This is a genomic window from Vibrio sp. A2-1 (assembly GCF_021728355.1).
GTDB lineage: Bacteria > Pseudomonadota > Gammaproteobacteria > Enterobacterales > Vibrionaceae > Vibrio > Vibrio splendidus_K.
Map to the genome: position 1 here is coordinate 403,700 of NZ_JAKKCO010000002.1, position 56,813 is coordinate 460,512.

The following is a 56,813-nucleotide window of genomic DNA, read 5'->3' on the forward strand; positions in this document are numbered from 1 at the left end:
ACAGCAATGCGGAGTTACCTATGTGTAGAGCGTCTGGTTGAATGGCGAGTATCTGAAATCGTATCCACAGTTTTAGATACGTTCAACTTTGCTGCCGCTTTCAATAACTGCATGTGAATCGGCACCAGATCTTGATGCTGAGTCCGATATCCACCACCAACCACACACGCCATAGGAATAGACTCTAATTTCGCGAGACTGACCATCAAACAGTCGCGCTCAAATATCCCTTGTGTCGAGACATTCAAATAGCCCAGCTCATCGTCTTGGTGAATATCAATGCCCGCATCATAAACGATCAGATCAGGTTGGTGGTGAGCAATCGCTAACTTAGTGACTTGTTCAAAACAACGTAAGAACTCTTCATCTTCTGTTTCACGGCTTAATGGCACATCCAAATCGGATAGCGGTTTTCGTGCAGGGAAGTTTTTGTCGCAGTGGAACGACAAAGTAATGATGTCGTCATTCTCTTGGCAAAGAGTCGCTGTGCCATCACCATGATGAACATCGCTGTCGACGATAAGCACTTTATCGATATGTTCAAAGGTCAGCGCATGTTTTGCCGCTAACACCAGATCGTTCAACAAACAAAAGCCGCTACCAAAATCATGGTGTGCGTGATGATAACCACCACTCAAATGAATCGCTAAACCACTCTCTATTGCCATTTCAGCGGCCAAGCAGGTTCCACCACTTGAGTAGAGTGTTCTCTCAATAAGTTGTTCACTCCAGGGGAAACCGATACGCCTCATCTTTGCTGCGGGCAAATTACCAGAAACAAGCAAATCCACATACTCACTATCGTGAACCTGTTTTACCTGTTCAACCGAAACCGGCGTTGGTTGGAAGATTTCAAACTGGCTCTTCCATAGAGGATCGCTATCCATTAACGCTTCAACAGCACTGTGTAACAACTGATATTTGTTGATTGGGTAACGATGACCTTCTGGTAAAGGTAACTGCGAATAGATTGGGTGGTAAATTAAAGGAATCATAATCAGGTTAATTGCGTATCTTTCTCAAAATCATAACAGTCTCAGCCTAGGCGACAACCTTAATTAATGATAATAGTTATCATTAATTTAACTTTCAAAAAGAGACACCAATGAAAAGCCTAATACTCATCTTTGGGGTGATCTGCGGCTCAATGGCAGCAGTAATGATTTTTGTAGGAATGCTAATGGCCAGTTGGTGGAGCGTTGATTTTCTCGTGTTAAGCCATCAAACTTAACTAATTGAACTAAAAAGGAATCACCATGAGCGTTATTTTCATTACTGGAGCGAACCGCGGCATTGGCTTGAGCCTAACCCAGCAGTACTTAAAAGGTAACCACAAAGTGTACGCGACTTATCGTGATGCCAATTCAGCAAAAGAACTGCTCTCTCTCGCAGACCACAACAGCAACCTGACCTGCATTCAATTAGAGATAACCGATTATCAAGCAGTAGGCCAACTCCCTTCGCAAATGGAACCGATTGATATCTTGATCAACAACGCTGGCTACTATGGTCCTAAAGGTTATGGGCTGGGTAATACCGATGTCGAAGAGTGGCGCCGTGTATTCGAAGTCAACACTATTGCCCCACTGAAGCTTGTCGAAGCGCTATTACCTCTACTAGAAGACAGCGATATCAAAAAGGTCGCTTGCCTGTCCTCTAGAGTCGGTAGCATGACCGAGAACACCTCGGGAGGCGGCTACATCTATCGCTCCTCCAAAGCCGCTCTAAACTCCGTAGTAAAGAGCCTAAGTAACGACTTAACCGATAATGGCGTTACCGTGTTAGCTCTGCATCCTGGTTGGGTACAGACAGAAATGGGCGGCCCTAATGCTCTGATCGACACCGGCACCTCAGCTTCTGGTCTTATAAAAGTCATCGAGTCTGCGAATACTGAAGTAAGTGGTCACTTCTTCAATTTCGATGGCAGCGAAATAGATTGGTAACCCGCAGATGAATGATGGTCCTCTCTCAAACCTAGTTAAGCACTCAACACTGTTTTGTCTGACTGTGATGCTAGCTGGCTGTTTCAGTGATGGCCCCGGAGACTTGTTCGACGACTACCAAACCAAGATAGCCAAAGTACAAGATGCTGACGAGATAAAAGAGGAATGGGAATTTGAAAGCCTACCGAGAAAAAGAGAGCTGCTGCTTGACGTGCCCTCGCTTTCTATTGGTCTCATCGACAGCTACCAGCTTCGCCAGTGTGGATTGTTCAATCTGATTGCAGAAAGAAATTCGGTTCTTGGGAAAGTCGCGGATGAGTTTCGCAATTACGATTATCAAGTCGCCCTACTTGCAGGTGTTGGGAAATGTTTATCCAGTAGCGAATTAGACCCTGAGGTCGTAGAGCTACTGAAAGAAATCGAGCAGCAGAAACTCACACAGTTTCCGCGGCACCAGTGGAATCTAATCTATGCCAGCGATGCGATGCAGTCTCAGATGCGTGGTAGTCGGTGGTTACACGCTGATATCGGCGATCAGGTACGACAAACCAGTGGCGCCTTAGAACATCTCAACCAAGCGTTAAACGCGCCGCTCGTTTCCGGCAAAACCACTGAGGTACAAGAAGTATTAGAGAAGAGCTCTACGCTCGGGGATTTATACTACTCGCTGGCTCGTGCTTCGGCCGAACTGGATACCATCACCCAACAACTCACAACTTTTGATGCCAGCATCATCTGTGGCAAACAGCGAGACACGACGAAGTTTAGATATCTCAACAATGTGTTTGAGCTGCAATACATTGGCAAGGTTCAGCCTTACACGGCGCAATTGGATGGCTATTATCAACAGTTGGCCCCGCAACTTGGTATGTTTGACGCGCAACCTGAACTACACAGCTATTACTTTCCTATCCAAGATGCACATCAAGCCTTTCGATCCTCAACCCGTCGCCATGTTGATTACTGGCAGCAGCTGTTTAAACGCTGCGGACGCAAGGTAGGTCGTTAATCTTGATTCCCGATATCAATAATGGGTGTTGTTAGCTTTCAGTTTCTAACTGATTAACTTTTAGTACCTTTCTTAGCGTAAGTCTTCTTCCTTGTCCCACCAGCTTTGCGACGTTTAAAGGCTGGTCTTTCAACTTTAGGAAGATGACGCAGGGACTCAGGGACTTCACCCGTTTTCACCTTGCCCATCAAGCCGTCGATCTTGCTTTCTAACTCTTGCATGAAGGGTTGATACGCTTGGTTTCGTTCAGCCATGCCTTGCAACTGATGCTCCCAGTGAGCCGTCATGTCGGGAAAGGTCGAGTCCTCAGGTAAAGCATTAATCAAGCCTCTTCCCGCTGGGCTACTATGGATGCTTTTACCTTGTCGCGTTAACAGTTGTCTCTTGAATAAAGTATCTAGAATACCCGCTCGGGTTGCTTCTGTGCCAAGACCATCGGTCTCTTTCAAAATGGCTTTAAGGTCTTTGTTTGCGACAAAGCGCGCGATACCAGTCATCGCTTGTAGCAAGGTCGCTTCCGTGAAGTGCTTTGGTGGCTCGGTTTTCTTATCGCCAATAATACCTTCACGACACGTCAATACCGTTCCTTTATCCAATGGAGGAACCGTATCTGTGCCATCGCCTTTCTCTTCGGTGTCCGTTTTACCCATCAACACCTTCCAACCTGGGTTGATAAGCTGACGCCCTTTTGCGATGAACACGCCACCAGCGATATCAAACACAAGCTTAGCATCAGCAAAAACCGCAGGTGGGTAGAACTGCATTAGATACTGACGAGCGATTTGCTGATAGATTTTCATCTCATTAGCAGACAAGCCGTTCACTGATGACTTCTTCGGTGTTGGGATTATTGCGTGGTGAGCATCAACCTTACTGTCGTTCCATGCTTTTGATTTAAGAGAAAGATCTGCACCTTGAGCACCACTTTGCAGCTCTTTCGCATTGTTAGCGATAGCATCGACGACCGACTCTCGTTGCGAGTAGTGATCTTTAGGCAGGTATCGACTATCAGAACGTGGGTAAGTGATGAGTTTGTGTTTCTCGTACAACGACTGACAAGTGTCGAGCACCTGTTGAGCACTCATACCAAAACGCTTAGACGCATCAATCTGCAGAGCTGACAGCGAATAAGGCAGTGGCGCAGCTTGTTTACTTTGTTTTTGCTCTGATTCCGTTACCGTCGCGGGTTGATTCGCAATTCTGTTAGCCACGTTCTCAACCAGCTTTCGATTGAGCACTCGGCCTTCTTCATCTTGCCATGGTTTACATGCTTCGCTTGGTTTCCAACGCGCTCGAATATCAAAGCTCTGGCCGTTGTTTTTATAAGGGATCAAAGCGTGCAGAGTGAAGTAATCTTTAGGAATGAAATTCTCGATTTCTTCATCACGTCTTACAACCAAACCAAGTACAGGGGTTTGCACTCGCCCTACCGACAACACGCCTTGGTAACCCGCCTTTTGACCAAGCAAGGTGTAAGCTCGGGTCATGTTCATGCCATACAGCCAATCGGCTCTAGAGCGCGCCAATGCAGAAATAGAAAGTGGAATAAAATCGCGGTTGCTGCGCATTTGAGAGAGCGCACGCTTCACCGCTGGTAAGTTCAAATCGCTGATCAGCAGCCTGTCCATCGACTCTTTCTTGGCCTTAGACACCTTGCAGTAATCGATAACTTCATCAACTAGCAACTGCCCTTCTCTATCAGGGTCACCCGCATGGACAATTTGGGTCGCGTCTTTCAATAGCTTTCGGATCACCGTGAGCTGTTTGCTTGACGTCTTACGCGGTCTTAGTTGCCATTGCTCTGGCACGATAGGAAGATCGGCTAAGTTCCACTTCTTATAACGGTCATCATAAGCATCCGGCTCAACCTGCTCCAATAAGTGTCCAATACACCAAGTCACCACATCCCCATTGCCACATTTGATAAACCCTTGGTCTTTCTTCTGTGGATTCGGTAGTGCAGCAGCGATCGCGCGGCCTAGGCTTGGTTTTTCAGCAATGATAAGACGAGACATGTTTTTCCAGATGCTACAAACAATTAGGGCCACATTATCTAATGTGGCTCCTAGAAATCAAGGAAAACTGGTTGTTTATACAGTTAGAATTCCACTATTCAAGCTTCAGCTTTCTTTACAAGAACTCGACGAACTTAGAGAAGTCACGCTCTGGTACTTTCATTGGCGTACAGCCCGGAGTACCCAAATATAGGAAACCAACGATTTCATCGTCGCCTTCTAGGCCGAAAGCTTGGTGAACTTCAGGGTGGAACATCCACTTACCTGAGCGCCAAAAACCTTGGAAACCTTGAGCAACTGCAGCCATTTGCATTGCTTGTGCAGCGCAACCTGCAGAAAGGTGTTGTTCGAATGAAGGTACTTTATCGTGTTCAGTCACTTTTGCGATGACAGTGATAACCATAGGTGCTCGAAACGGCGCTTTCTTTACTTTCTCAATCACCGATTCTTCGCTTTCGTCCGCTTGTGCTGCTCGAACCAAAATATCGGAAAGCTTATGTAGCCCAGAACCTTGTGCGATAACAAAGCGCCACGGTGTCAATGCGCCGTGGTCTGGAGCGCGCAAGCCCGCTTTAATGATATTTTCTAACGCTACACCTTCAGGTGCTGGATCAGAGAGTTTTGCGATAGAGCGTCTGTTGAGCAATAGATCCAAAGCATCCATTTGAAGTCCTTACTAATTTTTATTGTTTGTATAATTGAACTGTAGCACAGAATACAAACGATAATAAATCTCAACGGCTGTCCAATTGACACAATAGTTCAAACAATACTGGAAACAATAAAGGCTCCTAAATCTATGACTTAGGAGCCTTATTTACAAGTTTCGTTCAAGTTTATGAACGAGTGTATTCTGTTTGTTGTTAGAGCTTAATCGCTAACTCAACACCTTGGCGAATAGCACGTACCGCATCGAGCTCACCCGCGTAATCAGCACCACCGATCACGTGCAGTTTGCCACCAAACTCTTGCCACATGTCTTCGAATGGACGAACTGAAACCTGACCCGCACACACGATAACGGAATCGGCATCGAGTACCTGATCTTTCTTACCAACGCTGATGTGCAGACCTTGGTCGTCAATCTTGTTGTAGCTCACGCCACCAAGTAAGTTCACACCACGTTTTTCTAATGTGCGTTTATGAATCCAACCTGTAGTTTTACCTGGGCCTTTACCGACACGCCCGACTTTACGCTGCATCACCCAAACCGTTTTATCACTGAACGAATCAGGATAAGGATAAAGTCCACCAGGGTGTTCCATATTCTTATCAATGCCCCACTCATGCAGCCAGTCATCCAAGCTGTGAGAAGTCGGCTCTGTCAGCATAGTTGCCACATCAATACCAATACCACCGGCACCAACAATCGCGACTTTTTCGCCTACTGGTGTCTTTTCACGAATCAAGGTTTGATAATCGATTACGTTTTCTTGGTCAATCCCTTCAATATTAAGCTTTCTTGGCTCAACACCGGCAGCCATCACGACTTCATCGTATTTCAACAACATCTCAAACGTCGCTTCAGTATCCAGTTTTAAGTTCACGCCTGATGCATCTATTTGATTAGCAAAGTAACGAATCGTTTCTCTGAACTCTTCTTTACCCGGAATCTGCATTGCCAATCTAAATTGTCCACCGATACGATCATTTTTCTCAATCAGATCAACATTGTGCCCACGCTGTGCCAACGTTGTCGCACAAGCTAGACCCGCGGGACCAGCACCAACAACGGCAATGGTCTTAGGTGCTTGAGCTGGTTGAACAACAATTTCAGTTTCGTAACAAGCTCGAGGGTTCACCAAACAGCTCGCTCTTTTGCCTTTGAATACGTTATCAAGACAAGCTTGGTTACAACCGATACAGGTGTTAATGAACTGAGCTTGGTCTTGAGCCGCCTTATTTACGAAATCAGGGTCAGCCAAAAATGGACGAGCCATTGATACCATGTCAGCCTGTCCTGAACTGAGGATACGTTCGGCCTCTTCTGGCGTGTTGATACGGTTACATGTCACCACTGGGATCGACACGTATGGTTTTACTTTTTCCGTCACCCAAGAGAATGCCCCTCTTGGAACTTGTGTCGCAATCGTAGGAACACGAGCTTCATGCCAACCAATACCAGTATTAATAATGGTCACACCCGCTTCTTCTAGCTTCTGAGCCAGAAGTACAACATCTTCGAACGTGCTGCCTTGCTCAACCAAATCCAGCATCGATAAGCGGAAAATGATGATGAAATCTTTACCCACCGCTTCGCGAATCGATTTAACGATCTCTAATGGGAAACGCATGCGCTTCTCATAAGAACCGCCCCATTCGTCATAACGCATGTTTGTACGTTTACAGATAAATTGGTTAATCAAGTAGCCTTCAGAGCCCATAATCTCAATGCCGTCATAGCCAGCAACCTGAGCGAGTTCTGCACTGTTGGCAAAAGCACCGATGGTCTTTTTAATTTGACGAGGGCTCATCTCACTCGGTGCAAACTTAGCGATTGGTGCTTTGATGCCCGAAGCACTTTGCGCGAATGGGTGCATTGCATAGCGGCCAGCATGCAGCAACTGAAGGGCAATTTTACCGCCATGCTTATGCACGGCCTCGGTAACAACTTGGTGAGCTTTTGCGTGCTTAACTTTACTGAACTCAGCACTAAATGGGGTCAATCTGCCACGTAAATTAGGAGAGAAACCACCGGTAACAATAAGGCCAACGCCTCCTTTTGCTCGCTCTTCATAAAACGCGGCAAGCTTGTGGAGGCCTTCTTTATTTTCTTCTAAACCCGTATGCATTGATCCCATCAATACACGGTTACGTAACTGAGTAAATCCAAGATCGAGTGGTTCGAGTAAATGTGGGTACATGGCAGACATCACTTCTATTATTATATCCTTGTGGTCTGACCACAATATAACTCAATCACCAAAAGTTCAAACAACCGTTTACATTTTTGTAACACTGATCATAATGCTGAAGGTATTAATCGTTCAGAAACCCTTAATTTGTCTACACTTAATGAGAATATATATCGATTAACAATTCTTGGTGTAGTTTGAGCTAGGGAATTATCGTAGGATACTAAGCAGTTCATATTATTGAGATTAATAGTACTGTTGCTTGTTAAAGCCACGTGATCTCACTGCGGAGACATAATGAAAAAGATATTCAAATTTATAGGTATGATCTTTAAAGGGATTTGGAAGCTCATCACGTTTGTGCGTCTTGCGCTCGTTAACCTCTTCTTTTTACTCAGTATCGCCATCATCTACTTTGTATACTTCCACTCAGACACAGCTCAGCCCACCGTTCCACAGGAATCGGCTTTAGTACTTAACCTGTCTGGTCCTATCGTGGAGCAAAGTCGCTATATCAACCCGATGGATTCGGTCACGGGTTCACTGCTTGGCAAAGACCTTCCAAAAGAGAACGTCCTGTTTGATATTGTTGAAACGATTCGCTACGCCAAAGACGATGACAACGTTACTGGTATCGTTTTAGCACTCAAAGAACTGCCAGAAACCAATCTAACCAAGCTTCGCTACATTGCTAAAGCACTCAACGAGTTCAAAGCAACTGGCAAACCAATTTATGCGGTGGGTGACTTTTACAACCAAAGCCAATACTACCTAGCCAGCTACGCAACTAAAGTCTTCCTATCACCAGATGGTGGGGTTCTACTTAAAGGCTACAGCGCCTATTCGCTTTACTACAAAACGTTATTAAAGAAGCTAGACGTCAACACGCACGTATTCCGTGTTGGTACCTATAAGTCAGCTATCGAGCCTTTCATTCGTGACGACATGTCAGATGCAGCGAAAGAATCTGCTTCTCGTTGGTTAGGCCAATTATGGGGCGCGTACGTTGATGACGTAAGCAACAACCGTCAGATCGATGCTAAAACCTTGAACCCAAGCATGGACTCTTTCTTAAAAGACCTTGAGTCGGTTGATGGCGATATCGCAAAACTGGCAGAGAAGCTTGGTTTAGTTGACGAACTGGCAACTCGCCAGCAAGTACGACTAGAGCTTGCTGACGTCTTCGGCAGTGATGGTCAAGACAGCTATAACGCGTTTGGGTACTACGAGTACCGTACAACCATGCTTCCAGACCTAACAAGTGAATCGCACGATGTTGCTGTGATTGTTGCTAGCGGCGCAATTATGGATGGTAAGCAGCCACGTGGCACCGTTGGGGGAGATACGACAGCAGCACTACTTCGCCAAGCGCGCAACGACGACAAAGTAAAAGCCGTTGTACTTCGTGTAGACAGCCCAGGCGGTAGCGCATTTGCTTCAGAAGTGATTCGCAATGAAATTGAAGCGATCAAGCAAGCGGGCAAGCCGGTTGTTGTCTCTATGTCTAGCCTTGCCGCTTCGGGTGGTTACTGGATCTCGATGGGTGCGGACAAAATCCTGGCTCAACCAACGACCTTAACTGGTTCGATTGGTATCTTTAGTGTTATCACAACTTTCGAAAAAGGGTTGAACGATATTGGTGTTTACACTGATGGCGTTGGTACGTCACCTTTCTCTGGTCTTGGTATTACGACTGGGCTTAGCGACGGCGCGAAAGATGCGTTCCAAATGGGCATTGAAAACGGTTACCGCCGATTCATTAGCCTAGTTGGAGAGAATCGCGGCATAGAAGTCGATGCTGTCGACAAGATCGCTCAAGGCCGAGTATGGACTGGCCAAGATGCAATCCAGAAAGGTCTAGTCGATGAAATTGGTGATTTTGATGATGCGATTGCAGCAGCGGCTTCACTTGCGGAGCTTGAAACCTACAACATCTACTGGGTAGAAGAACCACTTTCAACGACTGAACAATTTATTCAAGAATTTATGAATCAAGTTCAGATGTCGATAGGCTTTGATATTCAATCAATGATTCCAAGCAGTTTACAACCTGTTACTCAGCAGTTAGCTCAAGATAGCCAGCTGTTAGGCAACTTTAACGACCCACAAGGCCGATACGCTTTTTGCTTAAACTGCCAAGTTCAATAAGATAAGCTCACGCTTTGTTATCAAGAGGCGCCTCTGTGTGAGGCGCCTCTTTTTATTGCATGATAATTCGCTATAATCGCCCCCCTGTTCCCTATATCACACTAAGTATTAATCGCCATGGAAAGAAAACACATCTATATCGCGTATACCGGCGGCACAATTGGCATGCAGAAGTCTTTGGACCACGGCTATGTCCCTGTCGCAGGTTTTATGGATAAGCAGCTAGCTGGCATGCCTGAATTCCATCGCCCAGAAATGCCTGAGTACACCATTCATGAATACTCTCCATTAATGGACTCTTCAGATATGACGCCACTTGATTGGCAGACTATCGCTGATGATATTCGCGCGAACTACGATAAGTACGATGGTTTCGTTATCCTACACGGTACAGACACAATGGCTTACACCGCCTCTGCTCTGTCTTTCATGCTGGAAAACCTCGGCAAACCTGTGATTGTTACGGGCTCTCAGATCCCATTGGCAGAGTTACGTTCAGATGGACAAGCAAACCTGCTGAATGCTCTGCACATTGCAGCGAACTACCCGATCAACGAAGTGACACTGTTCTTCAACAACAAGTTGATGCGCGGTAACCGCAGCACAAAATCACACGCAGATGGCTTCAATGCGTTTACCTCTCCAAACCTAACCCCATTGCTAGAAGCGGGTATCAATATCCAGATCAGCAATAACGTTAAGGTAAACGAGCAACCTGAAGGTGCTTTCAAGGTTCATAATATTACTCCGCAACCCATCGGCGTAATCACTATGTACCCAGGTATCTCACATGAGGTGATTCGCAACACGCTACTACAACCTGTTAACGCAATGATTTTGCTTACTTTTGGTGTTGGTAACGCACCACAAAATCAAGAGCTACTTCAGCACTTAAAAGACGCATCAGAACGAGGTGTGATTGTAGTGAACCTAACTCAGTGTTTGGCGGGTAAAGTCAATATGGGTGGTTACGCGACGGGTTGCGCACTAGCAGAATCTGGAGTTGTCAGTGGTTACGATATGACACCAGAAGCGGCACTGGCGAAGTTACATTACCTGTTGAGCCAAAACTTAAGCTACGAACAAGTGAAGGATCAAATGCAACAAGTGTTGCGCGGTGAGATGAGTTTATAAGCTTGTTTAGCTATAGGTTTAGAGGTTTAGAGCTATAGGTTCAGAGGTTTAGCTATACGTTTAACCAAAACCTTCGCATTAACCCAGTCGTTTCATGGGTATCGCAGGCGTTTAACGTGAACTAAATCGTTTTATTGCTTATAAATAAACGGCTTAATAGCTAAAGGGGTGGCACAGTGCCACCCCTTTGTTGTAATTTAAGCCTAATGATTCGGGTTAACCCTAACAATATCTTCTTGGTCTGACTTAAATTGCTTCTTAAGCTCAGACTTAGATTTAAAGCTAATATCACCACCAGCTGCAACTGTCATATGTTGAGCTTCGGAGTTATGTTTAGATTGATATAACATAACGGCTTGCATACACGAGTCGCGCTGTTCTTTAGAGAGCGCCGTACCTTCTGGCCATTTACCCGTCTCAACGGCGTAAGTTAAACGTTCGTAGACCTCGGGTGTCATTGCGCTAAGAAGTTGTTCTGCATCCATGATAAAGCCTTAGTTTTAACAATTTTCACCAGAAAATAACCCGTAACAGAATTGAGTCAAGAACCTGACCGATAATAAGTGCATTCGATCACAAGTGAAGGAATATGAAAATGATGAAACGGTTGGCAATTAGCCTATTACCTTTCACTCTGGTTGGGTGTCTTGAAGGAAATAAAAATACCGATCAACTCTGTCAAAGTAATCCGGGGCTGCAGTGTCAGGAATTGAACATGAACGATGGGCAATGTCGCGTCGCACGAACCGACCTCATCTGGCATCGATTTGAAGTTCAGAAGCAACCCTCAGAAGCCAATAAGATTAAAGAGTTCAAATTAGTCACGGCGTACAAAAAGTGCCTAGAGCTTGCGGCGCAGATCGAGACGATTGACCAATCTAAGCTGCAAGAGCGTCGCTTTACCTCTTTAATGCATAGCATCGAAGAGTCTGAGCGTATTGTAGATGAACTATCGCAATCCAATACACCGGAAACGCTTTACTTCTTGTGGTCGCAAACTGGGGATACCAATGCAAGGCGCAGTTTCTTACAGCTAGAAGGGAAAGAAGCGTTAAATACGGCAGAAATGCAATATGCCTTAGCAACCTTCTATACCACCCGTGATCATGCAAAAACGCTTAAGCTACTCAATAATGCGTTAACGCTTTCAAATGGTTCGGTCGTCAACACTGAAATCTTCAAGTCGATGGCCAGTATCAACCACAGCCTTGGTCATATGGAAAAAGCGTATGTGTGGGCAATGGTTGCCAAAGACTTTGATGTGCCCATTGCTTCTGAAGCTGAGCTCACTGTGCTGTATCGTTTCGACAAACCTCAATACAAACAATTCAATGATGATGCTGAAAAGATTGTCGAAGCCATTGAAGACGGCGTTTACACCGCGTCTATAGTGCCGAACTATTAGTTTTGATTTCTTAATGCATAAAAAAACAGCTACCGTCATGGTAGCTGTTTTTATTTGTACTAGAGTTAATTCTGAAATCTTGGGCTGTTCAATAGTCCTTAATCGACAAGTACGACCTGTAAGGATTAAACAATAGTTACAAGTTATTTCGTACTTTTGTCATTTTTGTTGAAAATTAACGACACAGAATTAACACAGAATCGCTCACCTGTTGTCTGCGGGCCATCAGGAAAAACGTGACCTAAATGGCTATCACATGCAGTACAACGGATCTCCACACGCTTCATTCCGTGACTTAGATCCTCTATATAGCGTACCGCTTCATCACTTACTGGGGCATCAAAGCTTGGCCAACCGCACCCAGAGTCATATTTGTTATCCGACAGAAACAAAGGGCTTTCACAGCATGTGCAGCTATAGACACCAGTGTTATGGTTGTGCAGTAACTTACCGCTATATGGGGCTTCAGTACCACGTTCACGGCACACAGCAAATTCGTCGTCCGTTAGGCGCTCACGCCAGTATTCATCAGGCTTTATCATATTTCCTCCCTTTTGAACCACGTTAATATCTCTCCACATTCTCAGTTATTATATTTACTTTTTTCTATAAAGGCTTGCATATCAGTCGTTTTGTAGCACATACTTTCTCACCAGGAAACATTGTACATATACACTCATAAGTGAATCATCATTTAGGGGTATTTTACCCAACTGGAAGGGTACAGAGCCACTTGCAATGGTCAATTTTCAACCACTTACGCCCAATTGTTAAGAAAAGCGTCGCTTTTTTTTGACATTAAACAAGTTAAGTCGGATTATCTATTGCAGATGTATACTGGATTCTGTAATTTTACTACCAGTTATCTTTAATCAGAAATTAAGTTGTGGAGCAACTACAATGACTATCAAAGTAGGTATTAACGGTTTTGGCCGTATCGGCCGTTTCGTATTCCGCGCAGCTCAAGAGCGTGCAGACATCGAAGTAGTAGGTATTAACGATCTAATCGACGTAGAGTACATGGCATACATGCTTAAGTACGACTCAACTCACGGCCGTTTCAACGGTACTGTTGAAGTTGAAGGCGGTAACCTAATCGTTAACGGTAAAACTGTACGTGTTACAGCTGAGCGTAACCCAGAAGATCTTAAGTGGGATGCTATCGAAGTAGACGTAGTTGCTGAAGCAACTGGTCTTTTCCTAACTGACGAGACTGCACGTAAGCACATCACTGCTGGCGCTAAGAAAGTAGTTCTTACTGGTCCTTCTAAAGATGCAACTCCAATGTTCGTAATGGGCGTTAACCAAGCATCTTACGCTGGTCAAGACATCGTTTCTAACGCTTCTTGTACTACTAACTGTCTTGCACCTATCGCTAAAGTACTTAACGATAAGTGGGGCATTGAGTCTGGTCTTATGACTACAGTTCACGCTACTACAGCAACTCAAAAAACTGTAGATGGCCCTTCTGCTAAAGACTGGCGCGGTGGCCGTGGTGCTTCTCAAAACATCATCCCATCTTCAACTGGTGCTGCTAAAGCTGTAGGCGTTGTTCTTCCAGAACTAAACGGCCTTCTAACTGGTATGGCTTTCCGCGTACCAACTGCTAACGTATCTGTAGTTGACCTAACTGTTAACCTTAAAGCATCTGCATCTTACGAAGAAATTTGTGCTGCAATGAAAGAAGCTTCTGAAGGCGAAATGGCTGGCGTTCTTGGTTACACTGAAGACCAAGTAGTATCACAAGATTTCATCGGTGAAGTTCAAACTTCAGTATTCGATGCTAAAGCTGGTGTTGCTCTAACTGACAAATTCGTTAAAGTTGTATCTTGGTACGACAACGAAATCGGTTACTCAAACAAAGTTCTTGACCTAATCGCTCACATCTCTAAGTAATTTCTTTTTAGAAATAGCTTTAGATAAGCATTAGCGAAGACTGTTTTGAGCAGACTTTGAAAAAGGCGACCTTAGTGTCGCCTTTTTAATACCTGCTATCTTTTAAGCGGCTTCGACCCCGATCACCAAATGCCTTGGCTAGTCACACACTTAAGCTAAAGCTAAACCTAAAACTTAAGTCAAAACGCAAAATTTAATTCCAATACTGGCTCTGCTTGTCACTCATAAAATCACAAGCACTGTTCTAGTCAGCATTTGAATTCAATTTCCTTAGAAGGATCATGTAATGGATTTATCTACTCTACCTGCACTGACTGTACTTTCTGATAACGTGACTATCGTTGAACACGAAGGTGTAAAACTGGTTCGCGTTATCCACGATAAAGCAAACGCAGCTATTTCATTGTTTGGCGGCCATGTCGTGTCATTCCAACTACAAGGCCAAGAAGACCTTATTTGGATGAGCCAACAAGCTAAATTCGATGGAAAAACAGCCTTACGTGGTGGCATTCCAGTATGTTGGCCTTGGTTTGGTCGCATTGCTGCACCTGCTCATGGTTTTGCACGTTCAAGCGAATGGCAATTAGTTGAGCACCGTGAAAGCGAAGCGGGTGTGATTGTAAGCCTAGGCCTAAAGCCTAGCGAAGCGACTCTGGCAGTGTGGCCGCATCAGTTCGATGCTCGACTGAATGTTGAAATAGGTGACCAACTAAAAGTAACGCTGGACGTGAAGAACACAGATTTACAACCATGGACTTTCTCTGGCGCACTGCACACTTACCTAAATGTAGGTGATATTCACAACACAACCACAACTGGCATGGGTGCTGAGTACATTGATAGTCTGCAAGGTGGCAAGATCTGCCAAGGTGGTTCTGAACTGGTACTAACCGACACGATTGACCGCGTTTACACACAACCAGAAGCGCAAATCTTTGTTGCTGACAAAAAGCTGGATCGCACGCTAACCGTTGAGAACCACGGTCATAACTCTGCAGTATTGTGGAACCCGTGGGCGGAAGGCGCAACAGCTATGGGCGACATGCAAAACAACGGTTACCTAACCATGATGTGTGTAGAATCAACACTACACGCACCAAGCCTAGAAGCTGGTAAAACGCTGCAGCCTGGCGAGAGCCACCAGCTTATTACGGTTATCTCTTCGAACTAAGCTTCTAGCTAATCGAATTAAAAAATGCAGCTCATAACGCTGCATTTTTTATTGCCCCGAACCTCACACGTACCGTCTAGTAATCAATGTCTTAACACAAGCCCGTAGTCCATCACCTCTTCGTTTAACTCCACGCCACATGGCTCTCATCACTCTAGTTTATAAATATAACTATCAATTCATTAATTATTATCAATTACTGCCGATAAATAAGTACCTATGATAGAAAGATCAATAACAAACTTCCTTAAAACCACTTAACAACACCTCAATGAAGACAGGATAGTGAATTCATGTTCGAGAAATACAAAAATCAAAGTGTTGGTTTCCAACTTAAGTTGGTCATTTTGCTGTGCTTGCTTATTGCCTTTGGCTCCATTGCAACACTCGTGTACCGCAATGCCTCACAGGTATTATTAGACAACACGTTAAAAGAACACCAATCCAAAGTAGAAGCGATGGCCAAAACCATCTCTGGTCAGTTTGATGCTTACCTGCATACCGCTAAAGTTTTAGAATCCACTTTTCGTAACGGTTACCTAGCAGGTGTTTATGTTGAAAGTTATGACGTTGAGTTCAACGGTCATTCAATTCCCAACATGACTCAATATGGTGAGAGCCTAATAAATGACACTAAACTCGTTGATAGCTTTACCCGCGACACCGGCGCCGTAGCAACCCTATTTGCCCCATTTGGCGACGACTTTATTCGTGTCTCTACTTCTCTTAAAAAACCTTCAGGCGAACGAGTCGTTGCGACCACGCTAGGGAAAAATCATCCAGGCTATAGCAAACTCAAAAATGGCCAGCCTTATTACTCTCAAGTTAAGCTCTTCGGTCAACGTTACATCACCTACTATGCGCCTTTGACCAATGCTCAAGGCAAAGTAAACGGTGTCTCTTTCATTGGTCTGCCAGTAGAAGAGGCGACTCAAAGCCTGTTTGAATCTCTACGCTCTGTTTCTTGGGGGGATACGGGATACACCATCATTGTTGATAACGAGAAAGAGCATCAAGGCCAGTACTTACTGCACCCTACTAACGTTGGCGGTGGTAAATCGATTGTTGATGTTGCTGACTACGACGGCAACAAACCTTTCTATCAGATCTTTGAACAGCAATCCGGTTTGATTCTCTACCCTTTTGAGTACCAAGGAACGGTAGGCGAAAAGTATCTCGTCTACACTGAAGTTCCTGGTTGGGATTGGAAACTACTTGGCGGTACTTTTATCAAGGAAGTGACCAAGGGCAGTGATGAATTACTCGAGCTCATCGCTATTATTGCTACCTTGATTGCTGCCGCTACCATCGTCGCGTTAACCTTCGTGTTAAACCGTACACTGACGCCACTAACGACGTTAAACGAGTACATGCTGCGTTTAGGAAAAGGCGAAGTAAGCCTGCATATCCCAAACAATGGCAAGCAAACAAAAAACGAGATCAGCAACCTAAATACCGGCGTTGCAAACATGGCTGCTCAATTGAATACACTCGTGGGCGAGATACGTACGACCAGTGATCAAGTTCAGAATAGCTCGAGCAGTGTGTCACAAGATGCCAGCCACAACCTGAGCCAGTCTGACCGCCAGCAAGCACAGGTTGAGCAAGTCGTTACGGCCATTGAAGAGATGGCCACCTCTGCTGAATCAGTGGCACAGCAAGTGAACAGCATTGCTGAAAATGTTCGCCTTGCCAATGAAGACAGCCAGAAAGGTTTAGAAGTCGTTGAAGGTGTGTGTATTGATGTTGCCCAGCTAAATGATCAATTAGACAAGTCAGCATCGGCCATCGAGCAAGTGAGTTCTGATAGCGAAAGCATTCAAACCGTCACCAAGATGATTGATGACATCGCAGAACAAACCAACTTACTTGCGTTGAACGCTGCGATAGAGGCTGCGCGTGCGGGTGATCAGGGTCGTGGTTTTGCCGTTGTCGCTGACGAAGTAAGAACATTGGCTCATCGTACACAAACGTCAGTGCAAGACGTAGTGAGCATCATCGAGAAGTTGAAATCTTCAACTAACAATGCCGTGAACCTGATGACACAAAGCCAATCGAATGCCAACCAAGTACTCGATAAAGCGCAAGAAGCCGGTACGGCTCTAGAGTCGATTGCCTCTCAAGTTGAATCTATTGCTTCTCAAGCTGAAACCATCGCTGCGACATCAGAAGAGCAAGCTCAGGTTTCTCAAGAAATCGCCGCAAACGCACATGCGATCAGCGACCTCAACCAGCAGAGCCGTGAAACTAGCGCTAAGACCTCTCACAGTGCTGATGAACTTCAAAAACAAGCTGAGTCGTTAAAGAACCAAGTTAACTTTTTTAGCTAGAAGCCGAGTTCACGGTTTCTATCAGTGACTTGCTCATAACCAATAGAGCCAACCATACGTTGGCTCTATCTCTTCACTAACTGGCTCTACCTATTCACGGATTACCGTTAGCCAAGACAGCTGCGTTTATTCTAGCGCCCCACTATGCTTCCTGTTAAAATTTTGGACTTGAAATTTCTACCTCGAGTTCGCAATGACTTACCAATGCCCTTTGTGTCACCAACCTTTATCTCAAAACGATCGTACGTTTAAGTGTGAAAAGAACCATCAGTTCGACCTAGCAAAAGAAGGCTATGTCAATTTGATGCCAGCACACCACAAACGCTCAAAAGATCCAGGTGACAACAAAGAGATGATGCAGGCTCGTCGCCGCTTCCTTGAAGGCAACCACTACAATCCAATGCGCCAAGCCGTTGTTGGTTTATGCGCTAGCTATCTGCCAGAAACAGCCCCTAGCCTATTAGATATAGGTTGTGGTGAAGGTTATTACACCAATGAAATTGCGGTAAACCTTCAAGAAAAGAATGGCGCTACTTTTGGTCTAGATATCTCTAAGATTGCTATCAAATACGCCGCTAAACGCTACCCAACGGTCGACTTCTCAGTCGCTTCTAGCCATCGCCTACCCTTTGCGGAAAATAGCTTAGACGGCATTCTACGCATTTACGCGCCTTGCAAGGCAGAAGAGCTGCAACGCACGATCAAAGACAATGGTGTGGTGATCACCGTGACACCTGCTAGCCGACACCTTTATCAGCTGCGTGATGCGATTTATGATGGCGTTCGTTTGCACGATGAAGATCCAGAGATGATCGAAGGTTTTACTCTTGAGCACCAAGAGCAACTAAACTATATGATGGAACTATCGGGGTCAGACGCATTCGACCTGCTACAGATGACGCCGTTTGCTTGGAAAGCGAGTGAAGAATTTAAACAACAACTCACCGATTCAGAGCAATTCAACTGTGAAGCTGACTTTATGCTACGAGTGTACCGCAAACAACTTAATTGATATTGATTATCGTTTGCATTGAAATCTCATCTTGCCTCCTTTAGTATGCGTGTTCTTCAAGGAGGCATTTCATGCAACGTATTATTCTTATCGGATTAGCTACCCTGCTTACAGCTTGTGCTAATCAACCTTCAAACAACACTTCTCAAAAAGTGGCTAACACGCAAACGCAAGCCGTTTCCACATTCTACGACTACCAATTCGCGTCTCCACAAGGCGAAGCGCTTTCTCTCAATGCATTACCTAAACAGCTGATTGACGCTGATGTGGTTCTTATTGGCGAATGGCACACTCACTCGGCAATCCATCGCTTCCAAACCGATTTTTTAAAAGTGCGCCGCAACGCCACATCAAACATCGCGCTTTCAATGGAACAATTCACTCGAGAGCATCAAGACACATTAAACCAATATCTAAATGATGAGATTGGCGAACAAGTTCTTATGTCTCAAGCCGCTGCTTGGCCAAATTACGAAAGTGATTACCGCGCGTTAGTGGAGTTCGCTAAAACCAACGACGTCAATATCATTGCGGCAAACGCACCAAAACCCTTTGTACAGTGTATCGGCCGTAAAGGATTATCCTATCTAGATCAGCTAACGACGGAACAGCGTCAATGGATTGCTTCAGAAGTGGATACTGGCGATAGCCCTTATAAAGAAAAGTTCATGGCTTCGATGCATCACGGAACACCAGAGCAAACAGAAAAACAGTTTGCGGCTCAAGTAACATGGGACGAAACCATGGCAGAGTCGATTGTTGATTACCTCGCATCAAACCCAGACCAACAGGTGATTCATGTGGCCGGTAAGTTCCACACCGAAGGTGGTTTAGGCACTGCAGCATCGATTCTACGTCGTAACCCTGATTTGAAAATTGCCATCATCAGCCCAGTTGAAGCGATCTCATCGGATAGCAGTGACTATCAGCTTGAAGTTCTCTCGCCACCGGCTCGCTTTGTTAAGAAAGAGAACCGAATGAAGGCATACAAGCACCTATCTAAGCGCGGATCCGATCTCAAGTGCGACTAAACTCGCTATCCAGACTTAATCTTGTTCAGGTTTAGGTATGGCATAAATCTAACAAACTAAAAGCTTGTTCAATCGCGCCCTAAGATAAATATTGATATCGGCATAGGAATTGCTTAATTACCAAGCAGTTTTGATTAAGCAGACGAAGATATATTGTGCGAATAAAAAAACATCACCACGGTGATTAAATGCACAAGTTTTTCACACCTCTGCCGATACTATATTTAAGGATAGGTAAGGAGAGCGATATGACGCCAGTAGGAACGAGTAACACTCAGCTGTATTCACCTTCGCAAATGAACGCACAAGCTAAAAGCATTGAAGCTGACAAGCCTGCACCTCTTAAGGTTGAGCAAAATACCGTTAAGCTTTCCGATGAGGGCAAAGCCCTATTATCTGCCCTTAAAGAAATCGATAAAGAAGCCAAGAAAGTCGAAGCTGAAAACGCGACAGTTACTGATAAGGTTGAATCATTTGCTCACGGCGCATTAGGTATGGATCACCCAGATAAGATTGAAGAAGAGGACGATGGTTCTTATTCAGCAGGGCAATACTTATCCGCAGCGGCAACGGTTGGTGGCATTCTTCTCGCTCTCATATAACCTTACTTTCCTTTACGGCATTCCTTTCACTGCACCACGTTCATTGTTTGCACAGCACTGCTTACATAGACCCTATTGCTCTGAGCCTCTTTCATTGCAAAAAATCGATTTGTCGTCACGACAACAGACCTGATTTGTCCTAAAAAACGAGTTCACGACATAATTCCGATCTCATTTTAATGGAATAATACTCGTGAAAAACTCTTTTGCGCTTATTGATAAGCCAACCTTTTTTGGTGCGATAGCACTCCTACTCACGATCATCTTCCCGCTGATTATGTTCCCGACGCAAGGAGCAGACTGGATCGCGATCGCTAAAACCTTTATGACAGACCAGCTTGGTTTCTTGTACCTAGCCCTTGGACTCGCAGCTTGTGCCTTCATGGTTTACGTTGTGTTCAGTGATATGGGACAAATTAAACTGGGTGAAGCCGATGAAGAACCTGAATTTAAAACCGCTTCATGGGCAGCAATGCTTTTCTGTGGTGGTATCGGGGCAAGTATCTTGTACTGGGGCTGTATCGAGTGGGCTTACTACTACCAATCACCTCCTTTTCAACTAGAACCCGGCAGTGAAGAAGCCGTTCGTTGGGCTGCGACCTATGGTTTATTCCACTGGGGTCCAATTGCTTGGTCTATTTACCTAATCCCTGCTATTCCCATTGCCTACTTTTTCTATGTACGTAAACAACCTGTACTAAAAATTTCTAGTGCATTGATGCCAGTATTGGGTGAACACCATAGCCGCGGCGTTGCAGGTAAAGTTGTAGATATCCTATTCATCTTTGGTCTATTAGGTGGCGCAGCAACAACGTTAGGTTTAGCAGCACCTCTTATTACTGAAGGTCTTAACCACTTATTCGGCCTACCAAAAAATAACGTCACTCAAGTTATGGTGCTTTTGGTTTGTACTGCGATATTCGCATACTCATCGTATGCGGGTTTGGAAAAAGGCATCAAGATCCTCAGTAACATCAACTTCTGGGGTGCAATGGGACTATTGATATTCGTCCTAATCGCTGGCCCAACGATTTTCATGCTTGAGACGGGTCTAGATTCGATTGGTCGCCTATTGTCTAACTTCTTTGTGATGGCAACGTGGGCAGAACCATTCGGCGGCTACGGTACGTTCGAAAATACGCATTTCCCACAAGATTGGACCATTTTCTACTGGGCATGGTGGCTAGTTTTTGCACCAAGCATGGGCCTGTTTGTTGCGCGCATCTCTCGCGGCAGAACCATTAAACAAATGGTGTCAGGCTCTATCTTCTTTGGTTCATTAGGCTGCTTCTTATTCTTCATGATTTTAGGTAACTACGGTTTATCCCTACAGTTATCTGGTGAACTAGATGTCGTTGCAATCCTAAACGAAGAAGGCGCAACCAAAGCTATCTTCTCGATGCTGGCACAACTGCCAATGAGCACGTTAGTGATCGCCGTATTTACACTGTTGTGTATTATTTTTACTGCGACAACCTTTGACTCTATATCTTACATTCTGGCTTCTGTGGTTCAGAACAACGTAACCGAAGAGCCAATGCGTTGGAACCGTATGTTCTGGGCATTCACACTATCATTCCTACCAACGATCCTGATGTTCTTGGGCGGTCTAAGCACGCTTCAAACGGCTGCGATTGTTGGTGGCTTACCGCTACTGGCTATCTCTGTGATGTTGATGATCTCAGCCGTTCGTGCAACGAGCCTCGATTTACGTCACCAAGAGAGTTACATCGAACCGACGATTAACATCGAAGAGCTGCCAGACATGGATCCATGGTCGGCAGAAGGGATGGCACTGGCACAGTTCGAGAAAGAGAAAGACGCAGCACAAGAAGCCGCAGAACTTGAACGTGAAGCTTATAAAGCCCTTGCCGATGTGAAGAAAGAAATCCGCGCTTATGTTCTTGAACAGGGTGCACAAATGGAAACACATGAGCTTCCTGAAAACCTACAACAAGCACTTGAGCAGGCTGAAAACAACCTAAGTACAGCTCAAGCGAAAAAAGTTGAGTTATCAGAGCAAGCTCAGAAAGCTCGAGTCGCGTTCAATCAGGTGGTTGCAGAACTGCCGCTTGCTTGACATTAGCCATGACACAGTCCATTTATTTGGACTCTCCTAAATACGACAAAGGCTCGCAGAAATGTGAGCCTTTTTTTATGCTTTTCTAAAAACTTGAGTTATTGCTCAATTTCATATTGATGAAACAAATATGAAACGACTTTGACACAAATCGATGCTCTAATCATCCCGCTTATATAAAAAGGGATAACTAATGAAGCACTTTATGAAACCAATTGTTACCGCAGTGGTAACCTCTACACTCTCATTCAACGTACTTTCATCAGAAATCAAAAATGTCATTCTGATGATCGGCGACGGCATGGGACCTCAGCAAGTTGGCTTATTGGAAACCTACGCAAACCAAGCGCCAAATTCCATCTATAAAGGGAACAAAACGGCCATTTATCAACTTGCTCAAGAAGGGGTTATTGGTTCATCCCTAACGCATCCGGAAGACGCAATCGTAGTGGATTCAGCTTGCTCTGCGACCATGCTTGCAACGGGTATCTACAGCGGTTCAGAAGTGATCGGTATCGATTCACAGGGTAACCATGTTGAGACCGTACTTGAGAAAGCAAAAAAAGCAGGCAAAGCGACCGGCTTAGTGTCCGACACACGCTTAACTCACGCGACCCCGGCTTCTTTCGCCGCTCACCAACCTCACCGTTCTTTAGAGAATCAAATTGCAACTGATATGTTAGCAACGGGCGCTGATGTGATGCTCTCTGGAGGGCTACGTCATTGGATCCCTAAATCGACCAACGACAAAGGTGAAACCTATAAGCAACTTGAGAAACTGACTCAAGGTGATGTTTATCTCAAATCGAAGCGTAAAGACGACCGTAACCTGCTGGCTGAAGCAGAGAAAGACGGCTACCAACTGGCATTTAATCGCAACATGCTAGACGACGCTAAGGGCGATAAACTACTTGGCCTATTCGCCTACTCAGGCATGGATGATGGCATCGCTTACAGCAACAAGAAAAAGAGTGACGAACGAACTCAGCCAAGCCTGAAAGAGATGACACAAAAAGCGCTCAACATCCTATCCAAAAATGAAGATGGCTTTTTCCTAATGGTCGAAGGTGGCCAAATCGACTGGGCGGGACACAGTAACGATGCAGGCACTATGCTGCATGAACTGCTCAAGTTTGATGAAGCGATCCAAACGGTGTATGAATGGGCAAAAAATCGTGAAGACACGATCGTGATTGTGACCGCAGACCACGAAACAGGCTCTTTCGGTTTCAGCTACTCTTCTAACGACCTACCAAAACCACAGAAACGTTCTGGCGAAGCCTTCGCCGATCGCGACTATGCACCCAACTTTAACTTTGGCGCATTCGATATTCTTGATGGTCTATACAATCAGAAGCAAAGCTACTACGGCATGATCAGCGAATTTCAGAAGCTAGATAAAGCACTGCAAACACCTGAGAAGCTGGCTGAGATCGTCAACAAAAACAGTGAGTTCCCTATCACAGCAGAACAAGCGAGAAACGTATTAGCCAGTAAGCCGAACCCATACCGATTGGCTCAGCACAAATACTTGTCGGCAGAAGAAGTGCCTGCTATCAACGATTTCGATGCTTTCTTCCCATATAACGACCGTGGCAACCTACTTGCTCGTGAACAAGCAACAGGCCAAAACATCGTTTGGGGCACAGGTACACATACTCACACACCAGTGAACGTGTTTGCTTGGGGTCCTGCTGAAAAGATACTGCCAGTTTCGAAAATCATGCACCACTCAGAACTGGGTGAGTACATTAAACAACAAGTAAACTAGCCTGAATCTTTTTTGCTCGTTTAACTTTAGCGCCCTTCGGGGCGTTTTTTGTTTTAAGCGTTTAAGCGTTGAAGTTAAGTAATTGAGTTTTAAATTTAGGCGACGCCAAATAGCAAAACAGCCGCTCAAGAGCGGCTATTTTAGAATAATTAGCGATTCGGGTGATTCAGGATGTGGTCTTCCCAATCGACAACATCGATTTCGTATACCACTTTGTTACGAACGCTTTCACCTGCAGCGTGCATCTCGGCTTTAGAACCCGTAATCAATGGGTGCCACTCAGGAATCGGCTTGGATTCTGATAGAAGGCGGTAAGCACAAGTGTCTGGTAGCCAATGGAATTCATGAATCTTGTCACGAGTCAGCTTCAAACACTCTTCACCTGAAGTGAAGCGGTTCGGGTAGTCTTTACAAGAACATGTTTTGTCGTTTAACCAGCTGCACGCCACGTTGGTGTAGTAAACTTCATCGCTATCTTCATCCATTAGTTTATGCAGGCAACACTTACCACAACCGTCACACAGTGATTCCCACTCGTTCTCGGTCATTTGCTCTAGTGTCTTTTCTTGCCAAAATGGATTCGTCATAGGATTACTTCTTACTCTTTTACTGGGGTGCGTGTTATACCGCTAGCCCATAAAAAGTTCAAGGATAATAATTGTTCATTCTTTGATTCAATCAACAGCTGTCACTCTCATCATTTTTTGCTACTATCGCGCACCCTGTTATTTAGTGAGTTTAATTTGATGGAATGTCGCCTAGGTTGTGGAGCTTGTTGTATCGCTCCAAGTATTACATCTGCTATTCCTGGAATGCCTAATGGTAAGCCTGCTGGCGTACGCTGCATTCAATTAAATGAGCAAGATCTATGCAAATTATTTGGTCAACCTTCACGCCCGAAGGTATGTCACCAATTCAAAGCCTGCCCTATCATCTGTGGTAAAACAGACCAAGAAGCGCTTGATAACCTTATTGAGCTCGAAGCAATAACCTAACAATACTTTTCTTCTTATATATGCCCAAGATTTCACAACTTTGATAGATCTAAACTATCTTATTGATACTGGTAAAGATTAATAAGGATAGTTATGAATAAGTATATCGCAGAAATGTTCGGTACGTTTTGGTTGGTGTTAGGCGGTTGTGGTAGTGCCGTCTTAGCCGCGGCTTTCCCTGATGTGGGAATTGGTCTACTCGGAGTTTCCCTTGCCTTTGGTTTAACCGTACTCACTATGGCTTTCGCTATTGGTCATATATCCGGTTGCCACCTCAACCCTGCTGTCACCATCGGTCTATGGAGTGGTGGTCGCTTTGATGGCAAAGATGTTGCGCCTTATATTATTGCCCAAGTGATTGGCGGTATTATCGCGGGCGGCGTGCTATTTGTGATTGCTTCTGGCCAAGCAGGTTTTGACGTTGTCTCATCAGGCTTTGCTTCGAATGGTTACGGTGAACACTCACCGGGTGGCTATTCGCTAACCGCAGCACTCGTGTGTGAAGTGGTCATGACCATGGTGTTCCTATTCGTGATCATGGGGGCAACCGATTCAAAAGCACCGGCTGGATTTGCACCTATCGCGATTGGTCTTTGTTTAACCTTGATCCACCTTATCAGTATCCCCGTCACTAATACCTCTGTGAACCCTGCTCGAAGTACTGGTGTAGCCGTATTTGTTGGAGACTGGGCTGTTTCGCAATTATGGCTATTCTGGATTGCACCGATTATTGGTGCCGTGATTGGCGCTGCGATTTACAAAGCCGTGCGTGGAAAGGACTAAGCATTAAATAAGCAGGATTTCGGAACAAATAAAAAGCCGCTCAAATGAGCGGCTTTTTTAGATCTTATGACGACCGAGTAAGGAGTGCGAAAGCGTGGTGCCATCCACCAGCTCTAGCTCACCACCGACGGGAACACCATGGGCGATACGGCTAGCGTTCACTTCATGGGCATTACATAGCTCAGCAATGTAATGCGCTGTTGCTTCCCCTTCTACTGTCGGGTTAGTCGCTAGAATTACTTCAGTGATATCACCACGACGTAAACGGTAATCCAAGACATCGAGACCGATATCACTTGGACCGATACCATCAAGTGGTGAAAGATGCCCCATAAGCACAAAGTAACGACCTGAATATTGGCCAGTTGCTTCAATGGCTGCAATGTCTGCAGGGCTCTCTACTACACAAATTTGACCGTTGTCCTGACGTTTAGGATTGGTACAAATGTGGCAAGTATCTTCTTCAGTAAAAGTACGGCACTCATTACAATGACCAATTTCGGTCATTGCTTGGCTAAGAGCTTCAGCCAACTGTAGGCCGCCTTTTCTATCGCGCTGTAACAAATGAAAGGCCATACGCTGCGCCGACTTGGGGCCAACCCCAGGTAGACAACGTAAGGCCTCCATCAAATGCTCCAGCATATGACTGGTACGCATATTTAACCGTTCTAACTTTAAATAACGGCTTATTCAAGAACAAGCCGTTGGAAGAGACAAGTCTCTTATAAATAAGTCGCTTAGAAAGGCATTTTCATACCTGGTGGAAGTTGCATCCCACCAGTTACGCCAGCCATTTTCTCTTTTTGAGTCTCTTCAACACGACGAGCTGCATCGTTGAAAGCGGCTGCGATAAGATCTTCAAGCATCTCTTTATCGTCTTCCATTAGGCTTTCATCGATATCAACGCGACGAACACTGTGACTACCAGTAATCGTAATTTTTACAAGGCCAGCACCTGACTCACCTGTAACTTCCATATTTGCGATTTCTTCTTGAAGCTTTTGCATGCGCTCTTGCATTTGCTGGGCTTGCTTCATCATGTTGCCCATACCGCCTTTACCAAACATGTTATTACTCTCTGGTCTAATTGGTTTATTAAAATCATTTAAGCTACTAAGGGCTTAAATGGGGGTTAAAACACTGTGATTCAACCCCACGAGTTCAGTTCTCTGATTTGCTTTCCAAGGATGATATGCCCATCACTAAATGAAAGGCATATCGATATTGGAGGAACACTATATTGGACGAACGCTGTCTCTATCCAACTCGGCAGCAAAACGTCTTTCGATAAACTGTACGTTGGCATCGTTTTCCAAACTGGTAAACGCGTCTTTCAACTTGCTTTGATACAATCTTTCTCGCAGTTCTAGCGGTGTTTCTCCACCATCACCAATTTCAACACTCAAATGACACTCTTCTCCAAGCACAGTATTGAGAGACTGTAATAGCTCACTCTGTGCACGGTCCGTATTCAAGTGAGCCTGGCTCGCTCTTAACGTTAAGGTGATTGATGTGTCAATCTTAGTAAATACTGAGTTCAATGCTAACTGTTCAACAAGCTTAGCCGTCTCTAGCTTTTGAATCGTGGCGGACCATTCATCTTGAACAATCGACTCTTGAAGCAATTTATCGACCATTTCTGGTGTCTTAATATGCTCTAACGCACGCTTGATCTGAGTAGGTGTAAGCTCTTTGCTCACCTCTTTCACTACAGGTTTAGACGGTTTCCAGCGATAAGGTTCATTATCGTTGGTCACATTTTCTGTCGAAGAGGCGGTTAAAGAAGCTGGCGACACCCGCTCAGAACCACCGTGTTGCAGAGCAACTCGGTCAAGAACTGAAGTTTTAGCTGGTGTCGCTTTAGCCTTTTTTGGCGCTGAACCTTTGTTATCTGTTGCTGCACCACCTCTACGTTGAGAACGCAATTGGTGACGTAAACCGCTCACAGGCGAAGTTGCACGCGCTGGTTGCTCTTGCGAAGCTGGTGAAACAGAAGGTGCAACGGGAGCAACATTTGGCTGCTCTTGATTCTGGTAATTCGTTTGCTGAGTCATGGGACTCACCGGCTGCTCCGCACCGTAGCTAGGACGTTCATCATAAGCAGGTGGAGCGTCATACTGACTGTGCGGGTAATCCTGTTCTGGATAACCTTGGTTGCCTGAATGATCAGCGTAACCTTGCGAATCTGAATATTGGTTCTGATTCTGCGGCGGTTGCTGTTGCACAGGCTGCTGAATAGGCGCTTGCTGAGGCACTTGAGGCTGTGAAACCGCTGGAGCCTGAGCTGACTGTCTCGGAGCTGCCATTGGCGCAGCTTGACTCACTGGCTGAGCAACACTCTGAACCGGATTCTGAGCTGCAGGAGCAGGCGCTGGGCTAGTCGACTCAGTCGAGATAGCCGTAGCAACAGTTTGTTCAGCAGGTCTGAATGCCAAAAGACGCAGAACCACCATCTCAATACCAACACGAGCGGTTGGCGATAATGGCAAGTCTTGACGCCCTTTCAGCACTATCTGGTAGTAGAGTTGGATATCTTGTGGGCTTAACGCTTTGCTCAACAGTTCTAGCCTTTCAGCGTCAGGCTGAGCCTTGTCTAAAGTAGACGGCAGAGCTTGATACATCGCCAAACGGTGTAATTGAGTCGCAAGTTGACTCAGCAATCCATCCCACTCAACGCCATTTTCAGCAAGAGCTTGAATGCAAGCCATCGCTAATTGTGGTTGTTTACTGCTAATCGCTTCAAGTAGATGAATCGCTTGGTCTGTATCCAGCGTTCCAAGCATGTGAGCAACAGTGTCTGTCACTACATTGCCATTACCTAATGCTATAGCTTGGTCTGTTAGGCTAAGAGCGTCACGCATACTGCCATCAGCGGCATGAGCAATCATTCCAAGCGCACGAGATTCAGACGTCACATTTTCTTGTTCAAGAATATGATCGAGTTGCTCGTGGATATTATCAACGCTGATCGGCTTAAGGTGGAATTGCAGACAACGCGACAATATAGTCACAGGAAGCTTTTGCGGATCCGTTGTTGCGAGCAAGAACTTCACATACTCAGGCGGCTCTTCTAAGGTTTTTAGAAGCGCGTTAAAACTGTGCCTAGACAGCATGTGTACTTCATCGATTAGGTAAACCTTGAAGCGACCACGTGCAGGCTTGTACTGAACATTGTCCAGAAGCTCGCGGGTATCTTCTACCTTAGTACGTGAGGCAGCATCGATCTCGAGCAGGTCAACAAAACGACCTTCATCGATCTCTTTACAGGTTGCACACTCACCACAAGGGGTTGAAGTAATGCCTGTTTCACAGTTGAGTCCCTTCGCAAACAAACGGCCGATGGTCGTTTTACCGACACCTCGTGTACCGCTGAATAGGTAAGCGTGATGCAACCTATTTTGGCTAAGGGCATTCTCTAATGCTGTTAAAACATGGGCTTGACCAACCACTTCTTTGAATTTGGTTGGTCGCCATTTTCGCGCTAACGCAAGATAGCTCATGAATAATTCCGAAAAGGATTAGTGACCGTCGAATTCGCAGATGCTAAACACTTCTAGACCTAAGCCTTGTAAGCGCTTGTCACCACCGATTTCTGGAAGGTTAATAACAAATGCAGCGTGTTCTACCACACCACCAAGCTGACGAATCAGCTTTGTTGTCGCTTCAATCGTACCGCCTGTTGCTAGCAAGTCATCAACCATCAGCACTTTATCGCCTTCAACGATAGCATCGGTATGGATTTCTAGCGTATCAGTGCCGTACTCAAGCTCATAAGATTGTGCCACAGTTTGACGAGGCAACTTGCCCGGTTTACGAACAGGGATGAAGCCGACACCTAGCTCAAGAGCAAGAGGCGCACCAAATAGGAAACCACGAGCTTCAGTACCAACGATCTTAGTAAAGCCCATGCCCTTGTATGTGTCCACTAACAGGTCAATTGTCGCTTTGTACGCGGCAGGATCTTCCATCAAGCTTGTTACGTCACGGAACAAAATACCCGCTTTAGGGTAATTAGGAATGCTTTTGATGCTTGCTTTGATCAGAGAGATTTTTTCTGTGTTCATAATCTTATGCACTTCATTAGGCCGCTTTCCAAACTCTCGTTAATGAATCAAACATCAACGCTCGGAATTAAGGAAAGGTACGATTGGTATTCATTGCAACGAGAGTCATAACTCTGATTGCTGAAATAATAAACGCCCGCTATACAAGCAGGCACACTGGCTTAATGGTAGTGATTTTCTTTGCTGTCAGCAACCAACTCATGGGTTGGAAGTCGCATAAACCATGTGAGAAGAATAACAAGTACACAAATTAGGAAAACCTTGACCCAAATGAGCGGGGCAAAGTAGATCGATAACGCAAAACTCAACAAGATAAAGAACACGCCACGCGTTTTAACTTGCTTGGTAACGGCACCGTGTTGATACCAATTGTTCAACAAGGGACCCAGCGTTTTATGCTCATGCATCCATTTGTGAACTTTGGGGTTGCTTCGCATGAAACATGCGCTGGCAAGAAGGAGAAAAGGCGTGGTTGGCAGAACGGGTAAAACGATCCCTAGAACTGCAAGAATGATACAAAGGCCACCAGCAATATTGAGGCTTAAAACTCGAACGCTAATTGTGGCCTCCTTGAGTTAGCTATCACCAATCGGCGACGATAGCTTAACTAGAATGTTGCGTAACCATTGAATACACGGATCAACGTAAGGGTTGCTGGTAGTAATGGAATCGCTAAAAATGCAGCTAAAAATCCTAAAAAATAGAATACATTAAACGGGTCTTGAAAGTCTTTGTTATCTGCCATGATTGCTTCTTGTTTTTGTTAGTAAAGGTAAGTATCTGGCGAACCAAACCCACTTTGCTAAATCGACATTTAACAAAAAAGGCATAGTCACACCATTTGCGCAACTATACCTTAATCAATTATTCACAAAAACCGAGGAAATATAGGGTTAATCAGTGGACCCTTGGTGTATGTCTAAACTAAAACTGGCCGATCCAAGCAGGCTCAATGATAGCTGGCAGCCTTGTTCAATCGGAAGATCCCGTGTAATAAAGTTCTTCTTACAGTTCTCACCCAAGCGCTCGCCTGCTGCAATATGTTGATTCAATTCGCCATTCGACCATTGTCCATCTAAACCCGCAGGTAAAATAGAGATAGTTCCCACAGCAAGATCAGCAACACCAAACAAAGCATTCACAGGGGTTGAGCATTTAGAGCAACGAATCCCCTTCTCCAAAATTTCCGCAATATCTTTGAGATCAACGTTAAAATCTTTTCTATTTCTGATGTAATCGTGGAATAACGCTCTCACCAACAATGTGGCCGCTGAGCCGCCGTTATCAGAAGACGACGAATCGACGAGGTAGAAAGCAAACTGCCCGTTCATCATCCACGCATAATCAAACACAAGCGGCATCATTTCTGTTGATTGCAGTAAACGGTAACTGCAACGCCATGAGCCTTGTCGTGTGTCTTTCTCTGGAAGCAGCGCGTGCAATAAGTCTCTTGCAGCACTCGGGTTATCTTGCAGGTAGTTTAGATGCCAATGCAGCTCTTGGTCTTCAGGGATCTCGCCACCGTCATCAACGCAGAACCATTGGCTTGAAAAATCTCGTTGGTCTGAAATGTTATCGAACGAATCTGTCAATGTATTCGCAATCGCACTTCCTAAGTGACCGTGATCCTCTAGAGGTTTCGCTAAAAAGTCTTTGATACCAAATCGTAATGCTTTCGCCACATCAGACATATCATCAGTGCCAGACACAACGATCATAGGCAGTGACGGATACTCTAAACTGAGCTCTTCTACAAGCTCAATGCCATCCAGTATCGGCATTGATAAGTCACACACAATTAAATCTGGCGCTGAGTCTCTAAGTTTTTGCAGAGCGTCCAGCCCATTTTCAGCCTCAACCACTTTATAACCAATCTTGTCTAAGTACGCGCTGGTTATCCGGCGAAAAATAGGATCATCATCAACCAACATAACGCATTTTTGATTGAGAACTTCCTGAGCCGAGGTCATAACTGGCTGACTGTGAGTTTTGTACATAATCTCTAACCTCACAAAACTAAGTCGAATTATTATTGTTATCTGTTCTAAGAACTAATATAAAACTTAGTAATAAAATACTAAATACACAAATGTTCACTCTTTACTGGTAATTCGTGACAAGGGTTGGAATACTGGTAAATAGTGCAACGAGTTGACGTAACGCAAACATTGATCTCAATATTACGTATAAATTAGATGAGATTGTAAACAAATGTGTCTGGATTTATGAAATTAGATGATTTAAACCTCTTTCGACTTGTCGTTGAAAATGGGAGCTACACCGCAACATCGCGCAAGACAATGATTCCGGTTGCGACCATTACACGACGCATCCAAGCCTTAGAAGACTCTTTGAACCTAAGGCTTCTCAATAGACACGCGCGTAAACTCTCTTTAACAGAGGCTGGCGAACGTTTTTTCAATGAATGCTCACCGTTACTACAACGTCTATCTTCTACTGCAGAAGAACTCACTGACGTGTGTAAGGGGGCTTCAGGGAAGATTCGCATTACCGCTCCCTCAAACCTGACCAAGCGCATGATGATGCCGATGTTCAGTGAATTCATGACTCAATACCCTGATATCAATATTGAGCTGATGATGAACAACCAAGCTGATCAGCTTGATCCAACCGAGTGGGATGTCATTTTCAGAGTCGGCCCGCAGCGTGATTCAAGCTTAATCGCAAGAAAGATCAGTGAAGTGAAGGATATTCTTATCGCGAGTCCTGACTACTTAGCGAAGAACCCTGCACCAAGTCATGCAGAAGAGCTCGCGAATCATTCGCTACTTAAAGGCTATCCGCTGATTAAGTGGCAGCTGAGTAATTCGAATGAAGAGACGGTCGTGAATAGCGAGAAAGGTCGTTTCAATGCGAATGCGCTTAATGTCGTAAGACAAGCCTGTTCAGAAGGCCTAGGTATCACCCTAATGCCTGACGTGATGATCCGTGAATACATTGAAGATGGCAGCTTAGTGCAAGTCTTAGAAGACTGGAGTGCTAACCCTCGTGATATTTACATGCTTTATAACCACAAAGACCACCTGCCAGAGAAGGTTAGACTGTTTATTGATTTTGTGATCGCATACCACATTCATTAGAGTCACCCCTTCTCCACAAACAAAAAAACCAGAGCCGATGCTCTGGTTTTTTATTACTCATTTTTTATGAGTACGCTAAGCGCCTTCGTTATGTAACTCTAGGTTCGCGAGATCTTGTTGGATCTCACGCTCAACCTTTGAATCGTCATTACGTAAAGAGTCTAGGAAATCTAGGTACGCTTGGTCGATATCGCCCGTTACATACTCGCCGTTGAATACGGATGTATCAAAACGAGAGATGTCTTGATTACCCATACCTACTGCAGAGATTAAGTCTGGTAGCGTTTGGAAAATCAAAGCGTCTGCGCCGATCTGCTTACAAATCGTTTCGTTGTCACGGCCATGAGCAATAAGCTCCGTCGCGCTCGGCATATCGATGCCGTAAACGTTCGGGAAACGAACCTCAGGAGCAGCAGAAACCATGAAGACTTTGCTTGCGCCAGAATCACGAGCCATCTCAATGATCTGCTCTGATGTCGTGCCACGCACAATAGAATCATCAACCAATAGAACGTTCTTACCTTTAAACTCAGAACGAATTGCGTTGAGCTTACGGCGAACCGACTTCTTACGCTGTTGCTGACCAGGCATGATAAACGTGCGGCCAACATAGCGGTTTTTCACGAAACCTTGACGATATGGCTTATTGATCGCTTGAGCAATTCGTAGCGCAATATCATTCGATGTTTCAGGGATTGGAATTACCACGTCAATGTCTAGGTCTGCGTACTCTTCTTTAATACGCTTGCCTAACATCTCACCCATCTCAACGCGTGCGCTGTAAACCGAAATTTTATCGATGAATGAATCAGGACGAGCAAAATAAACAAACTCGAAAATACATGGGTTTAATTGTGGGTTATCTGCGCATTGTTTAGTGAAAAGCTCACCATTGAATGTTGCGTAGATAGCTTCACCAGGGGCAACATCGCGCATAAAATCAAAACCAACAGCGTCTAACGCTACCGATTCAGACGCAACCATGTACTCTGTTTTACCGTTAATTTCACGCTTACCAAGACACAGTGGACGAATACCATGTGGGTCACGGAATGCGATCATACCGTGGCCGATGATCATCGCTGTCACTGCGTAAGCACCACGAATAGTACGGTGCACGTTTGCAACGGCGCGGAACACATCTTCTGAAGTCACATTACCTTTAACAGTATCGATTTCATGAGCCAATACGTTCAGTAGAACTTCAGAATCAGAGGTTGTGTTGACATGACGACGGTCTTTTTCGAACAACTTCTCACGAACTTCACTTGCATTCGTTAGATTGCCGTTGTGCGCCAACGTGATACCAAAAGGAGAGTTTACGTAGAAAGGCTGCGCTTCAGAAGCACTCGAGCTTCCCGCTGTAGGATAACGAACATGACCAATACCCACGTTACCTTGGAGGCGTTGCATGTGTTTTGCTTCAAAAACATCTTTAACTAAACCGTTCGCCTTACGCAGACGGAAACGATTGCTTTCTATGGTACAAATTCCAGCGGCATCTTGGCCACGATGCTGCAATACCGTTAAAGCGTCATAAATAGACTGGTTTACAGGTGTTGAACCCACGATTCCAACAATACCACACATGTCCTAATCCTCGATTTTCGACATTAACTGGCGCTAAAGCGCGCCAGATAAGAAACTAGATGTTGCTTGTAAATGCTCAAAGAACGGCGCAATGATTCGGCTAAACTCCGGAACCAACTGCGAATTCTCCCACCACTCAGAACTTGGGAATGCAGTAAACGCATCCATGAAAAACAACACTGCAGAGACAATCAGAACACCACGTAAGCCGCCAAAGACGACACCGAGGATTCTGTCTGTACCCGACAGGCCTGTTTTCTGAACTAGCTGACCGATGACATAGTTAACTAAGGCACCGACAACTAACGTTGCAACAAATAATGCTGCTATCGCAGTTCCGTTTCGAAACATCTCATCTTCGATATTGGTGAAGTACATGGCTAATTTAGCGTAGTACTGGCTAGCAATAAAAAATGCTCCAAACCAAATAACAAGTGACAACGCTTCTTTAGCGAAACCGCGAACTAAACTGATCACGGCAGAGAAGCCGATCACGCCTAAAATGACAAAATCTAACCAATTCATGAATTCTTCATCTTAAGTTGGCGCGCATTTTAACAGAAAAAATGCTGACGCAAACGTTTTCTTATGGATTTAACGGTTTAAATTTGAGCAATTGGCCTTTTGAACCCGTAATTTTTTCTAATTCCTTAATTTGTCGCTCAAGTTTGGATTTAGAGACATCCGGGCCAATAATTACTCGCGTAAACGTTTTTTCTTGCTTGGTGTGAGCCTGGTAACCACGCTTTTGCAAATCCTTAACAACGTTTTTTGCGTTGTCAGCATTCTTCAAAGCCATCAATTGAATAATCCAAGCACTGTCTTGGTATTCATTTTTTTCCGGTACTGGCTTAACCACCACAGCCACTTTATCTGCTTCTTTGTTACTGGAAGCCGACGCAGTTTGCTTATCTGAATTATCAACACCACTTTCAACCACTCGCTCAACCGGAGAGTCCGGCAGTGCAATCTGATCTTCAACAGGGTCGAGTACTTCAAAAACTTCTACATTACTATCAAGCTCTGGCTTAATCGGAATGCTTGCAAACTCTTCTTTATAGTGGAGCTTCTTACCATCCAGCACATCGGGCAATACAATCACACCAATGGCCACTAAAATGATGGTACCGACTAATCGGCTTTGGAATTTACTTGCCATTTAGTTTCCTTTTTTCTGCCAATGCTCCAATACTTCACCCACAGTATGGAAAGAACCGACCACCAGTACAACATCGTCACCTTTAACAGAAGCTAAAGCCGCTTCAAACGCTGCTACAGGGTTTGAATGCTGCTCTACGCCTTGAGGTAGGCTTTGACACAATTCAGCAGCTGTTGCGGCTCGTGGGCCGTTCAGCGAAGCTGGGTACCAATGTGTTGTGATTGGTGCTAATACTTCCAATGTCGCAGGGATATCTTTGTCATGAAGCATGGCGACTACAACGTGTAAATTTTTACCTGCATACTTCTTCGTTACTTGCTGCGCAAAATATTCAGCCGAATGCGGGTTGTGCGCAACATCAAGCACAATCACGGGTTGTTCGCTAATTTGCTGCATACGCCCAGGAAGCTGTGCGTTCTTCATGCCATTAACGACGTTCACATCGCTAATGCTAAGTTCTGAAGTACCTAATGCCATCAATGCTGTTGCTGCGTTAGGTAGCGGTAGGCTTGGAATAGGCAGTGATTCTAGTTGGAATGCCCCACTGCGCCAGTTCCAAGTATCGCCGTCTACATCATAGGTGTATTGAATACCCACCTGATAGAACTCAGCCTTAATGTCATCAGCATGAGCAGCAACCGTAGCTGGTGGTTTAGGTTGACCACAGATAGCCGGCTTACCACTACGATAAATACCGGCTTTCTCAAAACCAATCACATTGATGTCATCACCTAGCCAATCAACATGATCGACAGCCAAACTGGTAATCACAGAAACATCATGCTCAACTATATTCGTCGCATCTAGGCGTCCACCTAGACCCACTTCTAATAACACAACATCAACCGCTTCAATTTGAAAAGCACGTAACGCCGCTAAAGTCCCATATTCGAAAAAGCTAAGGCTGATCTCCCCGCGCTCTTTCTCAATGAAATTGAAAGACTGAACCATCTTTTCATCGGATAGATCTTGGCCGTTAATACGAACACGTTCGTTATAGCGAATTAAGTGAGGAGAACTATAGACACCGACTGAGTAACCAGCATCCAACAGAATAGCTTCCATTAGTGCACACGTTGAGCCTTTGCCATTAGTTCCGGCAACAGTAATAACGTGTTGAGCAGGTTTGGTGAGGTTTGCCTTAGAGGCGACGGCCTGAACTCGGTCTAATCCAAGATCAATAGCGCTTGTGTGGATGTTTGATAAATAATCAAGCCACATCTCCAAAGAGGATGTGGCTTGAGGAATAGGTTGTTGACTCATCTAACTCATAACCATGATTAAGTAGGTTTGTTAGAAGGTACTTTACCCTTTTTCTGGCGCTTCTGGTACTTCATAAGTAGCTTCATTCGGTGAATCGTTCACAGAAACTACTAATGGTGAAGGCTGGTTGGTCATTTTAGCAACAAGGCTTGCAACGCGCTGACGCATCTCACGACGGTCAACGATCATGTCGATAGCGCCGTGGTCGAGTAGGAACTCACTGCGTTGGAAACCTTCAGGAAGGTCTTCACGTACAGTTTGCTCGATTACACGACGTCCAGCAAAACCGATAAGCGCTTTTGGCTCACCGATGTTGATATCGCCAAGCATTGCCAAACTCGCAGAAACACCACCCATTGTTGGATCAGTCATTACTGAAACAAACGGTAGGCCTTTCGCAGATAAACGCTCTAGAGCAGCACTGGTTTTCGCCATTTGCATTAGAGACATCAATGCCTCTTGCATACGAGCACCACCACTTGCAGAGAAACAAACTAAACCACAGTTGTTCTCAATAGCCGCATCTACCGCTTTCACAAAACGAGCACCAACAACAGAGCCCATTGAACCACCCATAAATGAGAATTCAAAAGCACACGCTACGATTGGTAAACCTAGTAGTTCACCTTTCATTGCGATCAGCGCGTCAGTTTCACCACTGTTCTTTTGAGCAGTAGAGATACGCTCTTTATAACGCTTAGAGTCTTTAAACTTCAGTTTGTCTTGTGGCTCAAGATCAGCACCTAGTTCAACGCGCTCACCTTTGTCTAGGAATGTATCCAGACGGCGACGTGCCTTCATGCGCATGTGATGGTCACATTTTGGACACACTTCTAGGTTACGCTCTAGTTCAGCATGGTAAAGAACCTGCTCACAAGAAGTACATTTAGTCCAAACGCCCTCAGGGATAGACGCTTTACGAGATGTTACGATGTTGCTTTTTTCTAAAATCTTTTCAAGCCAACTCATGGAAGACCTTTTTGTTTCGATTCTTACGCTTGATTGCGAAAGAAATAAATTTGGGAATTATGCGTGGGAATTAAAGCACATAAAACAGCGACTGTAGATAAAAAACTGGTTGTACCTATTTTCTGGCACTATTTTACGCACGAAACCGTAATATTTTTTGAACCTAAGTCTCACATTTAGTTCAAATTATCCGGTAAAAACAGAGGCCCAATTGGCTCTCGTGGTAACTCAAAATGTTCAGGATAATCAACATCTACCAGATACAAGCCTTCCGCTTTGGCGGTTGCGCCAGCCACTTTTCGATCTTTAGCCTCTAAAAGCCACTGGATCCACTCTGGTTTTTGCTCACCTTTACCTACTGCAATTAGGCTACCCGTAATATTCCTCACCATATGGTGAACAAACGCATTCGCTTTAATATCGATCACTATGTAGTACCCATGACGAGTCACGTTTAAGTGAATCATGTTTCTCCATGGACTACGAGATTGACAATGTGTCGCTCTGAATGAAGTGAAGTCGTTCTCGCCTAACAAGTATTGACCCGCTTCATGCATCTTTTTCTCATCAAGGTGACCATGGTAATGGCTCACGCCTGAATTCAGAATGCCAGGACGTAGTGCATGATTAAAGATAATGTAGCGATAACGGCGTGCAGTTGCAGAAAAACGAGCGTGGAAATCCTCATTCACCTCTGTCGCCCAACGAACCGCAATATCTTTTGGCATGTTGGCATTCGCGCCCATTGTCCAAGCAACCATTTTACGATCAACATTAGTTTCAAAGTGAACGACTTGTCCCGTACCGTGAACACCGGCATCTGTACGACCTGCGCACATAACCTCTACAGGATGATTCGCGACAACTGAAAGAGCCTTTTCCAATTCTTCTTGGACACTTTTCACGTCTCGTTGGCGCTGCCAACCAAAGTAGTGGGTACCGTTATATTCAATACCTAAAGCAATTTTCATGTTCTTGTTCTCTTTGAAAATGGGCAAGAAGTATATACGGAAATGAGTGCTAGCCCAAATAGGATGGGGCTAAAACTGCAATAAACAATCACTACCGCCCTAGACGGTGGTTTTAAGAAGCCAAATAAAACAAAGGCGCTTGGGCTCACCCAAAAATAAAGGGTAGCCAACGCTACCCTTTATGATTTTTTTAAATTTATCGACCGTTTAAGGTATCGATAAGATTCTTTGCCTCTCGACGAATATCATCGCTCCCGTCAACTATCGCCTCTTCTAGAAGCTTAATTGCACCTTGCGAATCACTCATCTCGATATAGATTTTAGCCAAATCGAGCTTGCCAGCAGCTTCTGCATTGTTGTCGACATCATAGTTGCCGATATCACCGATAACATCAGGAAATTCATTTAGGCCAACATCCAGCTTCAACTCTTCATCATCTGGATTTATGGCTTCTTCGCCTTCTTGCTCTACTTGAGCCATCAGTTCGTCAATCGTCATGTATTGCTTATCACGACTGTTACCCGACTCTGTTAGATTATCTTGTTGACCCCAATTCTCTTCTTTAATTTTAGGTTCAGCTTGTTTTTCAGCCGATGCCCAAATCTCTTGTTGATCGTCAGGAACACCATTGTGCATGCTTGATTGCTGCTCTGGAGCTAAGTTAAAGCCTTTCCAATCTTCACCGCCAACTTCAAGCATCGCATCGATATCGAGCCCTGCACTGTCAATCGATGTTGCATCTAGTGGCTTCTCAAACATATTGTCGACTGAGTCTTGTACATCTTCTGAAAGCAACTCAGCCAATGCTGTTTCATCAAAATCGTCAAAGCCTTCTAGTGGTTCGTCTTGAACTGCTGTAGGTGCTGAGTTTGATTCTAAAGGCGTTGAATTTAATCCTGAAGATGAACTCGGTGAATGATCTGGTTGTGCGAACGCTGTCAATTCAGGTTCTTCTGCATCTGAGAACCCTGCTTCGCCCGAGAAACCCTCTGTATCTGAGAAATCGTCAGCGTGACTAAAGCTTTGCGGGTTTGAGAACAAATCATGCAACGCATCTTGCTCTTCACCTTGAGGACTAAAAGAAGTCAGTGGTGTCGGCTTCTCTGCAAACGCATCTGAGATGGCTTCGTCTTCACCGTATTCAGGCAAATCAAGCTCATCGAACTCGACGCCTTCTTCTTCCGCTACTGGCTCTGCGCTGCTTTGCTCAATATCATCTAAAACAGAGTCTGCTTTTGCGCTTTCTTCGTCATATTCAGGAAGATCAAGATCATCGAACTCAAACTTTTCTGCCTCAGGAGCGAGATCTTGCTCTAATTGAGCTTCATCAGGCTCACTAACGACTTCCGCCAACGCGTCTTCTTCACCAAACTCTGGCAGTTCGAAATCATCAAACGAGAACTCGTCTTCGCCTTCTTGTCCTAGAACCTCAGCTTGTTCCGGAGCTTCAGCTTGCGGTGCCGTTTCTGCTTGAGGCGCAACGTCTGCTTGTGGCTCAGATGTTAATTGTGGTTCTAATACTGATTGAGGTTCAGCGTCTAGTTGAGAATCAACAGCAGGAGCAACTGGTTCTGGTATTACTTCAACATCAGCTTCAGCATCGGCTTCTGCCAATGCGTCTTCTTCATTAAACTCAGGAAGTTCGAAGTCATCAAACGAGAACCCTTCTTCGCTGTCTTGTCCTAGAACTTCAGCTTGTTCCGTAGCGTCAACTTGCGATACCGATTCTACTTGAGGTTCAGCGTCTAATTGAGGTTCAACAGCAGGAATAACTGGTTCTGGTATTACTTCAACATCAGCTTCAACATCGGCTTCTGCCAACGCGTCTTCTTCATTAAACTCAGGAAGTTCGAAGTCATCAAACGAGAACTCTTCTTCGCTGTCTTGTCCTAGAACTTCAGCTTGTTCCGTAGCTTCAATTTTCGGTGCCGTTTCTGCTTGAGGTTCAGTGTCTAGTTGAGGTTCAACAGCAGGAGTAACTGGGTCTGGTATTACTTCAACATCAGCTTCAGCATCGGCTTCTGCCAACGCGTCTTCTTTAGCTGTATCGTCTCCAATCAGCCAATCATCGTCTTCTGGTACACCGAACTCATTTGGAATGATTTCTGGCATATGTGCAGCACGGGCTGGCTCTGGCTCTGGCTCTGGCTCTGGCTCTGGCTCTGGCTCTGGCTCTGGCTCTGGCTCTGGCAAGGATTCAACGATATTTTCAAGTTCATCGCTACCTTGAATTTTCGGTTCAAAGTCAAAATCAGAGTCTATATTCGCAGGAGATTCAACATCATCAATGGCTTCGGCTAACCAATCTTCTACCGTTTCTTCATCTTCTTCAGAGATATCCTTTAAAGACGCTGGCGAAGCTTGATCTTCAGTACTCGCAGCGATGTCTTCACGCTGATGTTGTACGTCGGCTTCTTTCGGTTCTAATTCTTGTTGCTCAGTGTCTTCTTGAGTCGGCTCTTCAAAAACTGGTTTGTCAAAGTCAGAATTCTCAGAGAGCAACGAGTCAATATCCAGTTCATCATCTTTAACAGACGACACCGCTTCTTCTGGTGATAATTCATGACTATCAGAAAGAGACGTTTGTTCTGGTTCCAAAGCACTTTCGATTGATGCTTCAGCTGGCTCTTCATTAGCTTGCAACGAATCGCTGTCATCAGAAGTCATCAACTCATCAATCAATGCTTCATCTGTTGTTTCTAGTGCGTCATCAAGCAACGCATCCGTTGCAGGCGCTACACCAAACAAGTCATCGATAAAGTCATCACGATTAAAGGCTTCATCATTTTCTGGCTTAACATCAGCACCGTCTTGAGTCAGTTCTAAATCTAATGAAGCATCACCAACAAATTCAGGTTGTGGTGTTTCAGTAATGTCCGTTATTTGCTCAAGCTCGACTTCAGAAGGCTCTGACGTTAATTGAGTATGTTCAACGTCTGAATCCTTGATAAGGTCGTCGTTGGTTTTATCAGAACCAAAGGCAACATCTAGATCTTTATCAAACGTCAGCTCTTCTGATTCAAGCTCGTCTTCAATGCCACTTGTCAGTAAATCATCAAACGGGTCTAAAGATTCAGACTTTGGTGAATCGGCTTGGTCCGCTGAAAGCGCATCATCCGATAGTTCACTATCAAGGAAATCATCAAGTAAGTCGGTGCTCTCTGCATCGAGTTCGAAGTCATCGTCAGAATCTCCGATTAATTCATCCAGAGTTTCCGTGCTGTCTTCTGCAATGTTTAGCTCATCATCAGTCGATAAACCAGAAAGTTCTTCAAGTTCGGATAAGGCATCAAAACCTAAAGGCTCACTTTCAAGCTCATCATCCGATTCATCGCCCAGCATTTCATCAAGGAGTTCGGTCGAGTTGCTTAGGTCAACGTCATCCCCTTCCAACTGCTCATCAAGTAGATCAACGCTGTCTTGAGTCTCTTCATCAACGATTGGCTTATCAAACTGAGACAGGATGTTTTCGATATCATCATCAGACGCCAAACCATTGTTTAGGTTCGTCGCTATCTCATCGTCGCTATCGAGGTTGAAAGGATCATTCGCTTGCTCGTTCTGAGCGGCAACCTGAGCAAAGATGTCATCAATATCATCCTCTACACTAGGAGCTGCAGATTGAGTGGTCTGTTGTTCAGAGATCAGAGCATCAATATCAAAGTCGTCAGTGCTTATGTCCGAAGGCGTAGCATCGCTTTGTTGTTCTGAGATAAGCGCATCGATATCAAAATCATCGGTTATTGATGTGTCGGCACTAGAAGTAGAATCATTTTGCTCTTCCGAAATCAAAGCATCGATGTCGAAGCTATCATCATCTTCGTCATCAAGAGAAAACAGGTCATCTAATAGTGACTGGTCTAATTCGTTAGAGCCTAAATCTTCAGTCTCGGATTCTTTAGATAGCAGTGCTTCAATCTCATCAGCAGACATTGCGTTATCATCTGAGAGATCAAAATCGACTTCATCGGTATCAAGTGCGCTTTCTGCGCTTTTATCGAGCGCGCGCTCCATCTCTTCAAGGCCAAGCGCTTTCTCTTCACCATTAACACTGATGCCGTTACTGCTGTCCAAGTCCAGATCATCAAAGTTAGTGTCTAAATCACCGTTTTCGCCAATGCTCGCAAATGGGTCATCATCTTCACCGTCGAGATTGAAATCGAGATCAGATTCATCCAATCCTGCAAATACATCATCTTCTTCAGCAAGAGCTTGGTCGTCAAACAACTTATTGGCATCGTCTTCAGTGCCAAACAAGTCATCGTCTAAAGACAGCTCGTTAAGGTCGTCCATCTCGTCGCCCAATGTAATAGGCGCGACGCTGCTTGGTTCAGGCTGAATCGGTTGTTCTTGAGTGGTTTGCTGTTGTTCTTCATTTTTAGAACGACGGTCTATCAGCATCACGATGATCAAGCCAAGTAGAAGACCCGGAATAATCGCAAGAGCCGCAACTAACCAACCATTAGATAACAGTTCATCCATGGCACTTGGGGCCATTTTTTCAATTTCGGCGTTCTTTCTACGCTCTTCATCAAGTAGCTTTTCCACTTCGCTACGAATGCGGTCTTCATCACTGAGCTCTGTTTTTAGCTCATCCACTTCCAACTGAACATTCGACAGCATCAAACGAAGTTGATGGTTTTTTTCTTCAAGTGACAGTAACTCAGTTTCTGAAAGCTCTAACTGCTTCTCAAGGTGGTTCATTTCCTTGGCACCGGTTAGCGGCTTGTTACTCACTATCTCTTGATTACCAATTATCGATTTATCGACAACTTTAGGTTCGCTAACCTTAGCTTTGGATTGTGCATTTTTAGGTGCTACATCTGGTCGACTTGACGCTTGCGCTACTTTAGGTTTTGAAGCGGTAGGCTTTGTCGCAGGAGCATCAAGCTTAGCAAGGTGCGAGTTCATGATGTTGATAGCTTGCTGCGTCGAACTTGCACGTGCTTGCTCTAAAGAAGGCACACGTAAATTACTGGCAGGCAGCAGGCTATGGATATTCTGATTTTCAAACGCTTGTGGGTTTAAGCGATAAATCGCCAACAATGTTTGTTGGACTGAAACGGAGTTATCAGGGCGTAACCTTGAAGCAATAGACCATAGCGTTTCTGAGCCACGAGTTGGACCATAGAAACGTGAAGGCTCAGCGCTTTTCAATTGCGCTCTTTGAAGAGGTTCTGAAAACGTAGGCGCTGATTGTATCTGGCCATTAGGCCCTACAACTCGAATGGAATCTGCACGAACAACGGAAATCTGAGTCGCAATGATAAAGGCAAAAGGCATTAACCACGGCTTGAAAAATTGAAACATAAAAGGCTCAGCTAGGTGCTTAAATTCGGAAAAGTGATGATCTATTAAATATATCGGATAAATGACGTAAAACTATAGAGATGAAAACAAAAAATGTGTTGCAGCAACAATATTCGCAGCAATTTCACACAATTTGACTAACAATATTTTCAATCGATTAAAAAAGCCCCACTAAAGAGTGAGGCTTGATAATCAAAGCAATGAAGCTTAGAAGTAATCGCGAATCAGAACTTCAGCGATTTGAACTGCGTTTGTCGCTGCGCCTTTACGAACGTTATCAGCTACTACCCACATGTTCACGCCGCTGTGATGGCTGATGTCGCTACGAATACGACCAACCATTACGTGGTCCTTACCACCCGCATCACGAACTTGAGTTGGGAAGTCTAGAGCTTGGAATACTTCAACGCCTTCCGTGTTCTCTAGAAGCTGAATAACTTGCTCTGCACCGATTGGCGCGCGAGTTTCAACATGTAGAGATTCAGCGTGGCCGTAGAACACAGGAACACGAACACAAGTCGGGTTCACCGTGATTGACGAATCAGCAAAGATTTTCTGAGTTTCCCAAACCATCTTCATTTCTTCACGTGTGTAGCCGTTCTCTGTAAATTCATCAATCTGAGGAATACAGTTGAACGCGATCTGCTGTGAGAATGCTGACTTGTCAGCTGGCATGCCGTTAAGAAGCTTAGCCGTTTGACCCGCTAGCTCATCGATACCCGGCTTACCTGCACCAGACACAGATTGGTAAGTTGAAACGTTAATACGCTCAAGACCCACTTCATCGTGAATTGGTTTAAGTGCTACTACCATCTGAATAGTAGAGCAGTTAGGGTTCGCGATGATGTTGCGGTTACGGAACTCAGCAATCGCTTCAGGGTTAACTTCTGGCACAACCAGAGGAACATCATATTCATAACGGAAACGTGATGTGTTATCGATAACCACCACACCTTCGTCAGCCGCGATTGGAGCCCAACGTTCTGAAAGCTCGCTACCTGCAGAGAAAAACGCAATATGTACTTGAGACCAATCGAAGTCTTCTACGTTTTGTACTTGTATTGTTTTGCCGTTAAAACGGGAAGTTTTGCCTTCACTACGTTCACTTGCTAGTAAGTGCATTTCACCGACAGGGAATTTACGCTCTTTAAGTACTTCAAGAATGGTTTCACCAACCGCACCAGTCGCACCTAAAATAGCAATATTAAATTCTTGGCTCATTGTTTCTCTCTTTTATAAAGTTGGCTTTACCATAAAACCGAGTTTAGATAACGGCGTTAAATTACAAGATTCGTCGCCCGTTAACTCGACTGCACTGTACTCTCTACGGTCCCAATATTCTTTACGCATCTTGTCAAAAGAACCCGGCGTAGAGATATTGCGACGGAATAAGGCGTCGTCTTTGCGCACATCATAGATCAACTGAGTCAAATTGTGCAGTGTTGCTTCATCCCAAGCTCTATCTAATTTCATTTGAGGCACTGGGGCTGTCGGCAGAAGATCGCTTGCATAAGCTCGAAGCTCTGTACCCAAGAACTCACAATAACTGTTGAAGATCATCGTAGTACCACGTGCTTTACCCTCTAAACCGTAGCCAGCTACGTGAGGAGTTGCAAAAGCAAGCAGTGGAAGCAGCTCAAAATCGACTTCAGGTTCAAACTCAAACACATCAAGAACGGCAGTAAAACCATCGGCTTTTTGCAGGCGAGCTTTTAACGCTTGGTTATCAACAACTGGGCCACGAGCCGCATTAATCAGAATTTGGTCTGCACGGAAGTTATTCAGCGCTTGCTCATTAATCAAGTGATGCGTTGGGAACTCACCCGTCTTAGTGATTGGCGTATGCAGAGTGATAACGTCTGACTGCTCAAGCAGTGTCTCTAATTCAGTAAACTCACGAGTATCACCCTCTTGTTGTTTTAGAGGATCGTTCAGCAGAACTTTGATACCAATACCTTCAAGGCACTTCGATAAGTAGCTACCTACCTGACCACAACCGATAATACCGACCGTTTTGTCGAATACAGAGAAGCCTTGTTGCTGCGCAAGTACCATCATTGCGCTAAAGGCATACTCAGCGACACCCACTTTGTTACAGCCAGGCGCCGCAGTAAAGAAAATGCCACGCTCTTTCATCAATGCTTGGTCGACATGGTCCATACCTGCCGTCGCAGTGCCGACAAACTTCAGCTTATTGGCTTTGCTAATCAATGATTCATTCACCTTGGTGACAGAGCGAATCATCAATGCGTCTACGTCAACTAGGTCGTCAGCAGTTAATGTGCGACCAGACTTCATTGTCACTTCCCCTAGCTGGCTAAATAACGCTTCAGCATAAGGCATATTTTCGTCGATTAAGATTTTCATTTGGCGAGTACTTTAGTTGGGGTCTATCGACCTAAATGTGAATTGAAATGATTGTGCAAAATTCCACACTCGGTGTCGAGTAGCAAATGGAATACATTATATATAAAGGGCTACGTTGGCATTTATCACACCATATCCCAAAACCGAATCAACACTGAAGATTGTGTAGCCCAGAAACGAAAAATGCCCGATTGAATAAACAATCGGGCAAACATCCAGAACAAAAGGATCCTATCTCGCTCTCCAGGAGACAGAGTCTTGCGTCTGTTCAACCAGTACTAACCAAAGTCACTACTGGTCAAGCTCTGGAAACCTTTTAATTTCTAAACCCAGATTAAAAAAGTCATGTTCAAAAAAACACGTATAAAACCTACATTTAAAAAGCTTTGTTCTGTTGGTCATGGTTAGTGGGCAACCTATGCGTGTTGAGTCTGCACTCACGTCACCCATTAACGATTAACCTTTATTAATTTAACCTTGGCTTCAATTAGCCTTGGTATTTTTTGATTACTAGCGTTGCGTTCGTACCGCCGAAACCAAAGCTGTTAGACATAACCGTTGTTAGCTCTTGTTCACGAGCTTCCGTTACGATGTCTAGGCCTGCGCCTGCTTCGTCTAGGTTTGCAACGTTAATGCTTGGTGCGATGAAGCCGTTATCAAGCATTAGCGTTGAGTAAATTGCTTCGTGTACACCAGCCGCACCTAGAGCGTGACCTGTCATCGCTTTAGTTGCTGAGATTGCTGGGCTGTTGCCGCCAAAGACTTCTTGGATTGCGCCAAGTTCTTTAACGTCACCAACAGGAGTTGAAGTACCGTGAGTGTTCACGTAGTCAACACCATCAACGTTTTGCATTGCCATCTTCATACAACGAACCGCGCCTTCACCAGAAGGAGCAACCATGTCGTAGCCATCTGAAGTTGCGCCGTAACCCACGATTTCACCGTAGATTTTTGCGCCACGAGCCACAGCGTGCTCAAGTTCTTCGATAACTAGCATGCCGCCGCCACCAGAGATAACGAAACCGTCACGGTCTGCATCGTAGGTACGAGAAGCCAATTCTGGCGTGTCGTTGTACTTAGTAGAAAGTGCGCCCATTGCGTCGAACATCATAGTCAGAGACCAGTCCAGTTCTTCACCGCCACCAGCGAATACAACGTCTTGTTTACCCAGTTGGATAAGCTCCATTGCGTGACCAATACAGTGTGCCGATGTTGCACATGCAGAACTCATAGAGTAGTTCACGCCACGGATTTTGAATGGTGTAGCAAGACAAGCAGAAACCGTAGAAGCCATTGTACGTGGAACCATGTATGGACCAACGCGCTTAACGCCTTTTTCACGGATGATGTCTACAGCGTTAACTTGGTTTAGAGATGAAGCACCACCTGAACCCGCAACGATACCTGTGCGGTCATTAGATACTTGATCTTCAGTTAAGCCAGAGTCAGCAATTGCTTGCTCCATTGAAAGATAAGCGAATGCCGCTGCATCACCCATAAAGCGCATTTTTTTGCGATCGATATGGTCAGCAGGGTTCATTTTCAGGTTACCCCAAACTTGAGAGCGCAAGCCATTTTCCTTGAACTGCTCTGAAGCGGTAATACCTGATTTACCCTCTTTCAGTGATGCTAAAACTTCTTCGACGTTGTTACCGATACTTGAAACAATACCCATACCGGTGATTACGACTCGTTTCATGTGACATTCCTATAATTCTAAATTCAGCTAGATGATAACTAAGAAGCCTAACAAAAGTGGTCAGCTTTCCTAGAAATTCGTACAATCCCTACCAACATATCGCTTCAAATCACAAAATGATAGATTTTATGACTTCAATTACTAATGCAGAACTGGAATGGAATGAGTCTGGCACGCCAGTTTCAGACCAATTTGACGACGTTTACTTCTCTAATGTTAACGGTTTAGAAGAAACTCGCTACGTCTTTTTAAAACAAAACCACCTTCCAGAGCGTTGGGTTGAACATCAACAACGCCGTTTTGTGATTGCTGAAACCGGTTTTGGTACAGGTTTAAACTTTCTCGCAGTCTGGCAATGGTTCGATGCTTTTATTAAAGATAACCCACAAGCGATGACCAAAGAGTTACATTTCATCAGTTTTGAAAAATATCCTCTCAATAAAGAGGATCTCATCAAAGCGCACCAATCTTGGCCAGAATTAGCCCAGTATGCGACACAACTCCAAGAACACTATCCGATTGCTCTGCCTGAATGTCACCGTATTGTTTTGGGCGATGGCGCGATCACACTCGATTTATGGTTTGGTGATATTAAAGATTGTATGCCAAACGTGCCGACCCCGCAGGAAGGTTTGGTTGACGCTTGGTTCTTAGATGGCTTTGCACCGAGTAAGAACCCAGAAATGTGGAATCAAAACCTATTCAACGGAATGGCCAAATTGGCAAAACAAGATTGCAGTTGTGCAACGTTTACCGCTGCCGGGTTTGTTCGCCGCGGTTTAATCGAAGCTGGCTTTGCGATGAAAAAAGTTAAAGGCTTTGGTACTAAGCGGGAAATGATTGCCGGCCGACTTGATGAGAAGCACGCTCACACCAACATTAAACCTTGGTATGGCCTAGCTCAACACAGTAATTCACAAGATATCGCCATTATCGGTGGTGGTGTTGCCAGCGCTGCGCTTGCAAAAACGTTAAGCCGACGTGGTAAAAACATCACCCTTTATTGTGAACACCAACAAGCCGCTGGAAATGCCTCTGGCAACAATCAAGGTGCGATTTATCCGCTACTCAGTGAAGCGACATCCAATGTTTCAAGAATATTTGGCCCAGGCTTGTTGTTTGCCCGCCAATTTATCAATCAAGCAGCACAATCGGTGAACTTTGATCACAACTGGTGTGGCGTGAATATTTTGATGTGGGATGAGGGCTCAACTAAAAAGCTCAACCGCATGTTGGAAGGCAATTTCCACACAGACTTGATTCAGCGCTTAACGCCCGAACAAGCCAACGAAAAGATTGGCTTACCGGTTGATAAAGAGAGTGTTTACTTCCCACTGGGTGGTTGGTTAAGCCCTCTTCAGCTTACTCAAGGTTTGATTGGTAAGTTAGAAGAGACCAACCAAGTAAGCGCGCACTATCAACACCAAGTGACACAACTTGAGTGGTTAGAAGCAGAGCAACAATGGCTACTAACGATTGATACACCTCAAGGTGAAATTCAAACTAAGCACGACCAAGTGGTTGTCGCGAATGGACACAAGTTCACCCAATTTGAGCAAACTCGCCCCGTACCTCTGACGCCAGTTAAAGGGCAAGTGAGTCATATCCCGACTACAGAAAACCTCAGCAAGCTAAAAACGGTGTTGTGTTTTGATGGTTACTTAACGCCACAGAATCCAAATAATGGTCACCATTGTATTGGCGCGAACTACGACAAAACCAATATCGACCAAGAATTTGATATTGAGGTTCAACAACATAATGGCGAGCGCTTACACGGCTCGTTGCCGGATCAAGCGTGGACAAAAGATGTCGACACCAGTGACAACTTAGCGCGCCAAGGTATCCGAAGCGTAAGCCGAGATCACCTACCATTCGTCGGTAATGTTGGCGATTTTGAATCCATCAAAGAGCAATATCAGAATCTGCACAACTTTAATCCGCAGCGTGATGCTATCGACGGTATCGAACCTGTTACCAGCTATCCGAACTTGTTCTGTTTTATTGGTTTAGGCTCACGTGGTTTGAGCTCGACCCCTCTTTTAGCAGAAGTCTTAGCCTCACAAATTTGTGGCGATCCTCTACCTCTTCCGGTTGGTGTGCTCGAAGCCATTCATCCAAGTCGAATGTGGATTAGAAGATTACGCAAAGGCAAAGCGTTAACAGAAGGCTGGGTTTCAACGAAACAAGCCAGTGCGGACTAGTCGATTCTAGACTAGGTCTAAATATTCAAATAAGTATTAGGCCGTGTTGATCTTACGAGCTGATTTTTGCAGCGAAAGGTCAACACACCCTAATTCGACCCAAACAAAAAGCCCGAGCATATCTCAATGCTCGGGCTTTGTTTTTTCAATCTTGTTTACGTCGCTGCTTCTTATTCTAGAGCAGTACGTTACTTTGCAGCGGCTCGTAACTTTACATCAGCTGGCTACTTAGCAGCTATTCGCTTTACTTTCCGCTTTTACAGCTTAGCAATCGCGTCTTTAATTTGAGCGGCAATCTCTTCATTGCTGATTGAACCAGACTCAAAATCAAAGTTATCGTAGAAGCTAGGTACTGAAACTGATGCTTTAACGTTACCGCCAAAGTATGGCGCTGAGCCTGTTGCTGCGCCAAGTACCGTCTGTGCACCACCTGGGCCCGGAGATGTCGCTAAGTAAACCGCAGGTTTCTCACCAAATACTGAACGCTCAATGCGTGTCGCCCAGTCAAATAGGTTTTTGTACGCTGCTGGATAATGACCGTTGTGCTCTGCGAAAGAGATAACAAATGCGTCCGCTTCTGCTAAGTCACGCAAGAATGCTTGAGCACCTTCCGCTTGGCCAATCTCTTTTTCAGTGTCTTCACTGAACATAGGCACGTTGTAATCGTTGATGTTTAGAACTTTGACTTCAGCACCTTCAATCAAGTTAGCTGCGTAAGTTGCTAGAGTTTTGTTGATAGAGGTAGAGCTTGTGCTTGCGCCGAATGCGATAACTTTCATGATGTGACCTTTTCTGTGATTCCGTTAAGTGGGATTAGAATAACGTAGTCAGAAAATGGAACCATCACAAGAAATGAACGGACTCATTCAAAAAATTCGAATGAGTCTCAAATTATTGGTTCGCTCAAAAATGAGGAGGAAGAGTAATGAACGAATTACGGTAGACGAATAAAATTAAGCTTGGTTTTGCAACTCAACCCAAAGGTCATTAACGATCGTACGATCGGCTGGCGTCAATTCAGAACGCGCGTCATCTAGGCTCTTCTCGATGCGTGCTTTAACTTCTGCTACGTCTTCAATGCCGTCTTCTTCACATGAAGCCACTGAAAGAGAAATATGACCACGTAAGTAACCACCAGCAAACAGTTCATCGTCTGATGCGTTTTCAATGCGAGCATCAATTACTTCAAGTAGTTTTTCTTCAAATTCGATAATCATAATATTCTCTTATTTCACAATAAATTGGCTAGTACATAAAGGTGCAACATCATAGAAACTGCGTACTGCTTCAGAGAGCATTTTCACGCGAGGCGGAAGACCAGCTTCAAAGATACCCATGACTTCGCTGTGTACTTTATTCATAAAGGCCAAACGATCTGGCTCAAAATCGCCGTGTAGATTGTCACAGCTGACATTAAAAGGAAAGCCTGCACTGGTCGCAATGATCCATTCATACGCTTGTGGGCGAATTTCTACTTTTTCAAACTCAGCTTGAACCGACTCAGTTCGGCCATCAGGCTCATACCAGTAACCAAAATCTTCCAATAAACGACGCTCAGGACCAGCCACACACCAGTGTGCTATCTCGTGAAGTGCTGACGCGTAAAAGCCGCGAGCAAATACGATACGGTGATGAGAAACCTCCCCATCGGCTGGCAGGTAAATAGGCTCGTCCGCTCCCAGTTCTAGCTTGGTATTAAAGCTCTCGAAAAAGGTTTGATTGAAAATGTCGATAATATCTGGGTATTGGTGCGTCATAAGATCAAATTTAAATAAAAAGAACTGGGGCATTTTGCGTTTTTTTAAGCGCTCGGTAAAGCCCTATCACTGGCAATGACATTAGGTTCATCATAATACTTTACGATGACAATCGATTGCTGATCCCAGATTACACCATTTTGAGGTGAATGATTAGTTTAGCTAATCTGAAATGCCTATTCACGGTACAAATATTCATTCGTCAATCAGCGTTTTTACTACTACACTCGCGCTTCATTTTTATATCCCTATGGCCTATAAGACTCCAATTTATAGACCTAAATTATAGAGCTACAGCAATGCTACTAAGTGTTTTGTATATCATTGGCATCACGGCAGAAGCCATGACCGGCGCTCTCAGCGCTGGCAAACAAAAAATGGATTGGTTTGGTGTAATGTTGGTTGCAAGTGCAACGGCAATTGGCGGCGGTACAGTACGAGATATCTTACTCGGCCATTACCCTTTAGGTTGGGTTGAAAACCCACAATATCTGGCGATCACCTGTATCGCGGGTGTTATCACAACAGGACTGGCTAAATGGGTAATCAAGCTAAAAGGCTTGTTCATTCGTTTAGATGCTCTAGGTCTTATCGTGTTCAGCATCATTGGCACGAAGGTCGCGATGACCATGGGTCTGCACCCAATGATTTGTATGGTGTCTGCATTGGTTACTGGCGTATTTGGTGGCCTGTTGCGCGATCTTATCTGCCGTCAAACGCCACTGGTTTTACATGAAGAGTTGTATGCATCTGTCGCCCTTGTCGCTTCAGGTTTATACCTAGGTTTGCTTGAGCTTGGCATTAACGACGTAACAGCAACGATTGTTACGCTTGTGGTTGGCTACTTGCTGCGTATGGCTGCCGTAAGATTCAAATGGCGCTTGCCTTCGTTCCAGCTTGATCCGGAAAGCTCTGTGCATTAGATAATATATTCTCAATGACTCAGAATATAAAAAGGGTTGCTTCATTACGAAGCAACCCTTTTTGGTTTCTATCAAATCAGTTTCAAATCTGTTTTGAATAAAACGAAGCAGAACTAGATTTTTGGCGTTTCTGTTGTCACACCAAAGTTTTGACCACGGTGACGTAGCAAGTGATCAAGCAGCACGATAGCCAGCATCGCTTCAGCAATAGGCACCGCACGGATACCCACACATGGATCGTGACGACCTTTAGTGATTAACTGCGTTGCTTCACCGTCTTTAGTGATCGTGTCACCAGGAACGGTAATGCTTGATGTTGGTTTAAGCGCAATGCTTGCCACAATATCTTGACCAGTAGAAATACCGCCTAAGATACCGCCAGCATGGTTGCTGCTGAAGCCTTCTGGAGTTAATGGATCACGGTGTTCACTACCGCGTTGATTAACTACATCAAAGCCATCACCAATCTCAACACCTTTCACCGCATTAATGCTCATTAGAGCGTGAGCAATGTCAGCATCTAAACGATCAAATATTGGCTCACCAAGGCCTACAGGCACTTTAGTCGCAACCACTTGAATCTTCGCACCGATCGAGTTGCCTTCTTTTAGCAAGTCACGAATCAGTTGGTCAAACTCAGGCACTTTGTCGGCGTCTGGGCAGAAAAACGCGTTGTTTTCGATCTCATTCCAATCCACTTTATCAATTGAGATATCACCCATTTGAGAAAGGTAAGCTTGGATTTCAACACCAAATTCTTGTTTCAGGTATTTCTTCGCAATTGCACCCGCCGCAACACGCATTGCAGTTTCACGAGCAGAAGAGCGACCGCCGCCACGGTAATCACGCACACCGTACTTTTGATGGTAGGTATAGTCAGCATGGCCAGGACGGAATTTGTCTTTAATTTCGGAATAGTCTTTAGAGCGTTGGTCTGTATTTTCAATCAATAGACCAATAGAAGTGCCCGTAGTTTGGCCTTCAAATACACCTGATAAGATTTTCACTTCATCCGCTTCACGGCGAGCCGTTGTATAACGAGAAGTACCAGGGCGACGACGGTCCAAATCTCTTTGAAGGTCTGCTTCGGTAATTTCTAATCCTGGTGGGCACCCATCTACGATACATCCTAGTGCGATACCGTGACTTTCTCCGAACGTAGTCACGCGGAAATGTTGTCCGATACTGTTTCCTGCCATTACTTCCTCTAAATCAGCCATCAATCAGAAGGTTTGATTCCTAAACCAACCAGCTAATAGCTTTACTTGTCTATTCTTCGTGAATTCATAGTGGCTTTATTACTAAATGATGTAAACCCCAAAAAACGAACAATTTTAACTTTCTATTACATAAGCCGAGTGAAATGAATAACGAGGGAAAATGAGTGGCGCTTTAAAGTGGTGATTTTGAATAGTTTCATGTCCAGTTAACAAAGGTTAATGAACTCGGTTTGAATACTCTCTATGTTGTAGCCCAAAATAATTAGGAGAAAAGTGATGATCGAGTGGAAAGTTAAAAAATTTGCGGACCTGTCTGTTCAAGAGCTCTATGATTTCTTACAGCAAAGAGTCGATATTTTTATCGTGGATATGAACACACCCTATAGTGACCTAGACGGCAAAGATAACCATCCAGAGACCTATCACATCATGGGTTATGAGAACGAATGTCTAGTAGCTTACAGCCGAATTATGGCTCAGAAGCTTGGATACCCCGTAGATGTTCTCCCTTTGCTCGATTCTGATGCAGATGATGTTTGTATCGGGCGAGTGATCGTAGCGAAAGAATACCGAGGTCAACAGATAGGTAACCAGCTCATGCAAGTGAGTTTTGATGCCACTCGGAAGATTTACCCTGATTGCTCAATTTTTATTTCGGCACAAGCTCATCTTAAAGACTATTATGGTAAGTTCGGTTTCGACGTAGTGACTGATCGTTACTTGGAAGATGGATGCAGTATGCTAGGCCTTAGATATACCCCACAGCTCGTTGCCGTTTAGCAAAAGCTGCAAGACAAAGACATCTAAAGACACAACATGGTATTGAAAGATTAAGTCGTTCTGAAATGCAAAAAACCCGACAACTCAGGGAGTTATCGGGTTTCTTTAAATAGTGGTACGCCCTGAAGGATTCGAACCTTTATATTAGGTTAATTTAAAACCCAGTAAGTGAGTGAGTGGGGTGGCACTCCTCTCAAACTCAATTACGGCCTAGCATTAGAGTTAAAAACTCTAATAAATAAAACCGCCCAAGTCAAGCGCACCACTGGTGCAATGATAGTCATTTTTAACATCACGACCCTCATAATTCAGTGTGTCGATTGGGATACTTAACTCAAGGCACTTAATGTGAATTATCATTCAGAATTATGAATAATAATTATTCCGCATAACTATTCACAACAACACAAGAACGAAGTAGTAAAGTCTAGTTCGAATCCGGCTGGTCACAATCTCAATTAGTAGATTATTCTTAGATGCTCTCTCGTTCAATAGTCCCAGCCTTTACTGTTTACCGTAATCTAATCAGGAGATGGAAAGTCATCTAGCTTCTGCTCCAAGATAGTTCGTATTTTTGATAACTCTGCATAGCCGAGGTCACCGCAAATACCACTCATTTCCGTTTTTACTAAATGCAGCAGCGTCTGTATCTGTTCATAAGTAAACTCTTGACCCATATTTAATCTCTTCATCTTAATCACACCACTCTACATGTCTTAAAACTGAATACATTGCCTTGGACAACCATTAAACAAAACGCATACCATCCATGCAACATAGCTAGACCCCACTTATCTTAGACCTTCTTAGTGTAAAGATCACGCCAAGTGGTATCCTTACAACAACACCTAGCAACAGCCTGTATGTAGTAGCCCAAAGAGATTGTTTATTACAAATAAACATCATCTATATACCCAGTCATTCAGCATTGATGAATATATGATATGGCAACCTAAATGTTGGTTACTACAAGCCAGTTACTATATTCGACTCTATGTACCAGCGCCTGTCGGCTTTACCATACGTGTTCCATTAGTCCACAAGACAAATACAGTGGTGCCTTCATCACCTCAAATTCTACAAGGATTCTGAGTTGATATGTCACGTACTTCTAGGGAGATGTTGTTACTTTAAGCTACAGACGTCACACACTTCTAGGGAGACTCTGTTTCTATAAGTTAGTGCATCACTTATCTCTAGGAAGGAATGCTATATATACTCTGGATTAGGTGGTGATAATTACAAAAGTCAAGGT

The 56,813-nt window shown here is 44.6% G+C and carries 48 protein-coding genes; 19 read left to right on the plus strand and 29 right to left on the minus strand.

What is annotated here, in order from left to right:
- Positions 1 to 14 precede the first annotated feature (14 nt).
- Positions 15 to 995: a histone deacetylase gene (locus tag L3V33_RS09440; RefSeq protein WP_237290290.1), complete on the minus strand. Its 981-nt coding sequence runs from the start codon at positions 993 to 995 to the stop codon at positions 15 to 17.
- A 261-nt stretch (positions 996 to 1,256) separates the two neighbouring features.
- Here L3V33_RS09440 and L3V33_RS09445 point away from each other — a divergent pair, with 261 nt between their 5' ends.
- The gene (locus tag L3V33_RS09445; protein WP_237290291.1) at positions 1,257 to 1,943 is read left to right on the plus strand and encodes an SDR family oxidoreductase; all 687 of its coding nucleotides are present in this window, start codon (positions 1,257 to 1,259) and stop codon (positions 1,941 to 1,943) included.
- A 7-nt stretch (positions 1,944 to 1,950) separates the two neighbouring features.
- The gene (locus L3V33_RS09450; protein WP_237290292.1) at positions 1,951 to 2,952 is read left to right on the plus strand and encodes a DUF3080 domain-containing protein; all 1,002 of its coding nucleotides are present in this window, start codon (positions 1,951 to 1,953) and stop codon (positions 2,950 to 2,952) included.
- Between the two features lie 53 nt (positions 2,953 to 3,005).
- Here the strand turns inward: L3V33_RS09450 and L3V33_RS09455 are convergent, their stop codons facing one another.
- The 3 genes from L3V33_RS09455 to L3V33_RS09465 all read right to left on the minus strand — a co-directional run bounded on the left by L3V33_RS09455 (position 3,006) and on the right by L3V33_RS09465 (position 7,840).
- Positions 3,006 to 4,967, minus strand: a complete 1,962-nt coding sequence (locus L3V33_RS09455) for a DNA topoisomerase III (protein WP_237290293.1) — start codon at positions 4,965 to 4,967, stop codon at positions 3,006 to 3,008.
- A 115-nt stretch (positions 4,968 to 5,082) separates the two neighbouring features.
- On the minus strand, positions 5,083 to 5,631 hold the full coding sequence (locus L3V33_RS09460; RefSeq protein WP_237290294.1) for an NAD(P)H nitroreductase: 549 nt from the start codon (positions 5,629 to 5,631) through the stop codon (positions 5,083 to 5,085).
- 199 nt (positions 5,632 to 5,830) lie between these two features.
- Complete coding sequence (locus L3V33_RS09465; RefSeq protein ID WP_237290396.1) at positions 5,831 to 7,840, minus strand: NADPH-dependent 2,4-dienoyl-CoA reductase; 2,010 nt, start codon at positions 7,838 to 7,840, stop codon at positions 5,831 to 5,833.
- Between the two features lie 279 nt (positions 7,841 to 8,119).
- Here L3V33_RS09465 and sppA point away from each other — a divergent pair, with 279 nt between their 5' ends.
- Both sppA and ansA read left to right on the plus strand, forming a co-directional pair.
- Positions 8,120 to 9,970, plus strand: a complete 1,851-nt coding sequence (gene sppA / locus L3V33_RS09470; protein WP_237290295.1) for a signal peptide peptidase SppA — start codon at positions 8,120 to 8,122, stop codon at positions 9,968 to 9,970.
- A 117-nt stretch (positions 9,971 to 10,087) separates the two neighbouring features.
- Entirely contained in the window at positions 10,088 to 11,104 is a 1,017-nt protein-coding gene (gene ansA, locus L3V33_RS09475; RefSeq protein WP_004734091.1) for an asparaginase, read from the plus strand.
- A 203-nt stretch (positions 11,105 to 11,307) separates the two neighbouring features.
- Here ansA and L3V33_RS09480 read toward each other — a convergent pair whose 3' ends face one another.
- Entirely contained in the window at positions 11,308 to 11,589 is a 282-nt protein-coding gene (locus L3V33_RS09480; protein ID WP_017092496.1) for a DUF1315 family protein, read from the minus strand.
- A 113-nt stretch (positions 11,590 to 11,702) separates the two neighbouring features.
- Between L3V33_RS09480 and L3V33_RS09485 the strand changes: the two genes are divergently transcribed.
- Entirely contained in the window at positions 11,703 to 12,509 is an 807-nt protein-coding gene (locus L3V33_RS09485) for a DUF2989 domain-containing protein (protein ID WP_237290397.1), read from the plus strand.
- Positions 12,510 to 12,652: 143 nt separating this feature from the next.
- Here the strand turns inward: L3V33_RS09485 and msrB are convergent, their stop codons facing one another.
- Positions 12,653 to 13,090, minus strand: coding sequence for a peptide-methionine (R)-S-oxide reductase MsrB (msrB, locus tag L3V33_RS09490; RefSeq protein WP_017072517.1), 438 nt, complete (start codon positions 13,088 to 13,090; stop codon positions 12,653 to 12,655).
- A 319-nt stretch (positions 13,091 to 13,409) separates the two neighbouring features.
- Between msrB and gap the strand changes: the two genes are divergently transcribed.
- From gap to L3V33_RS09530, 8 genes are all read left to right on the plus strand, one after another.
- Entirely contained in the window at positions 13,410 to 14,405 is a 996-nt protein-coding gene (gap, locus tag L3V33_RS09495; RefSeq protein ID WP_026012234.1) for a type I glyceraldehyde-3-phosphate dehydrogenase, read from the plus strand.
- A gap of 286 nt (positions 14,406 to 14,691) precedes the next feature.
- Positions 14,692 to 15,576, plus strand: a complete 885-nt coding sequence (locus L3V33_RS09500; protein WP_237290296.1) for a D-hexose-6-phosphate mutarotase — start codon at positions 14,692 to 14,694, stop codon at positions 15,574 to 15,576.
- A 293-nt stretch (positions 15,577 to 15,869) separates the two neighbouring features.
- Positions 15,870 to 17,906, plus strand: a complete 2,037-nt coding sequence (locus tag L3V33_RS09505) for a methyl-accepting chemotaxis protein (protein ID WP_237290297.1) — start codon at positions 15,870 to 15,872, stop codon at positions 17,904 to 17,906.
- A gap of 193 nt (positions 17,907 to 18,099) precedes the next feature.
- A complete protein-coding gene (gene rlmA / locus L3V33_RS09510; protein ID WP_237290298.1) occupies positions 18,100 to 18,918 on the plus strand; it encodes a 23S rRNA (guanine(745)-N(1))-methyltransferase in 819 nt (272 codons plus the stop codon).
- A 71-nt stretch (positions 18,919 to 18,989) separates the two neighbouring features.
- Positions 18,990 to 19,949 (plus strand): ChaN family lipoprotein, encoded by a 960-nt coding sequence (locus L3V33_RS09515; RefSeq protein WP_237290299.1) that lies wholly within the window; start codon positions 18,990 to 18,992, stop codon positions 19,947 to 19,949.
- A gap of 248 nt (positions 19,950 to 20,197) precedes the next feature.
- A complete protein-coding gene (locus L3V33_RS09520) occupies positions 20,198 to 20,551 on the plus strand; it encodes a hypothetical protein (RefSeq protein WP_004734101.1) in 354 nt (117 codons plus the stop codon).
- 193 nt (positions 20,552 to 20,744) lie between these two features.
- Entirely contained in the window at positions 20,745 to 22,631 is a 1,887-nt protein-coding gene (locus L3V33_RS09525) for a BCCT family transporter (protein WP_065204971.1), read from the plus strand.
- 193 nt (positions 22,632 to 22,824) lie between these two features.
- Positions 22,825 to 24,402 (plus strand): alkaline phosphatase, encoded by a 1,578-nt coding sequence (locus L3V33_RS09530; RefSeq protein WP_237290300.1) that lies wholly within the window; start codon positions 22,825 to 22,827, stop codon positions 24,400 to 24,402.
- Positions 24,403 to 24,551: 149 nt separating this feature from the next.
- Here the strand turns inward: L3V33_RS09530 and L3V33_RS09535 are convergent, their stop codons facing one another.
- A complete protein-coding gene (locus L3V33_RS09535) occupies positions 24,552 to 24,989 on the minus strand; it encodes a YcgN family cysteine cluster protein (RefSeq protein ID WP_065204973.1) in 438 nt (145 codons plus the stop codon).
- A gap of 159 nt (positions 24,990 to 25,148) precedes the next feature.
- Here L3V33_RS09535 and L3V33_RS09540 point away from each other — a divergent pair, with 159 nt between their 5' ends.
- Positions 25,149 to 25,397 (plus strand): YkgJ family cysteine cluster protein, encoded by a 249-nt coding sequence (locus tag L3V33_RS09540; RefSeq protein ID WP_004734153.1) that lies wholly within the window; start codon positions 25,149 to 25,151, stop codon positions 25,395 to 25,397.
- A gap of 93 nt (positions 25,398 to 25,490) precedes the next feature.
- A complete protein-coding gene (gene aqpZ, locus L3V33_RS09545; RefSeq protein WP_237290301.1) occupies positions 25,491 to 26,180 on the plus strand; it encodes an aquaporin Z in 690 nt (229 codons plus the stop codon).
- Between the two features lie 57 nt (positions 26,181 to 26,237).
- Here the strand turns inward: aqpZ and recR are convergent, their stop codons facing one another.
- The 7 genes from recR to L3V33_RS09580 all read right to left on the minus strand — a co-directional run bounded on the left by recR (position 26,238) and on the right by L3V33_RS09580 (position 32,241).
- Positions 26,238 to 26,837: a recombination mediator RecR gene (gene recR, locus L3V33_RS09550; RefSeq protein WP_017111149.1), complete on the minus strand. Its 600-nt coding sequence runs from the start codon at positions 26,835 to 26,837 to the stop codon at positions 26,238 to 26,240.
- An 80-nt stretch (positions 26,838 to 26,917) separates the two neighbouring features.
- Entirely contained in the window at positions 26,918 to 27,247 is a 330-nt protein-coding gene (locus tag L3V33_RS09555; RefSeq protein ID WP_004734156.1) for a YbaB/EbfC family nucleoid-associated protein, read from the minus strand.
- Between the two features lie 168 nt (positions 27,248 to 27,415).
- Positions 27,416 to 29,680, minus strand: a complete 2,265-nt coding sequence (gene dnaX / locus L3V33_RS09560; protein ID WP_237290302.1) for a DNA polymerase III subunit gamma/tau — start codon at positions 29,678 to 29,680, stop codon at positions 27,416 to 27,418.
- A gap of 18 nt (positions 29,681 to 29,698) precedes the next feature.
- On the minus strand, positions 29,699 to 30,244 hold the full coding sequence (gene apt, locus L3V33_RS09565) for an adenine phosphoribosyltransferase (protein WP_102490509.1): 546 nt from the start codon (positions 30,242 to 30,244) through the stop codon (positions 29,699 to 29,701).
- A gap of 161 nt (positions 30,245 to 30,405) precedes the next feature.
- Positions 30,406 to 30,777: a YbaN family protein gene (locus tag L3V33_RS09570; protein ID WP_065204975.1), complete on the minus strand. Its 372-nt coding sequence runs from the start codon at positions 30,775 to 30,777 to the stop codon at positions 30,406 to 30,408.
- A 74-nt stretch (positions 30,778 to 30,851) separates the two neighbouring features.
- Positions 30,852 to 30,989: a hypothetical protein gene (locus L3V33_RS09575; protein WP_004734169.1), complete on the minus strand. Its 138-nt coding sequence runs from the start codon at positions 30,987 to 30,989 to the stop codon at positions 30,852 to 30,854.
- Positions 30,990 to 31,137: 148 nt separating this feature from the next.
- Entirely contained in the window at positions 31,138 to 32,241 is a 1,104-nt protein-coding gene (locus tag L3V33_RS09580) for a response regulator (RefSeq protein ID WP_004734168.1), read from the minus strand.
- A 228-nt stretch (positions 32,242 to 32,469) separates the two neighbouring features.
- Here L3V33_RS09580 and L3V33_RS09585 point away from each other — a divergent pair, with 228 nt between their 5' ends.
- A complete protein-coding gene (locus L3V33_RS09585) occupies positions 32,470 to 33,345 on the plus strand; it encodes a LysR family transcriptional regulator (protein ID WP_004734167.1) in 876 nt (291 codons plus the stop codon).
- A gap of 75 nt (positions 33,346 to 33,420) precedes the next feature.
- Here L3V33_RS09585 and purF read toward each other — a convergent pair whose 3' ends face one another.
- The 10 genes from purF to fabB form a co-directional block, all read right to left on the minus strand.
- The gene (gene purF, locus L3V33_RS09590) at positions 33,421 to 34,935 is read right to left on the minus strand and encodes an amidophosphoribosyltransferase (protein WP_004734166.1); all 1,515 of its coding nucleotides are present in this window, start codon (positions 34,933 to 34,935) and stop codon (positions 33,421 to 33,423) included.
- Positions 34,936 to 34,968: 33 nt separating this feature from the next.
- Complete coding sequence (locus L3V33_RS09595) at positions 34,969 to 35,460, minus strand: CvpA family protein (RefSeq protein ID WP_004734165.1); 492 nt, start codon at positions 35,458 to 35,460, stop codon at positions 34,969 to 34,971.
- Positions 35,461 to 35,521: 61 nt separating this feature from the next.
- Positions 35,522 to 36,094, minus strand: a complete 573-nt coding sequence (locus tag L3V33_RS09600) for an SPOR domain-containing protein (RefSeq protein WP_017084069.1) — start codon at positions 36,092 to 36,094, stop codon at positions 35,522 to 35,524.
- Positions 36,095 to 37,357 carry a bifunctional tetrahydrofolate synthase/dihydrofolate synthase gene (gene folC, locus L3V33_RS09605; protein WP_171313157.1) on the minus strand — a complete coding sequence of 421 codons (1,263 nt, stop codon included), beginning with the start codon at positions 37,355 to 37,357 and terminating at the stop codon, positions 36,095 to 36,097.
- 42 nt (positions 37,358 to 37,399) lie between these two features.
- Positions 37,400 to 38,326, minus strand: a complete 927-nt coding sequence (accD, locus tag L3V33_RS09610) for an acetyl-CoA carboxylase, carboxyltransferase subunit beta (RefSeq protein WP_004734162.1) — start codon at positions 38,324 to 38,326, stop codon at positions 37,400 to 37,402.
- A gap of 176 nt (positions 38,327 to 38,502) precedes the next feature.
- Entirely contained in the window at positions 38,503 to 39,297 is a 795-nt protein-coding gene (truA, locus tag L3V33_RS09615; RefSeq protein ID WP_237290303.1) for a tRNA pseudouridine(38-40) synthase TruA, read from the minus strand.
- Between the two features lie 196 nt (positions 39,298 to 39,493).
- Positions 39,494 to 44,608 carry a FimV/HubP family polar landmark protein gene (locus L3V33_RS09620; RefSeq protein ID WP_237290304.1) on the minus strand — a complete coding sequence of 1,705 codons (5,115 nt, stop codon included), beginning with the start codon at positions 44,606 to 44,608 and terminating at the stop codon, positions 39,494 to 39,496.
- A gap of 207 nt (positions 44,609 to 44,815) precedes the next feature.
- Positions 44,816 to 45,829 carry an aspartate-semialdehyde dehydrogenase gene (locus L3V33_RS09625; RefSeq protein WP_004734159.1) on the minus strand — a complete coding sequence of 338 codons (1,014 nt, stop codon included), beginning with the start codon at positions 45,827 to 45,829 and terminating at the stop codon, positions 44,816 to 44,818.
- Between the two features lie 12 nt (positions 45,830 to 45,841).
- Positions 45,842 to 46,975, minus strand: coding sequence for a 4-phosphoerythronate dehydrogenase (locus L3V33_RS09630; protein WP_237290305.1), 1,134 nt, complete (start codon positions 46,973 to 46,975; stop codon positions 45,842 to 45,844).
- Between the two features lie 487 nt (positions 46,976 to 47,462).
- Positions 47,463 to 48,674, minus strand: a complete 1,212-nt coding sequence (gene fabB / locus L3V33_RS09635; RefSeq protein WP_010436883.1) for a beta-ketoacyl-ACP synthase I — start codon at positions 48,672 to 48,674, stop codon at positions 47,463 to 47,465.
- 128 nt (positions 48,675 to 48,802) lie between these two features.
- Between fabB and mnmC the strand changes: the two genes are divergently transcribed.
- Complete coding sequence (gene mnmC / locus L3V33_RS09640) at positions 48,803 to 50,878, plus strand: bifunctional tRNA (5-methylaminomethyl-2-thiouridine)(34)-methyltransferase MnmD/FAD-dependent 5-carboxymethylaminomethyl-2-thiouridine(34) oxidoreductase MnmC (protein ID WP_237290306.1); 2,076 nt, start codon at positions 48,803 to 48,805, stop codon at positions 50,876 to 50,878.
- Between the two features lie 257 nt (positions 50,879 to 51,135).
- Here mnmC and L3V33_RS09645 read toward each other — a convergent pair whose 3' ends face one another.
- The 3 genes from L3V33_RS09645 to L3V33_RS09655 all read right to left on the minus strand — a co-directional run bounded on the left by L3V33_RS09645 (position 51,136) and on the right by L3V33_RS09655 (position 52,635).
- Positions 51,136 to 51,657 (minus strand): NADPH-dependent FMN reductase, encoded by a 522-nt coding sequence (locus L3V33_RS09645; RefSeq protein WP_146453965.1) that lies wholly within the window; start codon positions 51,655 to 51,657, stop codon positions 51,136 to 51,138.
- A gap of 174 nt (positions 51,658 to 51,831) precedes the next feature.
- Positions 51,832 to 52,095: a YfcL family protein gene (locus L3V33_RS09650; protein ID WP_102475303.1), complete on the minus strand. Its 264-nt coding sequence runs from the start codon at positions 52,093 to 52,095 to the stop codon at positions 51,832 to 51,834.
- 9 nt (positions 52,096 to 52,104) lie between these two features.
- Complete coding sequence (locus tag L3V33_RS09655; protein WP_237290398.1) at positions 52,105 to 52,635, minus strand: elongation factor P hydroxylase; 531 nt, start codon at positions 52,633 to 52,635, stop codon at positions 52,105 to 52,107.
- A gap of 299 nt (positions 52,636 to 52,934) precedes the next feature.
- Between L3V33_RS09655 and L3V33_RS09660 the strand changes: the two genes are divergently transcribed.
- Positions 52,935 to 53,558: a trimeric intracellular cation channel family protein gene (locus L3V33_RS09660; RefSeq protein WP_004734183.1), complete on the plus strand. Its 624-nt coding sequence runs from the start codon at positions 52,935 to 52,937 to the stop codon at positions 53,556 to 53,558.
- 113 nt (positions 53,559 to 53,671) lie between these two features.
- Here the strand turns inward: L3V33_RS09660 and aroC are convergent, their stop codons facing one another.
- Positions 53,672 to 54,757 (minus strand): chorismate synthase, encoded by a 1,086-nt coding sequence (aroC, locus tag L3V33_RS09665; protein ID WP_004734182.1) that lies wholly within the window; start codon positions 54,755 to 54,757, stop codon positions 53,672 to 53,674.
- Between the two features lie 297 nt (positions 54,758 to 55,054).
- On the opposite strand from aroC, the gene L3V33_RS09670 reads away from it, so the two are divergent.
- Positions 55,055 to 55,558: a GNAT family N-acetyltransferase gene (locus tag L3V33_RS09670; RefSeq protein WP_237290307.1), complete on the plus strand. Its 504-nt coding sequence runs from the start codon at positions 55,055 to 55,057 to the stop codon at positions 55,556 to 55,558.
- 521 nt (positions 55,559 to 56,079) lie between these two features.
- On the opposite strand, the gene L3V33_RS09675 is transcribed toward L3V33_RS09670, so the two are convergent.
- On the minus strand, positions 56,080 to 56,250 hold the full coding sequence (locus tag L3V33_RS09675; RefSeq protein WP_237290308.1) for a hypothetical protein: 171 nt from the start codon (positions 56,248 to 56,250) through the stop codon (positions 56,080 to 56,082).
- Positions 56,251 to 56,813 lie beyond the last annotated feature (563 nt).

Bases quoted from the DNA above. Each gene is read 5' to 3' on its own strand.
- L3V33_RS09440 (WP_237290290.1), bottom strand. From the start codon at position 995: ATGATTCCTTTAATTTACCACCCAATCTATTCGCAGTTACCTTTACCA.
- L3V33_RS09445 (WP_237290291.1), top strand. From the start codon at position 1,257: ATGAGCGTTATTTTCATTACTGGAGCGAACCGCGGCATTGGCTTGAGC.
- L3V33_RS09450 (WP_237290292.1), top strand. From the start codon at position 1,951: ATGAATGATGGTCCTCTCTCAAACCTAGTTAAGCACTCAACACTGTTT.
- L3V33_RS09455 (WP_237290293.1), bottom strand. From the start codon at position 4,967: ATGTCTCGTCTTATCATTGCTGAAAAACCAAGCCTAGGCCGCGCGATC.
- L3V33_RS09460 (WP_237290294.1), bottom strand. From the start codon at position 5,631: ATGGATGCTTTGGATCTATTGCTCAACAGACGCTCTATCGCAAAACTC.
- L3V33_RS09465 (WP_237290396.1), bottom strand. From the start codon at position 7,840: ATGTCTGCCATGTACCCACATTTACTCGAACCACTCGATCTTGGATTT.
- sppA (WP_237290295.1), top strand. From the start codon at position 8,120: ATGAAAAAGATATTCAAATTTATAGGTATGATCTTTAAAGGGATTTGG.
- ansA (WP_004734091.1), top strand. From the start codon at position 10,088: ATGGAAAGAAAACACATCTATATCGCGTATACCGGCGGCACAATTGGC.
- L3V33_RS09480 (WP_017092496.1), bottom strand. From the start codon at position 11,589: ATGGATGCAGAACAACTTCTTAGCGCAATGACACCCGAGGTCTACGAA.
- L3V33_RS09485 (WP_237290397.1), top strand. From the start codon at position 11,703: ATGAAACGGTTGGCAATTAGCCTATTACCTTTCACTCTGGTTGGGTGT.
- msrB (WP_017072517.1), bottom strand. From the start codon at position 13,090: ATGTGGAGAGATATTAACGTGGTTCAAAAGGGAGGAAATATGATAAAG.
- gap (WP_026012234.1), top strand. From the start codon at position 13,410: ATGACTATCAAAGTAGGTATTAACGGTTTTGGCCGTATCGGCCGTTTC.
- L3V33_RS09500 (WP_237290296.1), top strand. From the start codon at position 14,692: ATGGATTTATCTACTCTACCTGCACTGACTGTACTTTCTGATAACGTG.
- L3V33_RS09505 (WP_237290297.1), top strand. From the start codon at position 15,870: ATGTTCGAGAAATACAAAAATCAAAGTGTTGGTTTCCAACTTAAGTTG.
- rlmA (WP_237290298.1), top strand. From the start codon at position 18,100: ATGACTTACCAATGCCCTTTGTGTCACCAACCTTTATCTCAAAACGAT.
- L3V33_RS09515 (WP_237290299.1), top strand. From the start codon at position 18,990: ATGCAACGTATTATTCTTATCGGATTAGCTACCCTGCTTACAGCTTGT.
- L3V33_RS09520 (WP_004734101.1), top strand. From the start codon at position 20,198: ATGACGCCAGTAGGAACGAGTAACACTCAGCTGTATTCACCTTCGCAA.
- L3V33_RS09530 (WP_237290300.1), top strand. From the start codon at position 22,825: ATGAAGCACTTTATGAAACCAATTGTTACCGCAGTGGTAACCTCTACA.
- L3V33_RS09535 (WP_065204973.1), bottom strand. From the start codon at position 24,989: ATGACGAATCCATTTTGGCAAGAAAAGACACTAGAGCAAATGACCGAG.
- L3V33_RS09540 (WP_004734153.1), top strand. From the start codon at position 25,149: ATGGAATGTCGCCTAGGTTGTGGAGCTTGTTGTATCGCTCCAAGTATT.
- aqpZ (WP_237290301.1), top strand. From the start codon at position 25,491: ATGAATAAGTATATCGCAGAAATGTTCGGTACGTTTTGGTTGGTGTTA.
- recR (WP_017111149.1), bottom strand. From the start codon at position 26,837: ATGCGTACCAGTCATATGCTGGAGCATTTGATGGAGGCCTTACGTTGT.
- L3V33_RS09555 (WP_004734156.1), bottom strand. From the start codon at position 27,247: ATGTTTGGTAAAGGCGGTATGGGCAACATGATGAAGCAAGCCCAGCAA.
- dnaX (WP_237290302.1), bottom strand. From the start codon at position 29,680: ATGAGCTATCTTGCGTTAGCGCGAAAATGGCGACCAACCAAATTCAAA.
- apt (WP_102490509.1), bottom strand. From the start codon at position 30,244: ATGAACACAGAAAAAATCTCTCTGATCAAAGCAAGCATCAAAAGCATT.
- L3V33_RS09575 (WP_004734169.1), bottom strand. From the start codon at position 30,989: ATGGCAGATAACAAAGACTTTCAAGACCCGTTTAATGTATTCTATTTT.
- L3V33_RS09580 (WP_004734168.1), bottom strand. From the start codon at position 32,241: ATGTACAAAACTCACAGTCAGCCAGTTATGACCTCGGCTCAGGAAGTT.
- L3V33_RS09585 (WP_004734167.1), top strand. From the start codon at position 32,470: ATGAAATTAGATGATTTAAACCTCTTTCGACTTGTCGTTGAAAATGGG.
- purF (WP_004734166.1), bottom strand. From the start codon at position 34,935: ATGTGTGGTATTGTTGGAATCGTGGGTTCAACACCTGTAAACCAGTCT.
- L3V33_RS09595 (WP_004734165.1), bottom strand. From the start codon at position 35,460: ATGAATTGGTTAGATTTTGTCATTTTAGGCGTGATCGGCTTCTCTGCC.
- L3V33_RS09600 (WP_017084069.1), bottom strand. From the start codon at position 36,094: ATGGCAAGTAAATTCCAAAGCCGATTAGTCGGTACCATCATTTTAGTG.
- folC (WP_171313157.1), bottom strand. From the start codon at position 37,357: ATGAGTCAACAACCTATTCCTCAAGCCACATCCTCTTTGGAGATGTGG.
- accD (WP_004734162.1), bottom strand. From the start codon at position 38,326: ATGAGTTGGCTTGAAAAGATTTTAGAAAAAAGCAACATCGTAACATCT.
- truA (WP_237290303.1), bottom strand. From the start codon at position 39,297: ATGAAAATTGCTTTAGGTATTGAATATAACGGTACCCACTACTTTGGT.
- L3V33_RS09620 (WP_237290304.1), bottom strand. From the start codon at position 44,608: ATGTTTCAATTTTTCAAGCCGTGGTTAATGCCTTTTGCCTTTATCATT.
- L3V33_RS09625 (WP_004734159.1), bottom strand. From the start codon at position 45,829: ATGAGCCAAGAATTTAATATTGCTATTTTAGGTGCGACTGGTGCGGTT.
- L3V33_RS09630 (WP_237290305.1), bottom strand. From the start codon at position 46,975: ATGAAAATCTTAATCGACGAAAATATGCCTTATGCTGAAGCGTTATTT.
- fabB (WP_010436883.1), bottom strand. From the start codon at position 48,674: ATGAAACGAGTCGTAATCACCGGTATGGGTATTGTTTCAAGTATCGGT.
- mnmC (WP_237290306.1), top strand. From the start codon at position 48,803: ATGACTTCAATTACTAATGCAGAACTGGAATGGAATGAGTCTGGCACG.
- L3V33_RS09645 (WP_146453965.1), bottom strand. From the start codon at position 51,657: ATGAAAGTTATCGCATTCGGCGCAAGCACAAGCTCTACCTCTATCAAC.
- L3V33_RS09650 (WP_102475303.1), bottom strand. From the start codon at position 52,095: ATGATTATCGAATTTGAAGAAAAACTACTTGAAGTAATTGATGCTCGC.
- L3V33_RS09655 (WP_237290398.1), bottom strand. From the start codon at position 52,635: ATGACGCACCAATACCCAGATATTATCGACATTTTCAATCAAACCTTT.
- L3V33_RS09660 (WP_004734183.1), top strand. From the start codon at position 52,935: ATGCTACTAAGTGTTTTGTATATCATTGGCATCACGGCAGAAGCCATG.
- aroC (WP_004734182.1), bottom strand. From the start codon at position 54,757: ATGGCAGGAAACAGTATCGGACAACATTTCCGCGTGACTACGTTCGGA.
- L3V33_RS09670 (WP_237290307.1), top strand. From the start codon at position 55,055: ATGATCGAGTGGAAAGTTAAAAAATTTGCGGACCTGTCTGTTCAAGAG.
- L3V33_RS09675 (WP_237290308.1), bottom strand. From the start codon at position 56,250: ATGAAGAGATTAAATATGGGTCAAGAGTTTACTTATGAACAGATACAG.